This is a genomic window from Pseudomonas sp. UBA6310, assembly GCF_002438225.1.
Lineage (GTDB): Bacteria > Pseudomonadota > Gammaproteobacteria > Pseudomonadales > Pseudomonadaceae > Pseudomonas_O > Pseudomonas_O kuykendallii.
In genome coordinates this window covers 17,532-74,391 of record NZ_DJTK01000067.1, presented here as the reverse complement: position 1 = coordinate 74,391, position 56,860 = coordinate 17,532, and the positions used below count along the sequence as shown (strand labels likewise).

The following is a 56,860-nucleotide window of genomic DNA, read 5'->3' as shown; positions in this document are numbered from 1 at the left end:
CGCACGCCGCGCCAGCGATTGAAGCGGTGGCGCAGGCGGTCGAGGGACAGGTAGACCACCGGGGTGGTGTAGAGGGTGAGGATCTGGCTCAGCACCAGACCGCCGACGATGGTGACACCCAGCGGCTGGCGCATTTCCGCGCCCTCGGTGCCGCCGATCAGCAGCGGCAAGGCGCCGAGGATCGCCGCCAGCGTGGTCATCAGGATCGGCCGCAGACGCAGCAGGCAGGCCTGGCGGATCGACTCCGCCGGCGACTGTCCCTCGCGCTCCAGTTGCAGCGCGAGGTCGATCATCATGATCGCGTTCTTCTTGACGATGCCGATCAGCAGGAATAGCCCGAGCAGCGAGATGAGGCTGAACTGGCCGCGGATCAGGATGATTGTCAGCAGCGCCCCGACCCCAGCCGACGGCAGCGTCGAGAGGATGGTCAGCGGGTGGATGTAGCTTTCGTAGAGGATGCCGAGCACCAGGTAGACCAGCACCAGCGAGGCCAGGATCATCCACGGCTGATTCTGCTGGGTGTTCTTGAAGGCGTCGCCGGCGCCGCCGAGGCGGCCGATCACTTCGGTGGGCATGCCGATCGCCGCCACCGCCTTGTCGATGGCGACGGTGGCCGCATCCAGGCTGACGCCGGGCGCCAGGTCGAAGGAAATCGCTTCCGAGGCGAACTGGCCCTCATGGTTGACCCGGTCGTCCGCCAGGCTGTTGGAGTAGCTGGCCACTGCCGATAGCGGTACGCGCCCACCCTCCGCGGTGACCAGGTAGACCTGCTCCAGGGTCTTCGGGTCCTGGGCGTATTTCGGGTTGACCTCCATCACCACCTGGTACTGGTTGAGGCTGTCGTAGATGGTGGAAATCTGCCGCTGGCTGTAGGCGTTGTTCAGCGCGGCGCTGACCATCGCCATGTCCACGCCCAGGCGCCGGGCTTCGTCACGATTGACCTGCAGGGTCACCTGCTGGGTGCCGCCACCGTCGTTGGCGTCGATCGCGGTCAGTTCGGGCAGCGCCTTGAGCGCCGCCGCGACCTGCGGCAGCCATTTGCGCAGCAGGTTCAGCTCGTCGGTCTGCAGCAGGTACTGGTACTGCGAACTGTCCTGCTCGCGCGAGCCGCCGAACATCAGGTCCTGGTCCGCCATCAACATCAGCCGGCCGCCGGGAACCTTGGGCATGTTCTTGCGCAGCCGCTCGATGACCTGCTGCGCGGACAGCGAACGTTCCTTCATCGGTTTCAGCCGGACGATCATGAAGGCGTTGTTGGTCCCGCCGTTGCCGCCGATGAAGCCGGCGACGCTTTCCACCGCGGGGTCCTTGAGCAGCGAGCGGCGGAAGGTCTCCATCTTCGGCTGCATGACGCTGAACGAGAGGCCGTCGTCGCCGCGGATGAAACCGGTCAGCTGGCCGGTGTCCTGCTGCGGCATGAAGGTCTTCGGCACCGCGACGTACAGGTAGACGTTGAGCACCACCGTGGCCAGCAGGCTCAGCAGCGTCAGCTTCGGATGGCGCAGTACCCAGCCCAGCGTGCGGTCGTAGAAACGCACCAGACGCTGGTGCTGCGCCTCGCTCCAGCGTTGCAGGCGGCTTTGCCGTGCCGGGTCGTGGGGTTTCAGCCAGCGCGCGCAGAGCATCGGCGTGAGCGTCAGCGAGACCACCAACGAGACGATGATCGCCGCCGCCAGGGTGATCGAGAACTCCTTGAACAGCTGGCCGACGATGCCGCCCATGAACAGGATCGAGACGAACACCGCGACCAGCGACAGGTTCATCGACAGCAGGGTGAAACCGACTTCCTTGGTGCCCAGCAGCGCCGCGCGGAACGGCGGCTCGCCGTTGTCGATGTGCCGGGCGATGTTCTCCAGCACCACGATGGCGTCGTCCACCACCAGCCCGGCGGCAAGAATCAGCGCCATCAGCGACAGCGTGTTCAGCGAGAAGCCGGCCAGGTGCATCACGGCGAAGGTGCCGATCAGCGACACCGGCACGGCCAGCGCCGGAATCAGCGAGGCACGCAGGTTGCCCAGCGACAGGAACACCACCAGGATCACCAGCGCCACGGCGATCAGCAGGGTGCGCTCGGCTTCGTGCAGAGTCGCGCGAATGGTCGCCGAGCGGTCCATCGCCAGGTTCAGCTTGACGCTCGCCGGGAGCACCGCCTGCAACGCCGGGAGCTGGTCCTTGATCGAGCGGATGGTCTCGATGATGTTCGCCCCGGCCTGCCGGTTGACCACCAGCAGCACGGCCGATTCGTCGTTGTAGAAGCCACTGTTGTAGCGGTCCTCGACGCCGTCGCTGACCTTCGCCACATCGCGCAGGCGCAGCGCCGCGCCGTCCTGGTAATGGATGATCACCGGCTCGTAGTCGGCGGCGCGCTCGAGCTGGTCGTTGGCCTGGATCTGCCAGTTGTGCTGGTCGTTCTCCACCGCGCCGACCGGCCGCCGCACGTTGGCGGCGGTGATCGCGCTGCGCACCTCGTCGAGGGAAACCCCGTACTGGTAGAGCAGCTGCGGCTCCAGCTCGACGCGCACCGCCGGCAATGAGCTGCCGCCGATCTGCACTTCGCCGACGCCGGTCACCTGCGACAGGCTCTGCGCCAGGATGGTTGAGGCCAGGTCGTACAGCTGGCCCTTCTGTAGCACGTCGGAGGTCAGCGAGAGCACCATGATCGGCGCTTGCGAAGGGTTCACCTTGCGGTAGGTGGGCATGCTGCGCATGCCGCTGGGCAACAGGTTGCGCGAGGCGTTGATGGCCGCCTGCACGTCGCGCGCGGCGCCGTTGATGTCCCGGTCCGCCTCGAACTGCAGGATGATCCGCGTCGAGCCCTGGCTGGTGCGGCTGGTCATCTGGGTGATGCCGGCAATGCTGCCGAACGAGCGCTCCAGCGGCGTGGTGACGCTGGACGCCATGATCTCCGGGCTCGCCCCCGCCAGGTTGGCCTGCACGGTGATCACCGGGAAGTCGATCTGCGGCAGCGGCGCCACCGGCAGCAGGCCGAAGCTGAGGCTGCCGAGCAGGAGGATCGCCAGGCTCAGCAGCATGGTCGCCACCGGCCGGCGGATGAAGGGCGCGGAAAGGTTCATCGCAGGGTCATCGACGCGTTCATGCCGGAACCTCGCCTTCTTCGCCTCGCGGCCGGCGGAAACGCGTGGCCAGGCGGTCGAAGTACAGGTAGATCACCGGCGTGGTGAACAGCGTCAGCACCTGGCTGACCAGCAGCCCGCCGACCATCACCAGGCCCAGCGGCTGGCGCAGCTCCGCGCCCGAACCGCTGGCGAGCATCAGCGGCACCGCGCCGAACAGTGCCGCCAGGGTGGTCATGAGGATCGGCCGGAAGCGCAGAAGCGCCGCCTGGTAGATCGCCGCTTCCGGCGCCATGCCCTGGTGGCGTTCGGCGTCGAGGGCGAAGTCGATCATCATGATCGCGTTCTTCTTGACGATGCCGATCAGCAGGATGATGCCGATGATCGCGATCAGTCCGAGGTCGTTGCCGGTCAGCAGCAGCGCGAGCAACGCGCCGACACCGGCCGACGGCAGCGTCGAGAGGATGGTGATCGGATGCACGTAGCTCTCGTAGAGCACGCCAAGCACGATGTACATGGTCACCACCGCCGCCAGGATCAGCAGCAGGGTCGACGACAGCGAGGCGCGGAAGGCCTCGGCGGCGCCCTGGAAGCGGCTCTGCACGCCGGCCGGCATGCCGATTTCCTGCTGGGTGCGCTCGATCACCTCGACCGCCTTGCCCAGCGATACGCCGTCGGCGAGGTTGAACGACAGCGTGCTGGAGGGGAACTGGCCGATGTGGTTGATCACCAGTTGCGCCTGCCGCTCCTCGATCCGCGCCAGGCTCGACAGCGGCACCTGGGTGCCCTCGCGGGTGGCGACATGGATCTGCCCCAGCGCCTGCGGGCCGATCTGCTCGCCGGCGGCCGCCTGCAGCACCACGCGGTACTGGCTGGACTGGGTGAAGATGGTGGAAATCTGCCGCTGGCCGAAGGCGTCGTAAAGCGCATCGGTGATTGCGCTCATGCTCACCCCGAGCCGGCTGGCGAGGTCGCGATCGACGTTCAGGTAGACCTGCAGCCCTTTGCCCTGCAGGTCGCTGGCGACATCGGTGAGTTCGGGCTGGCGGCGCAACGCGTCCACCAGCTTGCCGTTCCATTCGCTGAGCAGCTCGGTGTCAGGGGACTCCAGGCTGAACTGGAACTGGGTGCGGCTGACCCGGTCCTCGATGGTCAGGTCCTGGACCGGTTGCAGGTACAGGCGGATGTCGCTGAGCTGCGCCAGCTTCGGTTGCAGGCGCTCGATCACCTGGGTGGCGCTGACGTCGCGCTCGGCGTGCGGTTTCAGGTTGATCAGCAGGCGACCGCTGTTCAGCGTGACGTTGTCGCCGTCGACGCCGATGTAGGACGACAGGCTGGCGACCGCCGGGTCCTCGAGGATCAGCCGCGACAGCTCCTGCTGGCGCTCGCTCATCGCGCGGAACGAAACCGACTGCGGCGCCTCGGAAATGCCCTGGATGACCCCGGTGTCCTGCACCGGGAAGAAGCCCTTGGGCACCGCCAGGTAGAGCACCACGGTCAGGCCGAGGGTGGCCACGGCCACCAGCAGGGTCAGCGGCTGATGCCTGAGCACCCAGCGCAGGCCGCCGGAATAGCGCTCGATCAGCCAGTCAATCCAGGCACCGCTGGCGCGGTAGAAACGGCCCTGCTCGGCTTCCGGCGGTTCGCGCTTGAGCAGCCGTGCGCACATCATCGGCGTCAGCGTCAGCGAGACCACCAGGGAAATCAGGATCGCCACCGCCAGCGTGATGGCGAATTCGCGGAACAGCCGGCCGACCACGTCGGCCATGAACAGCAGCGGAATCAGCACGGCGATCAGCGAGAAGGTCAGCGAGATCAGGGTGAAACCGATCTGCCGCGCGCCCTTCAGCGCCGCCTGCAGGGGCGAGTCGCCCTCCTCCACGAATCGCGCGATGTTCTCCAGCATGACGATGGCGTCGTCCACCACGAAACCGGTGGCGATGGTCAGCGCCATCAGCGTCAGGTTGTTCACCGAGAAACCGGCGAGGTACATCACGCCGAAGGTGCCGACCAGCGACAGCGGCACAGCGATCGACGGAATGATGGTCGCCGAGAAGCGCCGCAGGAACAGGAAGGTGACCATCACCACCAGTGCGATGGACAGCAGCAGCTCGTGCTGCACGTCCCTGACCGCCGTGCGCACGGTCTGCGTGCGGTCGGTGAGCACGGTGACGTCGAGCCCCGAAGGCAGGGTCGAGGTGATCGCCGGCAGCAGCGCCTTGATCCGGTCGACCACCTGGATGACGTTGGCGCCGGGCTGGCGCTGGATGTTGATCAGCACGGCCTGGTTCTGGTTGGCCCAGGCGGCGAGGCGCTCGTTTTCAGCGCCACTGACGACCTCCGCCACGTCGCGCAGGCGCAGCGCGGCGCCGGCGTTGTAGCCGAGGATCAGGTTGGCGTACTCCTCGGGCGAGCGCAGCTGGTCGTTGGCATCGAGCATCGAGGTGCGCGTGGGGCCGTCGAAGTTGCCCTTCGGCTGGTTGACGTTGGACGAGGTGATCAGCGTGCGCACGTCGGACAGGTTCAGCCCAGCGGCGGCCAGCGCCTGCGCGTTGACCTTCACCCGCACTGCCTGGCGCTGGCCGCCGGCCAGGCTGACCATGCCGACGCCGTTCACCTGGGAGAGCTTCTGCGCCATGCGCGTGTCGACCAGGTCGTGCAGCTTGGGCAACGGCATGGTCTTGGAGCTGACCGCCACGGTAAGCACCGGGGTGTCGGCCGGGTTGACCTTGTTATACACCGGCGGCGCCGGCAGGTCGTTGGGCAGCAGGTTGCTGGCGGAGTTGATCGCCGCCTGCACTTCCTGCTCGGCGACATCCAGGTCCATCGCCAGGCTGAAACGCAGGGTGATCACCGAGGCGCCGCCGGAGCTGGTCGAGGACATCTGCGCGAGCCCCGGCATCTGCCCGAACTGGCGCTCCAGCGGCGCGGTGACCGCGCTGGTCATCACGTCCGGGCTGGCGCCGGGGTACAGCGTGAGGACGCGGATGGTCGGGTAGTCCACCTGCGGCAACGCCGACACCGGCAGCATGCGATAGGCGATCAGCCCGGCGAGGAGGATCGCCAGCATGCTCAGCGTGGTGGCAACCGGACGCAGTATGAACAGCCGCGAGACGTTCATCGGGCGTCTTTCGCCGCCGCGTCGGGAGCGCCCGCAGGGGCTTTCGGCGAGCCCTGCAGTTGCTCGCTGGGTGAGGTCGGCATGGCGTCGCTGTCATGCACCACCAGCACCTTGCTGCCTTCGCGCAGGCGGTCGGTACCCTCCAGTACGACACGGTCGCCGCTGGCCAGGCCTTCGAGGATCACCGTATTGGCACCGTCGTTGGGGCCGACCTTGAGCGTGCGGATGGTGACCTTGTCGTCGCCGTCCATGACGTAGGCGAAGGAGCCGGCATTGCCGAACTGCACCGCCGGGGTCGGCACCAGAACCACGTTGCGCAGCGTGTCGGCGAGTACCCGCACGTTGACGAACTGGTTGGGGAACAGGGTTTCCTGGTCGTTGCCGAAGCGCGCCTTGAACTTCAGGGTGCCGGTGGTGGTGTCGATCTGGTTGTCCAGGCTCTGCAGCACGCCTTCGGCCTGCAGGCGGGTTTCGGCGCGGTCCCAGGCCTCGACGCGGAGCTTCTCGCCGGCGCGGAAGCGCTGGACCACCGTGGGCAGCTCGTTTTCCGGCAGGGTGAAGGCGACGCTGATCGGCTGCGTCTGAGTGATGGTCACCAGCGCGGTGGTGTCGCTGGAGCCGACCAGGTTGCCGACGTCAACCTGGCGCAGGCCCAGGCGCCCGGAGATGGGCGCGCGCACGTTGGTGAAATCGAGGTTCAGCTTGGCCTGGTTGACCGCCGCCTGGTTGCCCTGCAGCGTGCCTTTGTACTGATTGACCAGCGCTTCCTGGGTGTCCAGCGTCTGCTTGGCGATGCTGTCTTCGGCATACAGCCCGCGGTAACGGTCGTAGTCGATCTGCGCGTTCTTCAGCTGCGCCTGGTTTTCCGCCAGGGTGCCCTGGGCCTGCTGCAGGGCGATCTGGTAGGTGCGTGGGTCGATCACCGCCAGCAGGTCGCCTGCCTTGACCTTCTGCCCTTCCTCGAACGCCACCTTGACCAGTTCGCCATCGACTCGGCCGCGCACGCTCACCGTGTTCAGCGCGGTAACGGTGCCGAGCGCCTTGTAGTAGACGGGAAAGTCACCCTGCCGGGCGGCAGCCACGCGTACCGGGGTCGGCTCGTTGTTGAACAGCCCGCCGCCCGGACCTCCCATGCCGCCGGGACCGCGGCCGACGCCGGCACCGCCGGGGCCCCGGCGGCTGGTGTGCTGCGCCGCGTCGGTAGACGTGGAGCTGGCGGGCCAGAATTTCCAGGCCACGGCGGCCAGCAGCAGGAGGACGACGATACCGATCAGCCAGGCGCGCGGGCGACGGTAAAACGCGGGAGGCGGCGTTTGCTCGGACATGAATAGGATTCGGAATTTGAAGGAGCCTGAACGATAAGGACTGTTGCCCCCGATGCAAAGGCTCTTTACCGCCTATTTACCCTTTACTTACCTCTCCAAGTGTATGAGGCACAAACAAAAAACGGCCCGCCGCAGCGGACCGTTCGGTCAGCTTTCGGCGGATCAGGCAAGCACGCCGATGGCCGCCTGGTAGTTCGGCTCCTGGCCGATCTCCGGAACCAGCTCGCTGTGCAGCACCTGGTCGTTCTCATCCAGCACCACCACCGCGCGAGTCGCGAGGCCCGCCATCGGACCGCTGGCGATGGCGACGCCGTAGTCGCGGAGGAACGCCTGGCCGCGCAGGGTCGACAGGTTGACCACGTTCTCCAGCCCTTCGGCGCCGCAGAAGCGCTTCTGCGCGAACGGCAGGTCGGCGGAGATGCACAGCACCACGGTGTTGTTCAGCTTGCTGGCCTCGGCGTTGAACTTGCGTACCGAGGTGGCGCAGGTAGGCGTATCGACGCTGGGGAAGATGTTCAGCACCTTGCGTTTGCCTGCGAAGGCTTCGAGGGTCACGTCGGCGAGGTCGCCATTGACCAGGCTGAATGCGGGCGCGGCCTGGCCGACCTTCGGCAGTTCGCCGTCGATGTCCACGGGGCTGCCGCGGCGGGTCACTTGAGGCATGGGAGGTTTCCTTCTTGTGGGGAGGATGGAGCGTTCAGTAAATCATGCCCGCGCGAGAATGTGGCAGGTCGCGCTGCCGGGAAAGCGTCCGCTTTCGCCTGTTTTCAGCCGTCAGCGGTCAGGCCCTGCCATCCAGTCGGGCTGCTCGAACAGCTCCACCAGCCAGTCGACGAACACCCTCACCCGCCGCGACAGCTGGCGATGCGGCGGGTAGACCACGCTCAGCGGGTACACCGGCGGGCGGCAGTCGGCGAGGACTTCCACCAGGCTGCCGGCGCGCAGTTGTTCGGTGACGTGGTAGACCGGCACCTGGATAAGGCCCAATCCTGCTTCGCAGGCAGCGACATAGGCATCCGCTCCGTTCACCGCGATCTGCGTCGGCAAGCGCCGCGTCTGCGTTGCGCCGGCGATCTGGAACTCCAGCTCGAAGCGCTGTCCGCTGGAGCCGATGAAGTCGATGGCGCGATGGCCGTCGAGCTGCGCCAGCGTGCGCGGCACGCCCTGGGTGGCGAGGTACGCCGGGCTGGCGCAGGTGATTTGCGTCAGTTGCGTCACCGGTCGCGCCACCAGCCCGGGGTCCAGCGGCGCACCGCCGCGCAGCACGCAGTCGACGCCTTCGCGGATCAGGTCGAGGGTGCGGTCCGAGGTGCCCACTTCCAGCTCGATCTGCGGGTAGCGGCTGCAGAACACCGGGAGTCGCGGGATCACCACCAGCCGCGCCAGCGAGTGCGACAGGTCGATGCGCAGCTTGCCTCGGGGGTTGCGCCGCGCCTCGGAAAACGAGCCCTCGGCGTCGTCCAGATCCGCCAGCAGGCGCACGCAGCGCTCGTAGAACTCGGCGCCATCCACGGTCGGGCTGACCTGGCGGGTGGTGCGCTGCAGCAGTTGCACGCCGAGGTGGCTCTCCAGTTGCCTGATCAGTTGGCTGCTGGAGGCCGGAGCCAGCCCGAGGCTTTCGCCGGCACGGCCGAAGGCGCCCATCTCGACGATACGAGTGAACAGCTGCATGGCGAGAAAGCGGTCCATTACCCATCCACTATGTAGAAATTACGAATAGTGAATACGTTTTCGGCAGGTTTATCCAGCCAGGAGTGAGGCAGACACTGGACCGACATTTCCCACGGAGAACCCCTCGATGAAGACTCGCCAACTGGGCCACGACGGCCCGCAGGTTTCCGCCATCGGTCTCGGCTGCATGGGTATGAGCGATTTCTACGGCGCCGGACGCGACGAAGCGGAATCCGTCGCCACCCTGCACCGCGCGCTGGAACTGGGCGTCAGCCTGCTCGACACCGCCGACATGTATGGGCCGTTCAGCAACGAGGAACTGATCGGCAAGGCAATTCGCGGCAAACGCGACCAGGTGTTCCTCGCCAGCAAGTTCGGCATCCTCCGCGACCCGGCCAACCCGGCGCTGCGCGGTGTCAGCGGGCGCCCGGAGTACGTGCGCTCCTCCATCGAAGGCAGCCTCAAGCGTTTGCGCGTCGACCACCTCGACCTCTACTACCAGCACCGTATCGATCCGCAGGTGCCGATCGAGGAAACCGTGGGCGCGATGGCCGCGCTGGTGAAGGAAGGCAAGGTGCGCTACCTGGGCCTCAGCGAGGCGTCGGCGGCGACCCTGGAGCGCGCCCATGCCGTGCACCCGATCAGCGCGCTGCAAAGCGAGTACTCGCTGTGGACGCGCGACCCGGAAAGCAACGGCGCGCTGGCGGCCTGTCGGCGCCTGGGCATCGCTTTCGTGCCCTACAGTCCACTGGGACGGGGCTTCCTCACCGGCGCCTTGACCTCGCCTGAGGACTTCGCCGAAGACGATTACCGGCGCTTCAGCCCACGCTTCCAGGGCGAGAATTTCGCCCGCAACCTGCTGCTGGTGGAGAAGGTGAAGGCGTTGGCCGAAGCCCGGGGCGTGACGCCCTCGCAACTGGCCCTGGCCTGGGTCCTGGCCCAGGGCGACGACCTCATCCCGATTCCCGGCACCAAGCGGCGCAAATACCTGGAAGAAAACGTGGGCGCGCTGGACGTCGTGCTGAGCGCGGCCGAACGGGCGCAGATCGACGCGATCTTCCCGGCCGATGCGGTGGCCGGCGGGCGCTATCCGGAACAGGTGATGAAGATGCTCGACGTTTAGATGGGCGTCCCGGACGCACGTGTCCAATCAGAAATCGCGCTTGTAGAACAGGTCCAGCGAGCTGGCCAGGCCACTGGCGACTTCGAGGTACAGCCGCCTGGTCAGTTCGTAACGCAGCGCCACGGTATTCGCCGGCTCGAACACGCCGACGCCGTAGCGCAGGCTGAGGCGATCGGTGAGGCTGCCGCTGGCCACCACGCTGGTGGTGTTGCCGGTGCCTTCGGTGTCGAGCTGGAAGTTCTCGATGCCGAGGTTGCGCGCCAGGCCGCCGGTAATCGAGGCGCTCTGCGCCAGGCCCAGGCCGAGCGCGGCTTCGGCGAGCATGTTGCTGTCGCCACTGTCACCGCCCAGCGGACGCCCGAGCACCAGGTAGGACAGCGCCTGCTCCTGGCTCATCGCCGGTTCGGAGAACACCTCGCTGCGCGGCGCCGAGGCACTGCCGGTGAGACGGATGCCGGCGGTGACATCGTCGACCACGCGCACCGCCTCCACGTCGAGATAGGGCTGGTCGATCGGCCCGGTGAACAGCAGGCGCGCGCGGCGGATGGTCAGGCGCTGGCCGTAGGCGCGGTAGCGGCCCTTGTTCAGGCTCAGCTCGCCACGGGTATCGAGGTTATCGCCAACGTGGATCTGCCCCGCCAGCTCGGCATTCAGGCCAAAGCCGCTGAAGGTCAGCTTGTCTTCGCCGACCGCCACGTCGACGTTCATCCGCAGCGCCGGCGAGGCGCCCTTGACCGGCGCCTCCGCGCCGACGATTTCGGCGTCCGCCGAGACCTTCACGGTGGACGGTGGCAGCTCGCGAACGATGATGCTGCCGCGGGGCACCCGCACCTTGCCGCTGAGCGCCAGTTGCTCGCCATCGAAGGCGACCTGCAGGTCGGGCGCCACTTCCAGATCGGCATAGGGCGCCACCGATACCGGTAGACGATCGCCCCGAATGCGCAGGTCGAGGTCCAGCGCGCGGCTCCAGTCCAGTGATCCGCTGATGCTGCCCTGCCCTTCGCGCCCGGCACTCCAGTCGCCACTGAGCTGCAGGTTCTCGCCGGCGATCAGCGCCTGGACCTGGAGATTTTCCAGGCGCGTCGGCAGTTCCGCCCCGGACACGTGGCCGCCGCGCAGTTGCAGGCGACCGTCGATGCGTGGCTCCTGCAGATCGCCGGACAAGGTGCCGGAACCGTCCAGATAGCCTTCCAGGCGCTCGACCATGGGCACGAACGGCCGCGCCACCGACAGGTCGAGGCCACTGAGGGCGAACTCTCCGCGCAGCGGTTTGTTTGCCGCCCGAGGGTCGATGCGTGCGTGCAGCGAAAGCTCGCCCAAGGGCCCGCCGGCAAAACTCACCTGGGTGTCTACCCGGCTGGGTTGCAGTTGGCTGTCCAGGCTCAGCTGCCGGTAGGGAAAGTCCACCCAGTCGTCGCCATCGCGCACGCGCAGGGTGCCATTGCCGGCGTCGACGAGGATGTGGCCGCTGGGGCCGGCAGCCGGCAGGTCGAGCAGCAGGTCAGCGTTCAGCTTGCCCTTCCAGGCGAAGTCTTCGGGGAGGAACTGCGCCAGCCCGTCGAGGGCGAAATTGCGCAGGTGATAGCGCAGTCTGAGTTCCGGCATCAGCCGCTGTTCCTCGCCGCACAGGCTGGCGTCGCCATAGGCCCAGCAGTGCGCGCCCAGCTCCAGGCGGCCATCGGCGCGGCGCTCCAGGCGTGCGGGCGTGCGCAGCGTCCAGGTCTGGCCGCCGGCGGCGACTTCGCCTTTGCCGAGCTGGCCGCGCCAGTGCCAACCCTTCGTCCCATCGCCATCCAGGCGCCCGGACAGGCCAAGCGCGGTACGCAGCAGCGGACCGACCAGGCTCAGGTCGAGGCGCTGATCCTTGCGATCGCCCTGCCCGGTCAGGCGCAGATCGCCCAGCGCGGTGTCGCCAGCGTGGATATCGCGGGCGTTCAGCGTCAGCGTGCCGCGCTGCGCCGCATCCAGCGTGGCCGCCAGATCCAGCGCGGCCAGGCGGCGCTCGCCGAACGCCAACTTCTGGCCTTTCAGCGCCAACTGGCCCTGCGGTGCCGCGAGGCTGCCGGCCAGGTTCAACGTGCCGTTCAGCGCGCCCTGCAGCTCGGGCCACAGCTGGCCCAGACGCGGCAGATCGAGCGCAAGTTGCCCCTGCAAGCGTTGATCCAGCTGACCCTTGCCCCGCATCTGGTTGTCGCCCACGCGCAGGTCGAGGTTGGCCAGGTTCCAGCGCTCGCCGGCGCCCTCTGCGGCGAGTTGCAGCCGGGTCGTCTGTCCGCGTAGCCGGCCGTCCAGTCGCAGGTCGGCGTTCAGTGCCAGTTCGCCATTCGTCAGGCTGCCTTCGCTGCGCAGCGGACCGGCCAGGCTACCGGGCAGCTCGGCGAGCCAGTAGGACGGATCGAACCGGTCGAGCTGCAGCGCCGCCTTCCAGGCGATGCCATCGGCGAAGCCGAGGTTCAACTGCCCTTCGGCGTTGCCCTGCCCGGCCACCAGGCGCAGTGAAGGCAAATTCAGCTGTTCGAGGTCGCCGCTCAGCGGGCTGCTGAGGCTGAAAGGCCCCGCCGGCCCCTGCAGGTCGGCGGCGAAGTTGCCCAGGTAACTGCCGTTGTCGTAATGCAGATCGCCCTTGAAGGTCTTCAGCGCGACCGGCGGTTCGTCGATCTCGGCATACAGCCGGCGCCAGGGAAAATCCTGCCAGTCGATGTGCGCATCGGCGATCAGCCCTTCGCGCCAGTCCAGCTCGCCCGTCAGCGCCAGACGCTGCTCCGCGCTCGCCGTGAGGTCGAGCGCCTCGATACGCGCGCCCTCGGCGGTGACATGGCCGTTGAGGCCAAGGTTGATCGGCTGTTCCTGAGCCGCCAGTTGGGCGTTGCCGAGCACCCGATAACCGTCGGACAGATCGCCTTCGGCGGTCAGCTCCAGCTCCTCGAGGGTCAAGGTATCCGGCAACTCGGCGGTGGCCTTGAAGCGCGGCACCACCAGCCGCAGTCGGGCCGGAAGATGCTCGGCCAGCGGGCTCACCCGGCCGTCCAGCCGGCCCTGCAGGTAGCCACTGCTGTCGGCGTGCAGGCTCAGTTCGCGTTGCAGGTCGCCATCGACGGTGATCGCCAGCGTCCACGGCTGCTCCCCCGGTGCCGGCAGCGACAGCGAACCCTCGGCCTTCAGCGGCCAGTCGCCGGTGGGCGTGAGCAGGCCTTGCAGGTGCAGGGAAAGTGCATCGCGCTGCACGCTCAGCGAGTCGATGCGCAGGCCCTCGCCGGTCCATTGCCCGGCCATGCGCAGGCCGCGCAATTCTTCCTGTCCGTCCAGCAGCAGGCTGCCGATCTGAACCTCGCCCAGACGCAGGGACAGCGGCAGGCCGATATCCGGCAGTCCACCCGGGCCTTCTTCGTCGTCTGTGGACGGCGGCAAGGCGAGGATCACCTGCTCGGCGACCACGCGGTCCAGGCACAACGTCAGGCGCAGCAGGCAGCCCGGCGACCAGTCCAGCTGCGGCGCGACCAGCTCGACGCGTCGATCGCCCTGCGTCCAGACCAGCCGCTCGGCGCGCCAGGCGCCGCCGAGCCGGCCGTCGAAGCCCTGCAGCTGCAAGCCCGGCACCTGCGCCAGCGCCCAGCGGCTGCCGGCCTGGCTGCCGAGCAGCAGCGTCAGGCCCAGCACCAGCAGCAGTACCAGGGCGAGCACTCCCCAGGCGATGCGCTTCACAGTTCGGGGCCCATGGAAAAGTGCAGGCGTACGCCGCCGTCGCCGTCCAGCGGATGCGCGAGGTCGACGCGCAACGGCCCCACCGGCGAGACCCAGCGCACGCCGAAGCCGACGCCGGTCTTCAGCGACGGCAGCTCAAGCGATGAGAACGCGTTGCCCTGGTCGACGAAGGTCGCGATGCGCCAGCGATCGGCGATCGCGTACTGATACTCGAGGCTGCCGGCGATCATGTAGCGACCGCCGATGCGGTCGCCGTCGGAGTTTTCCGGCGAGAGCATCTGGTAGTCGTAGCCGCGCACGGTCTGGTCGCCACCGGCGAAGAAGCGCAGCGACGGCGGAATCGCCTTGTATTCGTCGGTGTAGTTGCCGCCCAGTTGCAGACGCCCGAGGAAGCGGTGCTTGTCCGCCAGCGTGGTCAGGCCCTTGATCGCCCCTTCGACATGCACCAGGTCGGCGTCCGACAGCAGGCCGTCCTTGGCCGCCGATACGTCGAACTGCAGGCGATAGCCGTGGCTGGGGTCGAGCCGGTTGTTGCTGCGCAACAGCGAGTAGCTGGCGCCAGGCATCAGCAGCGTGCTCAACCCGGAGTCGTCACCCAGGCGATATTCCTCGCGCTGCCACTTCACCGAGAGCACGCGCGTCCAGCCGCTCGGTCGCAGGCTGTGCCATTCCGGGCCGATTGTGAGCAGGCGGCTCAGCGAGTCGGTGTCGGCCAATTCCTCGTACTGATAGCCGGCGGCGAGGCGCAGTTTGTCGGTCAGGGGCGCCTGGCCCGGAATGTCGTACCACAGGCCTACGTTCTGCCGCGGCGCCGAAAGCTCCAGTTCTGCGCCGTAGCTGTGGCCCTGCGGGTTCACCCAATGACGCGTCCAGTTGACCTTGCCGCGCGGGCCGACGTCGGTGGAGTAGCCGAGACCGATGCCGAAGGTGCGCGGCTTGCGCGTGGTCAGGCGTACATCCACCGGGATTTGCTCGTCGCGTGCCTGCTCGGGCGCGGCGTCGACGCGCACGGCATCGAAATAGCCGCTGGTCTGCAGCGCCTGGTTCAGCTCGGCGATCAATTCGGAGTCGTAGGGATCGCCTCGTTTGAACGGCACCAGGCGTTGCAACAGGTCCTCGGATAGCGGCGCATCGCCGCCGAACTTGACCGCGCCGAGCCGGTAACGCGGGCCGCTGTCGTAGATCAGTTCGATATCGGCGAAGCCCTCGCGCGGGTCGATCAGCAGCTTCTGCCGGATGAACCGGCCGCTGAAGAAGCCGAAGCGCGACGCCTGGTTTTCGATGAGCTTCTTCGCGTCTTCGTAATGGCCGTGGTCGAGTATCGCGCCAGGCTTGAGCATCTCGCGGTCGGGCAAGCGAAAGCTGGCCAGCTGCGCGGCCGGACCTTCGACGCGGACGGTGACGTTGCGCAGCCGCACCGGCTCGCCCGGATGCACGGTGAGCACCAGGCGCGGCGGCTGGCGTTGGTCGACTTCGCTGTCGATCTGCGCGTTGTAGTAGCCAAGGGCTTGCGCGGCCTGCTGTGCCTGGGTTTCGGCAACCCGCGTGAGCTGTTCCAGCGCCTGCCGGTCACGGCCTTCCAGGCTGCCGACATAGCCCTGGATATTGCCGCGAAGCTTCGCGTTGTTCGGCTGCACGCGCACGTCCAGCTGCTCCTGCGCCAGCACCAAAGTGCTGAGCAGCGAACAGAACGATAGGCAGAAGCTGAAGCTGGATCGGGACATCATGGGCCGGCATGCTACCATGCAAGCGGGCTCGATCCGGCAACCCTTGGTCGCGCTAACCCCTCGAATTATCGAAGATTTTCCCCTGCCGGGAGATCCGGGGGGGCGTCGTGCGCAGCGACCGGAGCGTTCGCATGAAGGAAAACGTGCTCGCGAATCGGCCCGATCGCCACTTCGCCGATCTCCTGGTAACCCTGGCGCCGATAGAACTCCAGATAGCGGGTGTTGCCGGTATCCAGTACCACGCCTTGCGACGCGCTGTCCCCGGCGCACCAGGCGTGCACGGCCTCGAGCATCTGCTCGCCGTAGTGCAGGCCCTGGCAGCGCGGATGGATGCCGATCAGCGGCAAGACGTGGAACGGGCCGGGCGGCAGGCAGGCCAGCACGGCCGCGTGGTAGTCGAGGTAACGCTGGGTGCAGCGCAATCCGGTGGTCAGCAGCATGCGCATGCGCCACACCCAGCTCTCGGTGATCTCCAGCCGGCGTTGCGGCGGCGCGATCAGCGCGACACCGATCAGCCTGTCCTCCACCAGCAGGCCGATCGCCGGCAGGTCCTCGCTGAAATGCTGGTTCACCAGTTCGCGAACGGTGGCGCGCACGCGATGGTCGTAGCCAGGGCGCTCGGCTTCGAACAGGTAGGCGAAGGTGGGTTCGTGGCGATAGGCCTGGTACAGCAGCGAGCGCGCCTCCCGCGCATAGCCGCTGTCGAGGAAGCGCGTCGTGGCGGGCGCGGCGGGTTGGGTTGCGGGCATGGCGATCGACCTCTCTAGTTATGGTTATGGGTCTTCGCTGACGTTAGCAGCGCCATGGGCGGGCCGCCAGCGCTGGCTGGCGCGGCGCCGGATGGGCTAGCATCGGGGTTTTCCCAGGAGTCCCGCGATGAAAGTCGTTTCCTTCAATATCAACGGCCTGCGCGCACGTCCTCACCAACTGGCGGCACTGGTCGAAAAACATCGCCCGGACATCATCGGCCTGCAGGAAACCAAGGTCTCCGACGACCAGTTCCCTTTCGCCGAAGTCGAGGCGCTGGGTTACCACGTGCATTTCCACGGGCAGAAAGGTCATTACGGCGTTGCACTGATGTCCCTGGCGAAGCCGCTGGAAGTGTTCAAGGGATTCCCCGGCGATGACGAGGAATCCCAGCGGCGCTGGATCGGCGGCACCTTCGCCGACGGCGACGGCCAACCGGTCCATGTGTTCAATGGTTACTTCCCCCAGGGCGAAAGCCGCGATCATCCGGTGAAGTTCCCGGCCAAGACGCGTTTCTATGCCGACCTGCAGCGCCTGCTCGAGGAACGCTTTCAGCCCGAGCATCGCCTGTTGGTGATGGGCGACTTCAACATCTCGCCGCAGGATTGCGACATCGGCATCGGTGCCGACAACGCCAGGCGCTGGTTGCGTACCGGCAAGTGCAGCTTCCTGCCCGAGGAGCGCGAGTGGCTCGAGAAGCTCAAGAGCTGGGGGCTGGCGGATACCTTCCGGTTGCAGAATCCGACCGTGGAAGACCGCTTCAGCTGGTTCGACTACCGCAGTCGCGGCTTCGAGGACGAGCCCAAGCGCGGCCTGCGCATCGACCTGATCATGGCCTCCAGGCCGCTGCAGGAGCGCATCCTCGCCACCGGCGTCGACTATGAGTTGCGCGCGATGGAGAAGCCTTCCGACCACGCGCCGGTGTGGCTCGAACTGAGCTGACCGGTTTTTTTCGGCTGTCATATGGGCGACATGCAACTGACTTAGTCTGCCGGCACCTCCTCTCCAACAGGTGCCTGCCGCATGTCCAACGTGTCCGATCACGAAGCCGATACCTGGAGCCGCGTGCTCGGCATGCTGATCCTCGGCTTCGTCTGCTACGCCCTGCCCTGGTCGGTGTTCGCTGCCTTGCCGATCCCCGAGGGCAACGCCCCGCTCCTGCGCATCCAGGGCTCCAATACCATCGGTGCGCGCCTGGCGCCGGCGCTGGTCGAAGGGCTGATGCGCCAGCAGGGTCTGCTCATGGTGCGCAGCCAGCCCGGCCCGGCGGATAACGAGCAGCGCATATCGGCGCGCACTGCCGAGGGCCGCGAAGTGCACGTGGACATCGCCGCCCACGGTTCCAGCACGGGGTTCGTCGCCCTTCAACAAGGCCGCGCCGAGCTGGCAGCCTCGTCCCGACCGATCAAGGACAGCGAAGTCGCCGCACTCGCCGAACTGGGCGACCTGCGCAGCCGCTCCGCGGAACAGGTGATCGGTATCGACGGCTTGGCGATCCTCGTACATCCCGACAACGGTCTGAAAAGCTTGACCAGCGAGCAACTGGCGAAGGTGTTCGCCGGCGAGATTCGTGACTGGGCGGCCCTCGGTGGCAAGGCCGGAGCGATCCATCTGTATGCGCGGGACGACAAGTCCGGCACCTTCGATACCTTCAAGGAACTGGTGCTGGTCGCCAGCGGCAAGGCCCTGGCGCCGGACGCCGCGCGTTTCGAATCCAGCGACCAGCTCTCCGAGACCGTCGCCGATGATCCGCAGGGCATCGGTTTCGCCGGGCTGGCCTCGGTGGGCAGGGCCAAGACGCTGGCGATTTCCGCCGGAGAGTCGCAAGCCATGGAACCCTCGGTCAGCCTGATCGCCACCGAGGACTATCCGCTCTCGCGTCGGTTGTTCCTTTACAACGCCCCGGAGGAGAACAACCCCTGGGTGCTGGCGCTGGTCGCCTTCGCCCACAGCGCCGCGGGGCAGGCGATTGTCGCTAAGGTAGGGTTCGTCGCCCAGGACGTGCGTGCCATGCAGGTCGCCGCCGCGCCGGCCATGCCTGCGGAGTATTTCCAGCTGGCCAGCGAGGCCCAGCGCCTGTCGGTGAATTTCCGTTTCCAGCACGGCAGTGCCCGGCTGGACAACAAGGCCCAGCGGGACATCGATCGCGTTACCGACTACCTGCGACAGAACGACAAACTCTACAAACGCACGGTGCTGGTCGGCTTCGCGGACGACAAGGTCGACCCGCAACGCGCCTCGCTGCTGTCCAAACTGCGCGCCATGGCGGTGCGCCGCGAACTGTCGAAGGCAGGCGTGATCTTCCGCGACGTCACCGGCCTCGGTGACGAGATGCCGGTGGCCGCCAACAGTGCAGACGAGGGACGTATCAAGAACCGTCGTGTGGAAGTCTGGGTTTACTGAGGCGCGACCGATTCAACCCGCTGTTCGGATCGCGTAGTCTTCCGCCCATCGCGCCATCTGCTGCGCGACAGGGAATCGGAATCCGCTCATGGTGGTTCGCATCGAGGTACGTGAGGAACATGGCCAACGGCGGTGGCAGGTCCGCGCCGGACGACGCTGCCTGACCTTCCAGGACGAGCATGCTGCTCGCCATTTCGCCGCGCAACTGCAGGTGCGCCTGCAATGGCTGATGGAGCGCACGGGCGGGTCGAACACCTCCCCGCCTTCGAGCCCGGAAACGCAACGGCCCGACAGCGACTGACGCTATCGGGCCGTTTTCCGGTCAATTCCAGTTTTCAGGGATGCTGGGCGATCGCCTGACGCTGGGATTGCATGGCGGCGATTTCGGCGACCACGCCACCGGCCTGGGCGATGTCGCGGCGAATCGCGCTGAGGAGCCATTCCACACGAACCGGAGCACTCAACTGGGGCGAAGGAATCACCCGAGTGACCTGCACGCCGTCCTTCTCCAGCGACAGCAACTGGCTGCCATCCGGGCGCTGGGTAGCGGTTACGGTGTAGTCGGGAAAGGCGGAAATGATTGGCTGCAGGGAGATGGTCATTGTTCTACTCCGAAGGGGGGGGCCAGGACTCGCATCTCTAAAGCAGCCTTCATGCCAAATCCGTTTCACCCTTAAAGCCTTTGTTTATCAGGGGGCTGAGAGCGTCGCTCGCGGTACCGTCATTTATTCTGCAATGTCGGCGCGAAACACTCATGCATTTTGCAGGGTCTTACGCACCTTTCTCCAGGCATGAAAAACCCGCCGAAGCGGGCTTCATTCATCGCGGCCAGGATCAGTCGTCGCGACCGAAGATGCCGAAGATCTGCAACAGGCTGATGAACAGGTTGTAGATCGACACGTAGAGGCTGATGGTCGCCATGATGTAGTTACGCTCGCCACCATGGATGATCGCACTCGTCTGCAACAGGATCGCCGCCGAGGAGAACAGCACGAAGCCGGCGCTGATCGCGAGCTGCAGGCCGCTGATCTGGAAGAACATGCTGACCAGCATCGCGCCCAGCAGGACGAAGAAGCCCGCTGTGATGAAGCCGGCGAGGAAGCTCATGTCCTTGCGGGTGGTGAGCACGTAGGCCGACAGGCCGAAGAACACCAGTGCGGTCATGGCGAATGCCGAGCTGATCACTTCGGCGCCGTTGCTCATGCCCATGTAGCGGTTGAGGATCGGGCCGAGCGTGTAGCCCATGAACCCGGTCAGGGCGAAGGTCGACAGCAATCCCCAGGCGGAATCGCGGAGTTTCACGGTCAGGAAGAACAGCCCGTAGAAACCTGCCAGCACAATGAGGAAGTTCGGGTAGCCCACGCGCATCTGCTGCGCGACGAACGCGACCAGACCGCTGAATGCCAGGGTCATGGCCAGTAGCCCGTAGGTGTTGCGCAGAACGCGACCGACCTCGGCCTGTTCGACTTGCACCTGACTGTTCAGGGAATATTCACGATCTTGCATGGCAACGCTCCTGTAAAAATGGGTCCTGCGGCAAGGATGAACGGATCATAACAAAGGCTCGCCCGCTGCCAAGGCACAGTGTTTGACAGCGTGTTGCGATCCGGTACTATTGCCGCCCGCAATACCTGCGGAAGTGTGGCCGAGTGGTTTAAGGCAGCGGTCTTGAAAACCGCCGACTGTAACAGGTCCCAGAGTTCGAATCTCTGCGCTTCCGCCATTCATCTGCCGCGTCTCCCTCTCCTATGTCCGCTGGTCATCCCGTTACCTGCACCGCGCTAGGTGACGCTTCGGCTTTTTGTTAAGGTGACGCGATGCCGTGAAAACGGCGTTGTGCAACGAGGTGTCGCTTGATTAGGGTCCTGGTGGTCGACGATCACGATCTGGTACGTACGGGCATTACCCGAATGCTCGCAGATATAGAAGGTCTGCAAGTCATCGGTCAGGCCGACAGCGGCGAGCTGGCGCTGAAGAAAGCTCGCGAACTCAAGCCTGACATCGTTCTCATGGACATCAAGATGCCCGGTATCGGCGGTCTGGAAGCGACACGCAAGCTGTTGCGCAGCCAGCCGGACGTCAAGGTGATCGCGGTGACCATCTGCGAAGAAGACCCCTTCCCCACGCGCCTGCTGCAGGCCGGTGCCGCCGGTTACCTGACCAAGGGCGCCGCGCTCGAGGAGATGGTCCAGGCCATTCGCCTGGTCTTCGCCGGGCAGCGCTACATCAGTCCGCAAATCGCACAGCAACTGGCGCTCAAGTCGTTCCAGCCACAGGTCAACGGTTCGCCGTTCGACCTGCTCTCCGAACGCGAGATCCAGATCGCGCTGATGATCGCCAACTGCCAGAAGGTGCAGAGCATCTCCGACAAGCTCTGCCTGTCGCCGAAGACGGTGAACACCTACCGTTATCGCATCTACGAGAAGCTCTCGATCACCAGCGATGTGGAATTGGCCCTGCTGGCGGTGCGCCACGGCATGGTCGACACCATCAATTGACGATGTCGCACGCGTTCGACCCCAGCGCCTTCCTCGCCCACTGCAGCGGTCGCCCCGGCGTTTACCGCATGTTCGACGCGGACGCCAAGCTGCTCTACGTCGGCAAGGCGAAGAACCTCAAGAAGCGCCTGGCCAGTTACTTCCGCAAGGTCGGCCTGGCGCCGAAGACCGCTGCCCTGGTGGCGCGCATCGCGCAGATCGAAACCACCATCACCGCCAACGAAACCGAGGCGCTGCTGCTGGAGCAGACGCTGATCAAGGAATGGCGGCCGCCGTACAACATCCTGCTGCGCGACGACAAATCCTACCCGTACGTCTTCCTTTCCAGCGAGGACGCGTTTCCTCGCCTGGGCATCCATCGCGGCGCGAAGAAGCAGAAGGGCCGCTATTTCGGCCCCTACCCCAGCGCCGGAGCGATTCGCGAGAGTCTCGGCCTGCTACAGAAGGCGTTCCTGGTCCGGCAATGCGAGGACAGCTACTACCGCAATCGCACGCGGCCGTGCCTGCAGTACCAGATCAAGCGCTGCAAGGGGCCTTGCGTGGGCCTGGTCGAGCCCGAGGAATATGCCGAGGACGTGCGCCATTCGGTGATGTTCCTCGAAGGCCGCAGCAACGCGCTGTCTGCCGAGCTGTCGGCGAACATGGAGCAGGCGGCGATGCGGCTGGACTTCGAACGGGCCGCCGAGCTGCGCGACAAGGCCGCCATCCTGCGTCGCGTGCAGGACCAGCAGAGCATGGAGGGCGGCACCGGCGACGTCGACGTGGTTGCGGCCATGGTCAACCCCGGCGGCGCCTGCGTGCACCTGATCAGCGTGCGCGGAGGGCGAGTGCTCGGCAGCAAGAACTTCTTCCCGCAGGTCGCCATCGAGGAAGACACCGGCGAGGTGCTCTATGCATTCCTTGCCCAGTACTACCTGACCAACAGCGAACGCGACCTGCCCAGCGAACTGATCGTCAACGTGCTCCACGATGATTACCCGACGCTGCTCTCGGCGATCCACGAACTGCGTGGGCGCGAACTCGACATCAGCCACCGGGTGCGCGGCACACGCGCGCGCTGGCAGGCGCTGGCAGTGACCAACGCCGAGCAGGCACTGGCGGCGCGACTGGCGAACCGGCAACACCTCAGCGCGCGCTTCGACGCCCTGGCCGAAGCGCTCGGCCTCGACGAACCGCCACAACGCCTGGAGTGCTACGACATCAGCCATTCCAGCGGCGAGGCGACGGTAGCGTCCTGCGTGGTGTTCGGCCCGGAAGGTCCGTTGAAGTCCGACTATCGCCGCTACAACATCGAAGGCGTCACCGCGGGCGACGATTACGCCGCCATGCACCAGGCACTGACCCGGCGCTTCAGCAAGTTGAAGGAAGGTGAAGGCAAGCTGCCGGACGTGCTGCTGGTCGACGGCGGCAAGGGGCAGCTGACGATGGCCCAGGAGGTGCTCCAGGAGCTGGCGGTACCGGATCTGATCCTGCTCGGCGTGGCGAAGGGCGTAACGCGCAAGCCAGGCCTGGAAACGCTGTACCTGAACGATGCGGCCCACGAATTCACCCTGCCAGGCGATTCACCTGCCCTGCACCTGATCCAGCAGATCCGCGACGAAGCGCACCGATTCGCCATCACCGGACACCGCGCGCGCCGCGGCAAGACCCGTCGCACCTCCACGCTGGAGGACGTCGCGGGCGTCGGGCCGAAGCGTCGAAGGGAGTTGCTCAAGCACTTCGGCGGCCTGCAGGAGCTGGCCCGCGCCAGTGCCGAGGAAATCGCCAAAGCGCCCGGCGTCAGCAAAAAGCTCGCCGAGTCGATTTATGCAGCCCTGCACAGCGAGTAGAATACCGCTTCACTTAGCAGCCAGTTCGCGCCGATGAATATTCCAAATTTGCTCACCGTGTTGCGCGTTCTTCTGATCCCGGTCTTCATCCTCTTCTTCTATCTGCCATTCTCCTGGAGCTATTGGGCGTCCAGCGGCGTATTCGCCATCGCTGCGGTCACCGACTGGTTCGATGGCTACCTCGCTCGCCGCCTGGAACAGAGCACGCCGTTCGGCGCCTTTCTCGATCCGGTGGCGGACAAGCTGATGGTCGCGGTCGCCCTCGTGCTGCTGGTCGAAGAGCACGCCACGCTGTGGCTGACGCTGCCGGCCGCGATCATCATCGGCCGCGAGATCGTGGTGTCCGCCCTGCGCGAATGGATGGCCGAGCTTGGCGCCCGCGCCCATGTCGCGGTGTCCAGCTGGGGTAAATGGAAGACTGCTGCGCAGATGGCCGCGCTGATCATCCTGCTGGCCAACCCGCCAGTAATGAGCAACTGGGTGCTGCTCGGTTTCGTCCTGCTGATCATCTCCGCGGTGCTGACGCTGTGGTCGATGCTGCAATACCTGATCGCCGCATGGCCGCATCTGAGCATCAACCCTGAAAAGAAATAAACTTTTTTGAATCAAGGGGTTGACGGGGCGTTCCGAATCGCTAGAATGGCGCCCGTCACCAAGACGCGGGAATAGCTCAGTTGGTAGAGCACGACCTTGCCAAGGTCGGGGTCGCGAGTTCGAGTCTCGTTTCCCGCTCCAGTTTGTTGACGTTGACGCCGCAGTTTGCGGCGTCTTCGTTTTTGAGGCCGGTTGGCAGAGTGGTTATGCAGCGGATTGCAAATCCGTGTACGCCGGTTCGATTCCGACATCGGCCTCCATTATGAAAGCCCCGTAGATCAAGCATCTACGGGGTTTTTTCATTTCTGCTGCCCCCTATTTCGGCACGAGGGAAAATGCCTGGGCAACCTTGCCTGCACTTGCCTCGCTGTATATATTCCGCGCGTCGCCGCCAGGCGATCACGCTGTAGCGCTACCGCCCGAATGGCGAAATCGGTAGACGCAAGGGACTTAAAATCCCTCGGGGGTAACCCCGTGCCGGTTCGACCCCGGCTTCGGGCACCATTCTCTCCGGCTTCTATGCCGCTGACGCAGTCCAAGTACCTTCCGAACCCAGCAACTCGACAGCTGATTTTCTTCACGAATCTTTCACCTTCACGGGCGTAGTCTTTCCTTCAACGCAAATGACTCCTTTGTGTTGCTGTGTGTTATGGCTCTTAGCCCGCCCTGTGCGGGCTTTTCTTTATTTAGGTTTTACCGAACCAACCTTCCCGCGCCGCTCGCATCGCCCCTTGATGAGTGGGGATGGCGTCACTTGTTCGGGAAACGGCGCTCTTCGCCCGCAGTGGATATCGGCATGCAACACTCGATAGCTTCAGACGTATCCGCCATTGGGCGGATCAGCGCGGTGCCGGCGATCCTGCAGGTCATCGCGGAGAGTACGGGGCTGCGTTTCGTCGCGGTGGCGCGGGTCACCGAGAGTGACTGGACGGCGTGCGCGGTGCTGGATCTGCTGGGCTTCGGGCTGGAGGCCAACGACACGCTGGAAATCGCCACCACCCTGTGCGACGAGGTACGTGGCTCCCGCGAGCCGGTGATCATCGATCACGCGAGCATGGACGAGCGTTACTGCACCCATCACACCCCGCGCCTGTACAAGTTCGAGAGCTACATCTCTTATCCGGTGATTCGCGCCGACGGCAGCTTCTTCGGCACCCTCTGCGCGCTCGATCCCCTTCCAGCCAAACTCTCCGAGCCCCACATCGTCGCGATGATGGCGTCCTTCGCACGGTTGCTGGCGATCCAGCTGGAGGCCGAGGAAGGCTTCCAGCGCACGGAAGCCGCGCTGCTGCTGGAGCGAAAGAACGCCGAGCTGCGCGAGCAGTTCATCGCGGTGCTGGGGCACGACCTGCGCAATCCGCTGTTCGCGATCGACGCCTGTGCGGAAATGCTGATGCGCAAACCTATGGATGAACGCACCGAGCGGCTGGTGAAACACATCGTGAGCAGCAATCAGCGCGCGTCGCAGTTGGTCGAGGACGTCCTCGATTTTGCCCGCGGACGCTTGGGCGACGGAATCCCGGTGAAGCTGCGAGAGTGCCCGAACCTGGCGGACAGCCTTCGTCACGTGGTTGCCGAGATTCAGCGGATTCATTCGGAACGGGTCATCAATGCGAACATCGAGCGACTGGAAGGGTTTCGCTGCGACCCCGAGCGGATCGGCCAACTGCTTTCCAATCTGGTCGCCAACGCCATCGCCCATGGCGCGCAGGATGGAACGGTCGAGGTGAATATCGGGCGTAATGCGGGAGGCTTCAGCATCTCGGTGAGCAACCAGGGCGAGCCTATTCCGGCCAGCGTGCTCGAGCGGCTGTTCCTGCCCTACTCACGGCCGCTCAGCGATCTTCCGCGAGCCGGTCTTGGCCTCGGGCTGTACATCGCCAGCGAAGTTGCGCGTGCCCATGGCGGTAGCCTGACGGTGACGTCCAGCCGCGAGGCCGGCACTATCTTCACCTTCCATCAGCCTCTGCAGAGCACATAACAGAAGCCCGCGGATGCGGGGCTTCTCGGCTGGCTACATCGGCCCCGGATCGGGGATTGCCGCGGGGACATCGGCCTCTTCGGTAAGGTTTTCCAGTACCTCATCCGGCAATGGCTGGTCTTCGTCGATCTCGCTTTCGGTCTCGTCCAGATCGTTCAGCGGAGACTCATCGGCGCGCCACATCGGTAGCCGTGTCACCTGAGGCTGCGGTACGTAATGGATCATGGTCACCTCCAGACAATCGATGAAATCGGTCAGGCCGCCGAACCGACGAGCTGGTGAATCGATGCGTCCAGCTGCTCAAGCCTGAAGGGTTTGCTGACCAGTTGGGCATTCAGGCTCTTGAAGTTCTTCGCCGACCAGACTTCGTAGGGATGACCGCTGATGAACAGAACCTTGATCATCGGAAGTTTCTTCAGCGCAGCCTCCGCCACCATCATGCCGTTGGTGCCATCGTTCAGGCGGAAATCCGAGATGAGCAGGTTGATGTCGTCGTGTGCCTGGAGCACATCCATGGCCTGGGCGGTGTTGCCGGCGCCGTAGGCGTCATAACCACAATCGGCCAGGTGCTCCAGCAGCATGGAGAGAATATCGGGCTCGTCGTCTACGACCAGGACTGACTTGTGCAAAACAACACCTGCGAAAGGATGCGTCGGGCAATGGCGCCCGGCTTCTCATAGAGTCACTGACCGCCATTTCCAGAAAGAGTCCCGTAGTAACAGGCAATTACCGGACGAACAGCATGCGGCTTCGTAGGAACATCCTGCTCCGACGCCGGACGGCTGACGGATCTGCTTCCCCGATGCCGATGGGCGCTGCACGGAACGACAAAGCACCCTATCATGGCGGCCTGTTCGTAAGCCGCGTTCGTGCCATGAAATTCGCCATCGCCCTGTTCGCTCCACCCCATGCGCCGTCGTCACGCCGCGCCCTTCGTTTTGCCGAGGCGGCACTGGCGGGCGGGCATCAGATCGTGCGGCTGTTCTTCTATCAGGACGGTGTGCACAACGCGTCCACCAATCCGGTAACCCCGCAGGACGAACTCGACCTGCCGGCCGCCTGGCGGGAACTGGTCGAGCGGCACGCGCTGGATGCTGTCGTCTGCATCGCCGCGGCCCTGCGCCGTGGCGTTCTGGATGAGGGCGAGGCGCAGCGTTACCAGCGCAGCGCAAGCGTAGCCGCGCCTTGGGAACTGTCCGGATTGGGACAGTTGCACGAAGCGGCGCAGCTCGCCGATCGCCTCGTCTGTTTTGGAGGTCCGTGATGGCCAAGTCGATGTTGCTGATCTGCAGGCAGTCACCCTGGAGTGGCAGCGGCGCCCGTGAGGCCCTGGATATCGCCCTGGCTGGCGGTGCGTTCGATCTGCCGGTCGCGCTGCTGTTTCTCGACAACGGCGTGCTGCAGCTGGCCACCGCGCAGCAGGCCGCCGCCGTCCAGCAGAAGGACCTGAGCGCCAACCTGCGTGCGTTGCCGATGTTCGGTGTCGACGAACTGTACGTCGATCAGCGCAGCCTCGACGCCCGCGGCCTCTCCGCGGAGGCGCTCGACCTGCCGGTGACGCCGCTGGACGATGGGGCGTTGCGCACCCTGCTCGATCGTTTCGACCTGCTGGTGACGCTCTGATGACCACCCTGCATCTGCTTTCCCATTCGCCCTTCGGCGATGACCGGTTCGACAGCTGCCTGCGCCTGCTCGGCAGCCGCGACGGCGTCCTGCTCACCGGCGACGCCACGTACGCGCTGCGCGGCGACAGCCTGCCCGCGCGCGAGCTGGCCGCCCTGCCGAAAGGCTTCCCACTGTTCGCCCTCGACGAAGACCTGCACGCGCGCGGGGTCAGTGCGCCGGCGCACTGCACGGTCGTCGACTATCCGGGCTTCGTCGAGCTGTGCGGCCGTTTCGACAAGGTGAATGGCTGGCTATGAGAAGCATCGACGTCGAAGGACGGAGCATCGCCCTGGACAAGGATGGCTATCTGGTTCACCTGGATGACTGGTCGCCGGCGGTTGCCGCCGCCCTGGCCGAGCGCGAAGGGCTGGCGCTGCAGACCGCACACTGGGAAATCCTCGACCTGTTGCGCGCCTTCTATGCCGAATTCCAGCTGTCGCCGGCCACCCGCCCGCTGATCAAGTACGTGGCGCTCAAGCTGGGCCCTGAAAAAGGCAACAGCCTGCACCTCAACCATCTCTTCCAGGGCACCCCGGCGAAACTCGCGGCCAAGCTCGCCGGGTTGCCGAAACCGAGCAACTGTCTATGAGTCAGGCTATGAATCTGGTGACGCCCGCGGAACACCCTTTCGCCCATTACGTGCGCATCCTCGGCAAAGGCAAGCGCGGCGCCCGAGGGCTCACCCGCGAGGAAGCGCGCGAGGCCATGGGCTTCCTGCTCGATGGCAAGGTGGAGGATACCCAGCTCGGTGCCTTCCTCATGCTGCTGCGGCACAAGGAAGAAAGCGCCGAAGAGCTTGCCGGCTTCACCGAGGCGGTGCGTGCGCGCCTTGCGCCCCCAGCCATTCCCCTCGACCTCGACTGGCCGACCTACGCCGGCAAGAAGCGCCACCTGCCCTGGTTCCTCCTGGCTGCCAAGTGTCTCGCGCGGCACGGCGTGCGCATCCTCATCCATGGCGCTGGCGCGCACACCGCCGGGCGCCTGTACAGCGAGCAACTGCTGGAACTGCTGGACCTGCCCTGCTGCGCCAGCTGGGACGAAGTCGCGCAAAGCCTCGACCGCGACTCCATCGCCTTCATTCCACTGGGCGCCTGGATGCCGGAGCTGCAGCGGATGATCGACCTGCGCAACATCCTCGGGCTGCGGTCGCCGATCCACTCGCTGGCCCGTGTGCTCAACCCGCTGGGCGCCAAGTGCGGCTTGCAGAGTATCTTTCATCCCGGATACCAGGCGGTTCACCGTGAAGCCAGCCACCTGCTGGGCGACACCTCCATCGTGGTCAAAGGCGACGGGGGCGAGATCGAAATCAACCCCGACGCCGCCTCGCACCTCTTCGGTACCGCGAACGGCGAAAACTGGGATGAGGATTGGCCGGCGCTGTCGGCACTCCGCCACGTCAAGCCGGAGCGCCTGGACCCCGCCCATCTGAAGGCCTTCTGGCTGGGCGAAGTGGAAGACAGTTACGGCCAATTGGCGGTGCTGGCGACCATTGCCCTGGGCTTGCGCGCCCTCGGTCGCACGCGCGACGAGGCCTTCGCCGAGGCGAAAACCTGCTGGGAAACCCGCAATCCATCGATTTAGCCGATTCGTATGGGCAGTAAGTTGCGCCATTCGATCGAACCTATGCCGGTAGACTCCTCTCCAATCTGAAATTGGCGAGGATGTGATGATGGGGCTTTTGATCGACGGGCGCTGGCATGACCAGTGGTACGAGAACGGCGAGGACGGCCGTTTCAAACGCGAGATGGCCCAGCGTCGCAACTGGATCACCGCAGACGGCGAAGCCGGCCCAAGCGGCAAACCGGGTTTCGCGGCCGAAGCCGGGCGCTATCACCTCTACGTTTCGCTGGCCTGCCCCTGGGCTCACCGCACGCTGATCATGCGCAGGCTCAAGGACCTCGGCGGACTGATCGACGTCTCTGTCGTCGGATGGTTGATGGCCGAGCAGGGTTGGACCTTCGATCGGGCCTACGGCTCCACCGGCGACCCGCTGGACGGCCTGGACTTCCTGCATCAGCGCTACACGCGTGACGACCCGAAGTACAGCGGCCGGGTGACCGTGCCCCTGCTATGGGACAAACAGCGCGCGGAGATCGTCAGCAACGAATCCTCCGAGATCATCCGCATGTTCAACAGCGCCTTCGACGGCCTGACCGGCAACACGCTGGATTTCTATCCGCAGGCGCTGCGGGCGGAAATCGACGCGCTCAACGAGCGGATCTATCCGGCGGTCAACAACGGTGTCTATCGCGCCGGGTTCGCCACCACGCAGAAAGCCTATTCGGAAGCCTTCGCCGAGTTGTTCGGTGAACTCGACCACCTCGACACCTTGCTGGGCGAGCGCCGCTACCTGGCCGGTGAATACCTCACCGAGGCCGACCTGCGGTTGTTCACCACGATGATTCGCTTCGACGCTGTCTACCACGGTCACTTCAAGTGCAACCGCCAGCGCATCGAGGATTACCCGAATTTGTCCAACTGGCTGCGCGAGCTTTACCAGTGGGCGGGGATCGCCGAAACCGTCGACTTCACCCACATCAAGGGGCACTACTACGCCAGTCACAAGACCATCAACCCGACCGGCATCATTCCAGACGGCCCCGCACTGGACTTCCTGCGCCCGCACGACCGCGAACGGTTGCCGGGCAAAGGCGTCTGGCAGGCGTGAGTCGGCCGGCGCCCTCAGGCGTCGGCCGCACCTTCGAACCAGGCCAGCTTTTCATGCAGGCGGACCACCTCGCCGACGATGATCAGCGTCGGCGCATGGACTTCATGGGCGGCGACCACTGCCGGCAGGTCCGCAAGCGTTCCGGTGAACACCCGCTGTGCGGCGGTGGTGCCCTGCTGTACCAGTGCCGCCGGCGTACTCGATGCGCACCCGTGCGCGATCAGCCGCTCGCAGATCACCGGTAGCCCGACGAGGCCCATGTAGAACACCAGCGTCTGTCCGGGCGAGGTCAGATCGGCCCAGGGCAGGTTGTAGCTGTCGTCCTTCAGGTGTCCGGTGACGAATCGCACCGACTGGGCGTAGTCGCGGTGGGTAAGCGGAATCCCGGCGTAGGCCGCACAGCCGCTGGCGGCGGTGATGCCGGGCACCACCTGGAACGGAATGCCGCGCGCCGCCAGGCCTTCGATTTCCTCGCCGCCACGACCGAAGATGAACGGATCGCCACCCTTGAGGCGAAGCACCCGTTTACCCTCTTGCGCCAGTTCGATGAGCATCTGGTTGATGCGTTCCTGGGTCACCGCATGCTCGGCGCGTCGCTTGCCGACATAGATGCGCTCGGCATCACGGCGGCAAAGCTCGACGATCGCCGGGGCGACGAGTCGGTCGTAGAGCACCACGTCGGCCTGCTGCATCAGCCGCAGGGCGCGGAAGGTCAGCAGGTCGGGATCGCCCGGGCCGGCGCCGACCAGGTACACCTCGCCGCCGGCCGGCTTGGGCCCGCCGGCCAACTGGTTTTCCAGCAGACGCTGGGCTTCATCGCCCTGCCCGGCCAGCATGCGTTCGGCGATCGGCCCCTGGAACACGTCTTCCCAGAACACCCGGCGTTCGCGGACGTTGGGAAACAGCGCCTTCACCCGCGAGCGGAACCGTTTGGCCAGGTCGGCGAGTTCTCCGTAGCGCGCCGGAATCCAGGTCTCGATCCGGGCGCGGATCAGCCGCGCCAGCACCGGGGCGTCGCCGCCGCTGGACACCGCGACGATCAGCGGCGAGCGGTCGACGATGGCGGGGAAGATCACGCTGCACAACGCCGGGGCGTCCACCACGTTGACCGGAATCCCCAGCGCCTTGGCTTCGCTGGATATCCGTGCGTTCAGCGTCTCGTCGTCGGTGGCCGCGATTACCAGGCAGGCGCCCTGCAGATCGGCGCTCGCGTAGCTGCGTCGATGTGCGCCCTGGCCGGCAAGCGCCAGCAGCTCGGGAACGATCTCCGGCGCGACGACGCGCAGCGCCGCGCCGGCATCGGCGAGCAGGCGCGACTTGCGCAGCGCCACCTCGCCACCGCCGACGAGCAGCACGCAACGGCCCTGGAGGTTATGGAAAAGCGGGAGATAGTCCATGGCGGCCTGCGAGGAAGACGCGACGAGTCAGGAGCGTCGCCGGATACGCGGTATCCGGCGACGGAATCATCAACCGATGAGATCGATACCGCCCATGTAGGGCTTGAGCACTTCGGGCACGCGGATCGAACCGTCGGCCTGCTGGTAGTTCTCCAGCACCGCCACCAGCGTACGCCCGACGGCAAGGCCGGAGCCGTTGAGCGTGTGCAGCAGCTCGGGCTTGCCGGTTTCCGGGTTGCGATAGCGCGCCTGCATGCGGCGCGCCTGGAAGTCACCGCAGTTCGAGCAGGAGGAAATCTCGCGGAACTTGTCCTGGCTCGGCACCCAGACTTCCAGGTCGTAGGTCTTGGTCGCGCCGAAGCCCATGTCGCCGGTGCACAGCGCGAGCACGCGGTACGGCAGTTCGAGCAACTGCAGGACGCGCTCGGCGTTGGCCGTCAGGTTCTCCAGCGCCTCGTAGGAGGTGGCGGGATCGACGATCTGCACCATCTCGACCTTGTCGAACTGGTGCTGGCGGATCATCCCGCGGGTATCGCGACCCGACGCGCCGGCCTCGCTGCGGAAGCACGGCGTGTGGGCGACGAATTTCAGCGGCAGCAGCTTCGGATCGATGATCTGTCCGGCGACGATGTTGGTCAGCGAGACTTCGGCCGTCGGGATCAGGTACAGGTCGGCCTGGTCCTCACGGGCGATGCGGAACAGGTCTTCCTCGAACTTCGGCAACTGGCCGGTGCCCTGCAGTGCCGAGGCTTGCACCAGATAAGGCGTGTAGGCCTCCTCGTAACCGTGCTCGGCGGTGTGCAGGTTGATCATGAACTGCGCCAGGGCGCGGTGCAGCCGGGCGATCGGCCCGCGCAGCAGGGCGAAGCGCGCGCCGGAAAGCTTGGCGGCCGTCTCGAAATCGAGCCAGCCATGGCGTTCGCCGAGACTCACGTGGTCCTGCACCGGGAAATCGAAGACCTTCGGCGTACCCCAGCGGCGCACTTCGACGTTGCCCTCCTCGTCCGCGCCGACCGGCACGGATTCATGCGGAAGGTTGGGGATACCCAGCAGCAGGTTGTCCAGCTCCTGCTGGATGCCGTCCAGCTCGCGCTTGCCCTCGTCCAGCTCGCTGCCCATGCGGTCGACCTCGGCCAGCAGCGGCGCGATGTCCTCACCGCGCTGCTTGGCCTGACCGATGCTCTTGGAACGGGCATTGCGCTCGGCCTGCAGTTGTTCGGTGCGGGTCTGGACGCTCTTGCGCTGGGCTTCGAGCGCTTCGATACGCGTGACGTCCAACGAATAGCCACGCGTGGCCAGGCGTGCGGCGACGTCGTGTAGTTGGCTGCGTATCAACTTGGAATCGAGCATGTGCAAATCTCAGCTGGAACCTAAAGGAGGACGCCGGCAGTCGCCGGCGACAGGAATTCAAAGGCGTGCGAAGGATAAACCGGCCCAGACCGCTAATAAACCGCCGAGGATGCTGCAGCCCAGGTAACCGATGGCGAGGCCCGTCTGGCCGCCCTCGAACAACCGTACCACTTCCATGCTGAACGAGGAAAAGGTGGTCAGGCCGCCGAGTACGCCGACGGTGAGGCCAACGCGCAGCTCGATGGGCAGGTCGGTGCGGATCAGGAACAGGCCGTACAGGTAGCCGATGGCGAGGCAGCCGACGATGTTCACCGCGAAGGTGCCGAGAAAGTAGTGACGCGGCCAGTGGCTGGTCATCCAGGCAGAGGTCAGGAAACGGGCGACCGAGCCCAGCGCCCCGCCCAGGGCAACAGCGATGATCAGGCGGATCATGGCTTTCTCCGTTTCCTGGGGCTCGCCCGGTCCAGTGCCGCGAGGTGATCGAGCTTGTCGCGGATCTTGCTTTCCAGGCCACGCGGCACCGGCTGGTAGTACTGGCGCGGCTGCATGTCTTCCGGAAAATAGTCCTCGCCCGCGGCGTAGGCGTCCGGCTCGTCGTGGGCGTAGCGGTATTCCTCGCCGTAGCCCAACTGCTTCATCAGCTTGGTCGGCGCGTTGCGCAAGTGCAGCGGCACCTCGTGCGAGCCGTTCTCGGCGACATCGCGCATGGCGGCGTTGAAGCCGGTGTAGACAGCATTGCTCTTCGGTGCGCAGGCCAGATAGACGATCGCCTGGGCGATCGCCAGCTCGCCTTCGGGGCTGCCAAGGCGCTCCTGGACGTTCCAGGCGTCGAGGCACAGTGTCAGCGCGCGCGGATCGGCATTGCCAACCTCTTCGCTCGCCATGCGCACGACGCGCCGCGCCAGGTACAGCGGGTCGCAGCCGCCGTCGATCATCCGGGCGAACCAGTACAGCGCCGCGTCCGGGTTGGAGCCGCGCACCGACTTGTGCAGCGCGGAAATCTGGTCGTAGAAAGCTTCTCCGCCCTTGTCGAAGCGCCGCCGGCTGTCGCCAAGCAGGCTCTGCAGCAGGCTCACGCCGATCTCGCCTTCGTCCTCGGCGAGGTCGGAGGCGTTCTCCAGCAAATTGAGCAGCCGGCGACCATCGCCGTCGGCCGCGGCCAGGAGAATCTGGAAGCTTTCCTCGGGCAGGCTCAGGTGGCGCTGTCCGAGCCCCTTGTCCTCACCCAGCGCACGCTCCACCAGCTTGCGCATCGCCGCTTCGTCGAGACTCTTGAGCACGTAGACCCGCGCCCGCGAGAGCAGCGCGTTGTTGAGCTCGAACGAGGGATTCTCCGTGGTCGCGCCGATGAAGATCAGCGTGCCGTCCTCCACGTACGGGAGAAAGGCGTCCTGCTGGCTCTTGTTGAAACGGTGCACTTCGTCGACGAAGAGGATGGTCCGGCGACCGTACTGCGCGGCCTGCTGCTTGGCCATCTCGACCGCCTGGCGAATTTCCTTGACCCCGGAAAGCACCGCCGAAATCGTCTCGAAATGCGCTTCCGAGACCTGCGCCAGCAGTCGCGCCAGGGTGGTCTTGCCGACACCGGGCGGGCCCCAGAAGATCATCGAGTGCAGCACGCCCTGCTCCAGCGCCTCGCGCAGCGGCTTGCCGCGCGCTAGAAGGTGCTCCTGACCGACGTACTCGTCCAGCGTGGCGGCGCGTAAACGCGCAGCCAGCGGCTGGGCTACCGGGTCAGAGCGGAACAGGTCCATGGGAAACGCGCGAGCCTCTTATTCCTGAATGACGTCGGCGCCTTCGGGAATCTTGAAGTCGAATTGCCCGGCGTCGATCGGCTGATTCATTTTCACGCCGAGGAACAGGATGTTGGTGCGCTGGCCAACGCTGTCGATCAGCTGCATGTCGTTGATGGTGCCGTTGCGGAAGGACACGCGCAGGTTGTCGAACAGCGTGTCCTTGGCCTTGGGCTTGAGCACGAAATCGACCACGCCGCCGGCTTCCTTGTGGCTGATCTCGAAGTTCTCGCTGATCTGCGAGACGTCGCCGGACAGGAGTAGCGCGGGCGTGTGGGTCAGGCGCTGGTCGAGCTTCTGCACGGTGACCTGCTGCAGGTCGGGATCGTACAGCCAGACCTTCTCGCCATTCGACACCAGCAGTTGCTCCTGCGGCGCGTCGGTGTGCCAGCGGAACAGCCCCGGGCGTTTCAACGCCAGCTCGCCCGCAGTTTCCTGCAGGTTGGCGCCGGAGGCGTCGAGGGTCAGCTGGGTGAAGCGCGAGGTCAGGGTCTGCGCTTGCTGGAGCAGTTCGGTCAGGCGCTTCACCGACGCATCCTGGTCGGCGTGAGCCGGCATGGCGGCGAAACCCAGCAGGGACAGCAACAGCACGCGAAACAGGCGCATGGAAATCCTCATCAGTCAGTCGCGGGTCGGCCCCGGCGCGATCACTTCGCGCGAGCCATTGGTGTTCATCGAGGTCACTACGCCGGCCATTTCCATCGATTCGATCATCCGCGCGGCGCGGTTGTAGCCGATCTTCAGCTTGCGCTGCACGGCGGAAATCGACGCGCGGCGGCTTTCCAGCACGAAGTTGACCGCCTCGTCGTAGAGCGGATCGTCCTCGCTGTCCTCGCCACCCTCGCCGCTGCCGCCTTCGAAGCCGCTGCCGGCCTCCTCGACGCTGGCCAGGATGTCCTGGTTGTAATCCGGCGCGCCACGCAGCTTCCAGGCTTCGACCACGCGGTGGACTTCCTCGTCGGACACGAAGGCGCCGTGCACACGAATCGGCAGGCTGGTGCCCGGCGGCATGTAGAGCATGTCGCCGTGGCCGAGCAATTGCTCCGCGCCGCCCTGGTCGATGATGGTCCGCGAATCGATCTTGCTCGACACCTGGAACGCCATGCGCGTCGGGATGTTGGCCTTGATCAGGCCGGTGATCACGTCCACCGAGGGGCGCTGGGTGGCGAGGATCAGGTGGATGCCTGCAGCCCGCGCCTTCTGTGCGATACGCGCGATCAGTTCTTCGACCTTCTTGCCGACGATCATCATCATGTCGGCGAACTCGTCGACCACCACCACGATGGTCGGCAGGTGCTCGAGCAGCGGCGCCTCGTCGTGCATGTTCTCGCGCTTGTACAGCGGATCGGCGAGCGGCGTGCCCGCTTCCTCGGCCTCCTTCACCTTGCGGTTGAAGCCGGCCAGGTTGCGCACGCCCATCTTCGACATCAGCTTGTAGCGCCGCTCCATCTCGGCAACGCTCCAGCGCAGCGCGTTGGCCGCCTCCTTCATGTCGGTGACCACCGGACACAGCAGGTGCGGAATGCCTTCGTAGATCGACAGTTCGAGCATCTTCGGGTCGATCATGATCAGTCGTGCGTCCTTCGGACCGGACTTGAACAGGATCGACAGGATCATCGCGTTGACGCCCACCGATTTACCGGAGCCGGTGGTACCCGCGACCAGCAGGTGCGGCATCTTCGCCAGGTCGGTGATGATCGGCTTGCCGCCGATGTCGTGGCCCAGGGCCAGGGTGACCGGCGACTTGGCGTCGTCGTACTCGCTGGATTCGAGCACTTCGGAGAAGCGTACGATCTGGCGATCCTCGTTGGGAATCTCTATGCCGACCGTGGTCTTGCCCGGAATGACCTCGACCACCCGCACGCTGATCACCGCCAGCGAGCGGGCAAGGTCCTTGGCCAGGTTGGAAATGCGGCTGACCTTGACGCCGATGCCGGGCTGAATCTCGAAGCGGGTGATCACCGGCCCCGGATGCACGGACTCGACGATCACCTCGACGCCGAACTCCTTGAGCTTGATTTCCAGCAGCCGCGACATCGCCTCGAGGGACTCCGGAGAGAAACTCTTCTGCTTCTTCTCGGCGCGGTCGAGGATCGAAATCGGCGGTAGCGAACCTTCGATGGCGCTGTCGACGAACAACGGCGCCTGCTTTTCCTTCAGTACCCGCTTGCTCGGCTCGGCGGCTTTCGCCGGCGCTGGAGGCGTGATCACCGGGGGCTGGCGCTTCTCGCGCTCGCTCATGTGCTTGGTCAGCGCTTCCTCGCGCTCGATCAGGCGCTCCTTGACCTTGGCCTGCTCGCGGCGATCGGGCACCAGTGGTGCGGCCACGGTATTCACCCGGTCGTCCACCTCGCGCAACTGGGCGACCAGTTGCTTGCGGTTGTTGCGGGCGCTCCACCAGCGGTTCATGCCGCTCTGGATCAGCTCCAGCAGATCCAGGGTGATCTTGCCGGTGATGTCCATCACGCGGAACCAGGACAGGTCGGCGAATACGGTGAGGCCGAAGAGGAACAGCGCCAGGAACAGCAGCGTGCTGCCCTGCACGTTCAGCGCGGCGACGGCCAGTTGGCCGAGGCTCTCGCCCAGCGCGCCGCCCGCCGATGCCGGCATGCTGTTGGTGGAATGGAAGTGGATATACGCCAGCGCAGCGCCGGAGAGAATCAGGAACACCAGGCCGATAAGACGCCAGGAAAACAGCCAGCCGTTCCACTGCCAGGGCTGGTGGCGGTTACGGAACACCTGCCAGGTCTTCACCGCCAACAACAAGGGGAACAGGTAAGCGAAATAGCCGAGGGCCATGAACAGGATGTCGGCGAACCAGGCGCCGGCACGGCCGGCAGCGTTCTGCACCTGCTCCACGCGGCTGGTGTGCGACCAGCCCGGATCGTTCTGGTCGTAAGTGAGCAACGCCATCCACAGGTACAGGCAAAGCGCACCCAGGGCGATCAGCGCGCCCTCCTTCAGGCGGTAGTTCAGTTGCTGTCGCCAGGGAGGGGTTTGGAGGGTAGAACTGGAATTCTTCAAAACACGTCTTTCCTGCGCTCGGGGCGCGCCAACTAACGATGACGGCGAAAATGCGGTCCATTGTACGGCTTTGCCAAGGCGCTGCCCATGTCGACCGCCCGGGCGCGGTGTCGGAAAACCGCTGCTCCCCGCTCGCCCATTCTTCGGTGTAGCATAATTGGCATTCCCTTGCGTGCGGCCCAATTGGAGCATGCATTCTCTTTTGTGACAAAGGCTTATGGAGTCTTTTTATGGGTGAAGTCAAGCATTCGCGGCTGATCGTTCTGGGCTCCGGTCCCGCGGGCTACACCGCTGCGGTGTACGCCGCCCGGGCCAATCTGAAGCCGCTGGTGATCACCGGAATCCAGCCCGGTGGACAGCTCACCACCACCACCGAAGTCGACAACTGGCCCGGCGATGTCGAGGGGCTGACCGGCCCGGCGCTGATGGAGCGCATGCAGAAACACGCCGAGCGCTTCGATACCGAGATCGTCTACGACCATATCCATACCGCCGAGTTGCAGCAGCGTCCGTTCACCCTCAAGGGCGACAACGCCACCTACACCTGCGATGCCCTGATCATTTCCACCGGCGCCTCTGCCCAGTACCTCGGATTGCCTTCCGAGGAAGCCTTCGCTGGTCGCGGCGTGTCCGCTTGTGCCACCTGCGACGGCTTCTTCTACCGCAACCAGGTCGTCTGCGTGGTGGGCGGTGGCAACACCGCCGTCGAGGAAGCCCTGTATCTGTCGAACATCGCCAAGGAGGTCCATCTGGTCCACCGTCGCGACAAGCTGCGCTCGGAGAAGATCCTGCAGGACAAGCTGTTCGACAAAGCCGCCAACGGCAACGTCCGCATCCATTGGAACCATGCGCTGGACGAGGTCCTGGGCGATGCCAGCGGCGTGACCGGCGTGCGCCTGAAAGACACCCTGAGCGGAACGACCAGGGAACTGCCGCTGGCCGGCGTTTTCATCGCCATCGGCCACAAACCCAACACCGACCTGTTCCGGGGCCAGCTGGAAATGCGTGACGGCTATCTGATCGTGCGCGGCGGCGGTGAAGGCAACGCCACAGCCACCAGCATTGAGGGCGTATTCGCCGCCGGCGACGTGGCCGACCACGTCTATCGCCAGGCGATCACTTCGGCAGGCGCCGGCTGCATGGCCGCGCTGGACGCCGAAAAATTCCTCGACGATATCTGAGCCTTCGGGCGGGCCCGTGGCCTGCCTGTCGCCCTCCCCCGCCATGCTGACCTGGCTCTCCCGCGATTCGCTGGAATTCCCGCCGCTGAGCAAAGCCATGCGCGAGCCCAATGGCCTGCTCGCCGCGGGTGGCGATCTCAGCGCCGAACGCCTGATCCGGGCCTATCGACATGGCTGCTTCCCGTGGTTCCAGGATGGCCAGCCCATACTCTGGTGGTCGCCCGACCCGCGCACCGTTCTACCGCCCGAAGCACTTCACGTTTCCCGCAGTCTGGCGAAGGTTCTTCGCCAACAACGCTTCCGGGTGACTTTTGACAGTGCCTTCGTGGACGTCCTGCAGGGCTGCGCCGGACCTCGCGCCTACAGCGATGGCACCTGGATCACCGAGCCGATGCAGCAGGCCTACCTGCGCTTGCACGAGTTGGGCTTCGTCCATTCGGTGGAGGTGTGGCTGGACGATGAACTGGTGGGTGGGCTCTATGGACTGGCGATGGGGCAACTGTTCTTCGGCGAGTCGATGTTCAGTCGGGTCGACAATGCCTCCAAGGTGGGTTTCGTTACGCTGGTTGAGCGTTTGCGGCAGTGGGGTTTCGTCCTGATCGATTGCCAGATGCCCACCCAGCACCTGCAGAGTTTCGGCGCACGCTCGATTTCCCGCGCCGAGTTTGCCGGGTGGCTCGAACGCCACCTGGATCAACCGACGACCGCCGACTGGCTCGTCTAGGCGTGACCGGCAGCCTGGCTTACACTGGCGTCAGGTCCACCCGAGTGCCGACGATGACAGAGCTGGCTCGCCTGAAGTTCTACGCCACCCAGCCTCATCCATGCAGCTATCTGCCCGGCGAGCAGGCCACCACCCTGTTCCTCGATCCCAGCCAGCTCATGGATGCGCAGGTGTATGCCGGGCTGTCGGAGATGGGCTTTCGTCGCAGTGGCGATCACCTCTACAGACCTCACTGCCAGCGTTGCTCGGCTTGCGTCCCTGCGCGTATTCCAGCCGACCAGTTCCAACCCAATCGCCAGCAGAAACGCATTCTCAAGCGCAATGCCGACCTGTGCGTCATGCCGGTACGGCCCAAGTTCAGCGAAGAGTATTACGCGCTCTACGCGCGCTACATCGAACAGCGCCACGCCGATGGCGATATGTATCCGCCGAGTCGCGATCAATTCAGCACCTTTCTCGTCCGCGACCTGAATTTCGCGCGCTTCTATGAGTTCCGTCTTGGCGACCGGCTGATGGCGATCGCCGTCACCGACCTGCTGCCGAACGGTCTTTCCGCGGTTTACACCTTCTACGACCCCGATGAAGAACGCCGCAGCCTCGGCCGCTACGCCATTCTCTGGCAGATCGGCGAGACCGCACGTCTTGGCCTCCACGCGGTCTACCTCGGCTACTGGATCAAGAATTGTCGGAAGATGAATTACAAGACCCAGTACCGGCCGATAGAGCTGTTCGTCAACCAGCGCTGGGTCGCTCTGACCTGAATCGCTTGGCGACAAGACACATTTTCGGGCACAATGCACGCCGCTTTTGCCAGGCGCCGTTTGCGTCCGGCCACCTATAGAACACCGAGGGCTTTACTGAATGTCGAAAGAAGACAGCTTCGAAATGGAAGGCACTGTCGTCGACACCCTACCCAACACCATGTTCCGAGTGGAGTTGGAAAACGGGCACGTCGTTACCGCGCACATCTCCGGAAAGATGCGCAAGAACTACATCCGCATTCTCACCGGCGACAAGGTTCGTGTTGAATTGACGCCCTACGACTTGAGCAAAGGCCGCATCACCTACCGCGCCCGCTGAAGTTTTCGCGTCATGAAAAACGCCCGGTCTAGCCGGGCGTTTTCGTTATTGCGCAGTCCGGAAGGAAGCGGCTAGGCCACTTCCGCCGTGGTTTCGAACTCGAAGGCCAATTCACCGGCCTCGACATCGATGTGCACGATTCCTCCATGCTCTGCCAGTTCGCCGAACAGGATCTCTTCGGCCAGAGGACGCTTGATCTTGTCCTGAATCAGGCGCGCCATCGGCCGAGCCCCCATCTGCGCATCGTAACCACGCTCTGCCAGCCAGCCGCGAGCGGCATCGCTGACTTCGAGTTGCACGCGCTTGTCCTCGAGCTGCGCCTGCAGTTCGGTGAGGAACTTGTCGACGATGCTCTTGATCACTTCGGTGCTCAGGCGGCCGAACTGGATGATGGTGTCCAGGCGGTTGCGGAACTCCGGAGTGAAGCTCTTCTTGATGACTTCCATGGCATCCGAAGAGTGATCCTGATGGGTGAAGCCGATCGAGGCGCGCGACGCGGTTTCCGCACCGGCGTTGGTGGTCATGATCAGGATCACGTTGCGGAAATCCGCCTTGCGTCCGTTGTTGTCGGTCAGCGTGCCATGGTCCATCACCTGCAGCAGCAGGTTGAAGACTTCCGGGTGCGCCTTCTCGATCTCATCGAGCAGCAACACGCAATGCGGCTGCTTGGTGATCGCTTCCGTAAGCAGACCGCCCTGGTCGAAGCCGACGTAGCCCGGAGGCGCGCCGATCAGCCGGGAAACGGTGTGCCGTTCCATGTACTCCGACATGTCGAAGCGCACCAGCTCGATGCCCATGGCTTTCGCCAGTTGCCGCGCCGCTTCGGTCTTGCCGACACCGGTCGGTCCGGCGAAGAGGAACGAACCCACCGGCTTGTCCGGCGCCTTCAAACCCGCACGAGACAGCTTGATCGCCGTCGACAGCGAGTCGATGGCTGCATCCTGGCCGAACACCGTGAGCTTGAGATCGCGCTCCAGGTTACGCAGCAGCTCCTTGTCGTCGCTGGACACGTGTTTGGGAGGAATACGGGCAATCTTCGCCACGATGTCTTCCACCTGTGCCACGTCGATGCGCGCCACACGCCGCTCTTCTGGCTGGAGACGCTGATAGGCGCCCGCCTCGTCGATCACGTCGATGGCCTTGTCGGGCATGTGTCTGTCGTTGATGTAGCGAGACGCCAGCTCGGCGGCGGCGCGCAACGCCTCATCGCTGTACTCGATGTGGTGATGCTGTTCGAAACGAGCTTTCAGGCCGCGCAGGATGCCGACGGTGTCCTCCACGGAAGGTTCGACCACATCGACCTTCTGGAAGCGCCGAGCGAGTGCGCGATCTTTCTCGAAGATGCCGCGGAATTCCTGGAAGGTCGTCGAGCCGATGCAACGGATCTCGCCGGAAGACAGCAGCGGCTTGAGCAGGTTGGACGCATCCATCACGCCGCCCGAAGCCGCACCGGCACCGATGATGGTGTGGATCTCATCGATGAAGAGGATCGCATGAGGCCGCTTGCGCAACTCGTTGAGCAGGGCCTTGAAGCGTTTCTCGAAGTCGCCGCGGTACTTGGTGCCCGCGAGCAGCGCGCCCAGGTCGAGGGAGAAAACGATGCTATCGGCGAGAAGGTCGGGTACCTGACCATCAACGATACGCTTGGCCAGGCCTTCGGCGATCGCCGTTTTGCCGACACCGGCCTCGCCAACCAGCAGCGGGTTGTTCTTGCGCCGACGGGCCAGGATCTGAGCCACGCGCTCGACTTCGCTTTCGCGCCCGACCAGAGGGTCGATGCGGCCCTGACGAGCGAGCTCGTTCAGGTTGCTGGCATAAGCTTCCAGGGGATGATTGGTGGAGACGGCCTCACCGCCTTCCTCGTCGTTGATTTCCTGCTCGCCGTCAGCCTGATCACCCTGACCAGGCACCTTGGAAATGCCATGGGCGATGAAGTTGACGACGTCGATGCGGGCAACGCTCTGCTGCTTGAGCAGGAAAACCGCCTGGCTCTCCTGCTCGCTGAAGATGGCGACCAGCACATTCGCGCCGGTTACTTCGCGCTTGCCAGAACTTTGCACATGGAAAACGGCGCGCTGCAGAACCCGCTGAAACCCGAGCGTCGGCTGAGTTTCGCGTTCTTCGTCATGCTGCGGAATGAGCGGGGTGGTCGAGTCAATGAACTCCTGCAACTCATGCCGGAGCTTGTCGAGGCTGGCGCCGCAGGCACGCAATACGGTGGCTGCAGCTTCGTTATCCAACAGGGCCAGGAGCAGGTGTTCCACGGTCATGAATTCATGACGCTTGGAACGGGCTTCCTTGAAGGCCAGATTGAGGGTGACTTCGAGTTCGCGGTTCAACATAGCTTCACCTCATACCCAAGTGGCCGGCGTCTAACCGTCCTTCTCGATTTCACAGAGTAGCGGATGATGGCTTTCCCTCGCGTACTGATTGACCTGTTCAGCCTTCGTTTCTGCGATATCCCGGGTGAACACTCCGCATACTGCACGCCCTTCTGTATGGACGGCCAGCATGATTTTGGTCGACAGTTCTCGGTTCAGATTAAAAAACACCTCCAGCACTTCGACGACGAAATCCATCGGCGTGTAGTCATCGTTATACATGACCACTTTATACAGCGGAGGTGCCTGCAATTTTGGTTTGGCTTCCTGCACAGCGAGCCCGGACGCTTCGTCCTCCCACTTGTCCGGACCATCCTGATTGAATGTTAGTCGAATCTGGCTGCTTGCAAACATACGGAAATAAAGGCTCGCACATGGTTGGAGCTGGGCTGCAGGGCAAATATGACAGGCTTCTCAACCGTCCGCCGCATAGCCTTGACTAACGGCGAAACGGTGTTACAAACAATGAATGCCCAGTTGGGTATTGGGAGCCCACGCGAATTGCTTTTTTGCGTGGAGTCGTCGTGGATGATACTCCAGAGATGGAGTCCTTTGCAGAGGGATGTCAGCATGCTCAGCGGTAAGGTCAAGTGGTTCAACAACGCCAAAGGCTATGGATTCGTTCTGGCCGACGGCCGAGATGAGGACCTGTTCGCTCATTACTCGGCCATTCAGATGGACGGTTATAAAACCCTTAAGGCAGGACAGCCTGTGAGTTTCGACATCATTCAAGGGCCCAAGGGGCTACACGCGGTGAACATTAGCCCTGTGTTGAGCAATGCCGAAAACCTGACGCCGGCGGTAAATCTACAGAGTCAGGCCGCCGAGGCCTGACCCTTGGATAGCGTGCAAAAAAGGCCGATCTCTGATCGGCCTTTTCTTTTGTCCATCACTTTACATATGGGCGATCAATGCATCGCCGAATTCGGAACAGGACAGCAGCGTTGCGCCATCCATCAGGCGCTCGAAATCGTAGGTCACCGTCTTGGCCGAGATCGCTCCATTGGTACCCTTGATGATGAGATCCGCCGCTTCGACCCACCCCAGGTGGCGCAGCATCATTTCGGCAGACAGAATTATCGACCCCGAATTGACCTTGTCCTGACCGGCGTACTTGGGCGCAGTCCCGTGGGTAGCCTCGAACATGGCGATGGTGTCCGACAGGTTGGCGCCCGGCGCGATGCCGATGCCACCCACTTCCGCCGCGAGCGCATCGGAGAGGTAGTCACCGTTCAGGTTCAGGGTAGCGATGACGTCATATTCCGCCGGGCGCAGCAGAATCTGCTGGAGCATGGCGTCGGCGATGGCGTCCTTGACGACTATGTTCTTGCCGGTCCGCGGGTTCTTGAACTGCATCCAGGGACCGCCATCGAGAAGCTCCGCGCCGAATTCGTTCTTGGCGATCTCGTAGCCCCAGTCTTTGAAGGCACCTTCGGTGAACTTCATGATGTTGCCTTTGTGGACGATGGTCAGCGACTCGCGGTCGTTGTCGACGACGTACTGCAACGCCTTGCGCACCAGGCGCTGGGTGCCCTCCTTCGATACCGGTTTGATGCCGATGCCGCAATCCTGGTCGAAGCGGATCTTGGTGACGCCCATCTCTTCCTTGAGGAACTTGATGACCTTGGTCGCCTCGGGCGATCCGGCTTTCCACTCGATACCGGCATAGATATCTTCGGAGTTCTCGCGAAAGATCGTCATGTCGACGTCGCCTGGCTTCTTCACCGGGCTCGGCACGCCCTCGAACCAACGCACCGGGCGCAGGCAAACGTAGAGGTCGAGTTCCTGCCGCAGTGCGACGTTCAGCGAGCGAATGCCGCCGCCCACCGGGGTGGTCAACGGGCCCTTGATCGAGACGACGAAATCGCGAACGGCCTCGAGGGTCTCCTTCGGCAGCCAGGTGTCCTGATCGTAGACCTGGGTGGCTTTCTCGCCGGCATAGACTTCCATCCAGGAAATCTTGCGCTCGCCGCCGTAGGCCTTTTTGACGGCGGCGTCGACGACCTTGATCATCACCGGGCTGATATCGATACCGATGCCATCCCCCTCGATGAAGGGAATGATCGGATTGTTCGGCACATTCAGGGTGTTATCGGCGTTTACGGTGATTTTCACACCATCGGCAGGCACCTGAATCTTTTGATATCCCATGCTGTACTCCACGTTGTGGTTAACCTCAGGCAGGTGTTCAGCGTAGTCCACCTGCGTCGAGCCGAGCTGTATTCCTTAGTCTAATCATCGGGCACCGGCAAGCTCCCGACGAACAACACGGTGGTATACTGCGCCGCGTGACTAAAGAGTCATCGAGAGCCGAGACATCTGCAACAGGATGTCCGCCCTCGCAACGGTCGAATCGCAAACCAGATCCGACCGCACAACGCTCTACTGGTGCCATCAACATCACCTGCGGCAAATTCTCGAATTTCGACTCTGACCTGAGCGAAAGCGTCTATCCGGCGCGCCTCGAGATCCTGTGCACGCCCAGCAAAGAGAGAGTTCTCGCCAATGTCCACCCGCTCGAAGATTACCTACACCTTCACCGACGAAGCCCCCGCCCTCGCAACCTATTCGCTTCTTCCCATCGTCAAGGCCTTCGCGGCCTCCGCCGATATAGACGTCGAAACCCGCGATATCTCTCTGGCTGGACGCATCATCGCAAGCTTCGCTGACCAGCTCGACAGCAGCCAACCGGTCGAAGACGAACTGGCCCAACTGGCGGTTCTGGCCACCTCGCCAGACGCCAACATCATCAAGCTGCCGAACATCAGCGCCTCCGTGCCGCAACTCAAAGGCGCGATCGCCGAGCTGCAGGCGCAGGGCTTCGCCGTTCCGGATTTCCCCGAAGACCCGCAGACCGACGCGGAAAAAGAAGTCCGCGCGCGTTACAGCAAAGTGCTCGGCAGCGCCGTGAACCCGGTGCTGCGCGAAGGTAACTCGGACCGTCGCGCCCCGGCCGCGGTCAAGGCCTACGCCCGCAAGCATCCGCACTCGATGGGCAAGTGGAGCATGGCTTCGCAGTCCCACGCCGACTACATGCGCGGCGGTGACTTCTTCTCCAGCGAGCAGTCCTTCACCATGCCCCAGGCCGGTGACGTGCGCATCGAATTCGTCGGCAAGGATGGCAAGGTCGAGCTCAAGAAGCAGCTGAGCCTGAAGGAAGGCGAAGTCTTCGACGGCATGTTCATGAGCTGCAACAAGCTGCGTGCCTTCTTCGAGAAGACTCTGCAGGACTGCAAGGAAACCGGCGTCATGTGGTCCCTGCACGTCAAGGCGACCATGATGAAGGTGTCCCACCCCATCGTCTTCGGCCATGCCGTCAGCGTGTATTACAAGGACGTCTTCGAGAAGCACGGCGCGCTCTTCGAAGAGCTGGGCGTGAACCCGAACAACGGTCTCTCTAGCGTCTACGACAAGATCAAGTCGCTGCCTGCCTCGCAGCAGGAAGAGATCCTCCACGACATCCACGAGGTGTACAGCCATCGCCCGGAAATGGCGATGGTCGACTCGGTCAAGGGCATCACCAACCTGCATATCCCGAGCGATGTCATCGTCGACGCCTCGATGCCGGCGATGATCCGCAACTCCGGCCAGATGTGGGGCCGCGACGGCAAGCAGAAGGACACCAAGGCGGTGATGCCGGAAAGCACCTACGCGCGCATCTATCAGGAGATGATCAACTTCTGCAAAACCAACGGCGCGTTCGATCCGACCACCATGGGCTCGGTACCGAACGTCGGCCTGATGGCGCAGAAGGCCGAGGAATACGGTTCCCACGACAAGACCTTCGAGATGAAGGCCGACGGCATCATGCGCGTCGTGCTGGCCGACGGCACCGTGAAGATCCAGCACGAAGTCGAAGCCGGCGACATCTGGCGCGCCTGCCAGACCAAGGATGCCCCGATCCGCGACTGGGTGAAGCTGGCCGTCACCCGCGCCCGCCAGTCCGGCACCCCGGCGGTCTTCTGGCTCGACCCGGAGCGTGCGCACGACCGCCAGCTGAAGCTGAAGGTCGACGCGTATCTGCAAGAGCACGACCTGAACGGTCTCGACATCCGCGTCATGGATTACAACGAAGCCATCCGTTTCAGCATGGAGCGAATGATTCGTGGCAAGGACACCATCTCGGTGACCGGCAACGTCCTGCGCGACTACCTGACCGACCTGTTCCCGATCATGGAGCTGGGCACTTCGGCGAAGATGCTCTCCATCGTTCCGCTGATGGCCGGCGGTGGCATGTACGAAACCGGCGCCGGTGGTTCGGCCCCCAAGCATGTCCAACAGCTGATCGAGGAAAACCACCTGCGCTGGGATTCGCTTGGCGAGTTCCTGGCCCTGGCCGTGTCCCTTGAGGAAACCGGGATCAAGACCGACAACCGGAAAGCCAAGTTGCTGGGCACCACCCTCGACGCCGCGACCGGCAAGCTGCTCGACAACAACAAGTCGCCTTCGCGCAAGACTGGCGAGCTGGACAACCGTGGTAGCCACTTCTATCTGGCGCTCTACTGGGCCGAAGCCCTGGCCACCCAGAGCGAAGACGCCGCGCTGCGCGAGCGTTTCAGCAAGCTCGCCAGCACCCTGGCCGAGCAGGAAGCGACCATCGTCGCCGAACTGAATGCGGTCCAGGGATCGCCGGTGGACATCGGCGGCTACTACCGCTCCAACCCGGAGCTGACCAGCCAGGTCATGCGCCCGAGCAAAACCTTCAACGCCGCGATCGACGCCCTGATCCAGGGCTGACCGCGAAGGTTGTTGCGTTTCAACAGACCCCCGGCCCACGTGCCGGGGGTTCTGTTTCCGGGCGATCATGGTCGGCCGTTCACCCTACAGAGGTCATCCTTGTGGATTGGAATCCGCACATCACCGTCGCCACCGTCGTCGAAGACCAGGGGCGCTTCCTGCTGGTGGAAGAGTTCGCGGGAGAGAAAGCCGTCCTCAACCAGCCGGCGGGTCATCTCGAAGCCAACGAAAGTCTGCTCCAGGCCGCCTTGCGCGAGACCCTCGAGGAAACCGGCTGGGAGGTCGAGCTGACCGCCGTTACCGGCATCTATCTGTATACCGCGCCGAGCAACGGCGTGACCTACCAACGCGTCTGCTTCGCCGCGCGGCCGCTGCGACACCTGCCCGATTCGCCGCTAGACCACGGCATCATCGGGCCGCGCTGGATGACCCGCGACGAACTCGCCGCCGTGCCCGAGCGCTGGCGCAGCGAGCTGGTAGTGCGTTGCATCGACGACTACCTCCGCGGCGAGCGCTTTCCGCTGGCGCTGATCCGCACGGCCGGCTGATCGCCCTGCGGCAGTTCGCCTGTTAGAATTACTCCTTTTTGTGGCCGTCAACCCCGAACCTATGCACGATCCAGCCCATACACGCGTCATCGTCGGCATGTCCGGCGGCGTGGACTCCTCGGTTTCCGCACTTCTCCTGCTCAAGCAGGGCTACCAGGTGGAAGGTCTGTTCATGAAGAACTGGGAGGAGGACGACGGCACTGAATACTGCACCGCGCGCGAAGACCTCGCCGACGCCCAGGCGGTGTGCGACCGGATCGGCATCAAGCTGCACACCGCGAACTTCGCCGCCGAATACTGGGACAACGTCTTCGAGCACTTCCTCGCCGAGTACAAGGCCGGGCGTACGCCGAACCCGGACATCCTCTGCAACCGCGAAATCAAGTTCAAAGCCTTCCTCGACTATGCGCTGATGCTCGGCGCCGACCTGATCGCCACCGGCCATTACGTGCGCCGCCGCGATGTCGATGGGCAGACCCAGTTGCTCAAGGGCCTCGACCCGAACAAGGACCAGAGCTACTTCCTCCACGCCGTCGGCGGCGAGCAGATCGCCCGCACGCTGTTCCCGGTTGGCGAGCTGGAAAAGGCCGAAGTGCGCGCGATCGCTGAAATGCATGGGCTGGCGACCGCGAAGAAGAAGGACTCCACCGGCATCTGCTTCATCGGCGAGCGGCGCTTCTCCGACTTCCTCAAGCAGTATCTGCCGGCGCAACCGGGCGAAATCCAGAACACCCGCGGCGAGGTCATCGGCCGGCACGCGGGGCTGATGTACCACACCATCGGCCAGCGTCAGGGGCTGGGTATCGGCGGCTTGAAGGATGCCGGCGACGAGCCGTGGTACGTGCTGGCCAAGGATCTGGAGCGCAATGTACTGATCGTCGGCCAGGGCAACGACCATCCGCTGCTGTTTTCCGGCGCCCTCCTCGCCAGCGAGATCTTCTGGGTCAACCCGGTCGAGTTCGGCACCACGCCACGGCCGCTGACCGCCAAGGTCCGCTATCGCCAGTCGGATCAGGCCTGCACGCTGGAGCGTACGCCCGACGGCTACCGCGCCGTTTTCGAGGAGCCCCAGCGCGCCGTGACGCCGGGTCAGTCGGTGGTGTTCTACGACGGCGAAATCTGCCTCGGCGGCGGCGTCATCGAAATCGCCGAACCCTGCACCACCAAGGAATTCGCATGACGCCGATACAGGAACAGCTGGTCGCCCTTGGAGCGGTGTTCAGCGCCGCCGCGCTCGCCGACCGGATCGCCAGGACCGGCCAGGTCAACGAAGGCGCCCTTGGTTGCTTGCTCGGCAGCCTGCTGGTACGCGATCCGCAAAACACACTGGACGTCTACGGCGGCGACGATCTCAACCTGCGCGACGGTTATCGCGCGCTGGCCAGTGCCCTGGAGCGCGACCCCAACAGCCTGCAGCGCGAGCCGCTGCGCTACGCGCTTGCTCTGCTCGGCCTCGAACGCAAGCTGGCCAAGCGCGACGACATGCTCGAGACCATCGGCACCCGCCTGGACCAGATCCAACTGCAGGTGCAGCACTTCGGGCTCGTTCACGATAACGTCATCGCCGCCTGTGGCGGGCTCTATCAGGACACCCTGAGCACCTTCCGCCAGCGCATCCAGGTGCATGGCGACATGCGCTTCCTGCAGCAAAGCAGCAACGCCTCGAAGATCCGAGCCCTGCTCCTCGCCGGTATTCGCTCCGCGCGCCTATGGCGCCAGCTGGGCGGACATCGCTGGCAACTGGTGTTCAGCCGCCGCAAGCTGCTGGCCGAGCTGTACCCGCTGCTGCGCAACTGACCGTCGGGGCACGCGGTCGGCAGGTCGGCCGATTCGTGTATGATACGCGCCCCATTTCCTGCCCCGACCGTCCGAGAACGCCCCATGCAGCTTTCCTCGCTCACCGCGGTTTCCCCCGTCGATGGCCGCTACGCCGGCAAAACCAGCGCTCTGCGCCCGATCTTCAGTGAATACGGCCTGATCCGTTTCCGCGTACAGGTCGAGGTCCGCTGGCTGCAACGCCTGGCCGCCCACTCCGGCGTCGCCGAAGTCGCGCCTTTCTCGGCCGAAGCCAACGCGCTGCTCGATCGACTGGCCGAGGATTTCCAGCTCGAACACGCCGAGCGCATCAAGGAAATCGAACGCACCACCAATCACGACGTCAAGGCCGTGGAATACCTGCTCAAGGAGCAGGCGGCGAAGCTGCCGGAACTGGCCAAGGTCAGCGAATTCATCCACTTCGCCTGCACCAGCGAGGACATCAACAACCTGTCCCACGCCCTGATGCTCCGCGAAGGCCGCGACACCGTGCTGCTGCCGCTGATGCGCCAGGTCGCCGAGTCGATCCGCGAGCTGGCGGTGAAGTTCGCCGACGTGCCGATGCTCTCGCGCACCCACGGCCAGCCGGCCTCGCCGACCACCCTCGGCAAGGAGTTGGCCAACGTGGTCTATCGCCTGGAGCGCCAGATCGCCCAGGTCGCCGGCGTGCCGCTGCTGGGCAAGATCAACGGCGCGGTGGGCAACTACAACGCGCACCTGTCGGCCTATCCGTCCATCGACTGGGAAGCCAACGCCCGCGAGTTCATCGAGCAGGATCTCGGCCTGCAGTGGAACCCGTACACGACGCAGATCGAGCCGCACGACTACATCGCCGAGCTGTTCGACGCCACTGCCCGATTCAACACCATCCTCATCGACTTCGATCGCGACATCTGGGGCTACATCTCCCTAGGTTACTTCAAGCAGCGCACCATCGCCGGCGAGATCGGTTCCTCGACCATGCCGCACAAGGTCAATCCGATCGACTTCGAGAACTCCGAAGGCAACCTCGGCATCGCCAACGCGCTACTCCAGCACCTGGCCAGCAAGCTGCCGGTGTCCCGCTGGCAGCGCGACCTGACCGACTCCACCGTGCTGCGCAACCTCGGTGTCGGCTTCGCCCATAGCGTGATTGCCTACGAGGCAAGCCTCAAGGGAATCAGCAAGTTGGAGCTCAACGCTCAGAAGATTGCTGAAGACCTGGACGCCTGCTGGGAAGTCCTCGCCGAGCCGATCCAGACCGTCATGCGCCGCTACGCCATCGAGAATCCCTACGAGAAACTCAAGGAGCTGACCCGCGGCAAGGGCATCAGCCCGGAGGCGCTGCAGACTTTCATCGACGGGCTGGAGATGCCGGAAGACGCCAAGGCCGAGCTGCGCAAGCTCACGCCAGCCACCTACATCGGCAATGCCGTGGCCCAGGCCAAGCGCATCTGACCCGCCTCACTTTTCTGCACGCCCGGCAGTGCCGGGCGTTTTTATTTGCATAGGCAAACGCATGACTTCCGATCTTCCCCTGCAAATCCTCGGCGGCATCAGCGCGCGTGAGTTCCTCCGTGACTACTGGCAAAAGAAGCCGCTGCTGATCCGTCAGGCCATTCCCAACTTCGAAAGCCCGCTGTCCCCGGACGAGCTGGCCGGCCTGGCTCTGGAAGAGCAGGTCGAGTCGCGGATGGTCATCGAGCACGGCGAGCGCCCCTGGGAATTGCGCCGCGGCCCGTTCGCCGAGGACGCCTTCCAGAATCTGCCCGAGCGTGACTGGACGCTGTTGGTGCAGGCCGTCGACCAGTTCGTTCCGGAAGTCGCCGAGCTGCGCGAGCACTTCCACTTCCTGCCGAGCTGGCGCATCGACGATGTGATGATCAGCTATGCCGCGCCCGGCGGCGGCGTGGGACCGCATTTCGACAACTACGACGTGTTCCTGCTGCAGGCCCATGGTCAGCGTCGCTGGAAGATCGGGCAGATGTGCGACAGCGACAGCCCGATGCTCGACCATGCCGACCTGCGCATCCTGGCCGGCTTCGACGAGACCGACGACTGGGTTCTGGAGCCCGGCGATATGCTCTACCTGCCCCCGCGGCTGGCGCATTTCGGCACCGCGGTGGATGAGTGCATGACCTATTCCGTGGGCTTCCGCGCCCCCAGCGCTGCCGAAGTGCTGACTCACTTCACCGATTTCCTCGCCCAGTTCCTCCCGGACGAAGACCGTTACGGCGACGCCGACATCGCGCCGGTCAGCGACCCGCACCAGATCCAGATGGACGCCTTGCAGCGCCTTAAATCGCTGCTGGACGAGCACATGGGCGACGAGCGCCTCCTGCTCACCTGGTTTGGCCAGTTCATGACCGAACCGCGTTATCCGGAACTCGTCGCCGGCGAAGAGCTTTCCGAGCGCGATTTCCTCAAGGCTCTCGAGGATGGCGCGGTGCTGATCCGCAACCCCAGTGCGCGCATGGCCTGGAGTCAGGTCGATATCGGCCTGCTGCTGTTCGCCAGCGGACAGAGCCGTCTGTTGCCCGAACACCTGCTGGAGCTGCTGAAGCTGGTCTGCGCCTGCGACGCGCTGCATCAGGAAAACCTCACGCAATGGCTTGCCGACGACGACGGGCGTAATCTCCTGTGGGAGTTGGTCAAACAGGGAAGTCTGGAGTTTGCCGATGAGTAGCATCCACGTTCGTGTCGCCGACTGGCAGAAGGAAAATGCCGAGCTAAGACGTATCCGCGAAAGCGTGTTCATTGCCGAACAGGCGGTGCCGCCGGAACTGGAATGGGATTCGGACGACGCGAGCGCCGTGCATTTCCTCGCCTTGGAGGGCGACTTCCCGATAGGCACCGCGCGGCTGCTATCCAACGGCCACATCGGCCGGGTGTCGGTGCTGCGCGACTGGCGCGGGCTGAAGGTCGGTGATGCGCTGATGCGCGCCGTGCTGACCGAGGCCGAGCGCCTCGGCCTGGCCGAGCAGACGCTCAGTGCACAGGTCCATGCCGCGCCGTTCTACGAGCGCCTTGGCTTCGAGATCGTCAGCAGCGAATACCTCGAAGCCGGCATTCCCCACGTCGACATGGTGCGCCGCAGTCACTGAGGATTCGCATGAACGATGCCCCGGAATTGCCTGACGAGCCGAGCGACCTGCCCGCTATCGAGTTCCAGTCGCCGGGTCGTTTCGATGTGCACAATCCCCTTCCCGAGCTCCCCGAGGCGGAGCGCTGGGAAGCGGCGCCCTTCACGCTCAACCAGACCACGGAACTCCAGACGTTCCGCACGGCGGACGAGACTCGTCGCCATGCCATCGCCCTTCTGCAGCAGGCGCGCCGCGCCCTGTGCCTGTACAGCAGTGACCTCGAGCCCTGGCTGTACAACCACAGCAGCATCCAGGAAGCCTGCACGCGCTTCCTGCTGGCTCATCCACGGAACCACTTGCGCATCCTCCTGCGTGATTCCAGCCGCGCCGTGAAGGAAGGCCATCGCCTGTTGAACCTCAGCCGGCGCCTGTCGAGCAACTTTCAGATACGCAAGCTGCATCCCGACTACCCCAACGAAGAGTGCGCCTTCCTCATCGCCGACGACTGCGGGCTGTTGCTGCGTCCCGAGCTCGATCAATACGCAGGTCACGTCCGTTATCGCGATGTCGCCCAGGTGCGACTGCGCCAGGCGCAGTTCGACCAGGCATGGAACACCAGCACACTCGATCCCGATCTGCGGAGTTTTCTGCTATGACGCCTCACACCCTCCTAGTCGCCCTGCTGCTCGCCGCTGCCGTGCCCGCGCAGGCCTCCACCGAGATCATCCAGCTGAACTTCCGCACCGCCGAGGACGTGCTGCCCACCGCACGTTCGGTGCTCGGCCAGGAGGGTAAGGTGAGTGCTTACGGCAACCAGTTGGTCGTCAACGCGCCGCCGGAGAAGATTCAGGAGTTGCGCGGGTTGCTCGGTCAGCTGGATACCCAGCCGCGTCGACTGCTGATCAGCGTCGACACCCAGGAAGCCAGTTCGCGCGATGACCGGGGTTACCGTGTGGACGGTTCCGCCAGCGCCGGTGGCGTATCCGTCGAGAGCGGGCGTGGTGAAGTGAATGGCCGAGACCAGGTGCGGATCATCCGCCACAGTACGGAAAGCCGCGGCGACGGTGTGCAACAGGTGCAGGCAACCGAAGGCTATCCGGCGCTGATCCAGGTCGGCCAGAGCGTGCCCCTGACAACGACGAGCACCGGTCCCTACGGGCAGGTGTATCAGGACACCCAGTACCGCAACGTCACCCAGGGTTTTTACGTCACTGCCAGCCTGACGGGCGATACCGTGCACCTGAACATCAGCAGCAACCGGGATCGCCTCTCGCAGCGCCAACCCGGTGCCATCGACATCCAGAGCACCGACACCCGCATCAGCGGACGGCTCGGCGAATGGCTGCCGCTGGGTGGCGTGACTCAGGGCAGCCAGGCCGATCAGCGTGGTTTCGTGCAGCGTTATTCGACCCAGGGGCAGGACGACATGACCCTTCGGGTGAAGGTCGAGGCGCTCGACTGATCAGTCATCTTCAGCCTCATCAGACTTTTGTAGTAGCTTTGAAAAAACACTACAAAATCGTTTGACGAACGTTTTTGCCAGGGGCATGATGGCCTCGCTCCCGCTAGCCAGGGGCCTCGAAAGAGGTCTCCCGGAGCGTGCTCAGACCAACCAGTCGAGCCGTTCCGTGTCTGCGCCGCCCACAAGGCAGTTTGACGAGGTTGCGACTGGAACGAAGTCGTCCTGAGGGACGGGGAAGCGCTTAGCGTTACAACGAGATGGACTGCATGCTTCTGTCGGCGAACCGCCCGATCGGTTCGTTCAAACCCGCCAGAACGCCGCCCGCCCGCTCGTTCCCCTCCTCAGCAGCAACCTCGCCCTAGTCGATCCCTCGACGCAGTAGCCCGAGCACCCGAACCCATTGACTTCAGCACACAGGTTTCGAGTGGCAGCGCCCAGCGCTTACCCATTCTCTACTTCGAAAGGATCGACCATGTCCGCTTATCAAAACGACATCAAGGCCGTCGCCGCTCTCAAAGAAAAGGCAGGCAGCAGCTGGAGCGCCATCAACCCCGAATTCGTCGCCCGCATGCGCACCCAGAACCGCTTCAAGACCGGTCTGGACATCGCCAAGTACACTGCCGCGATCATGCGCAAGGACATGGAGGAGTACGACGCTGACTCCTCCGTCTACACCCAGTCGCTGGGCTGCTGGCATGGCTTCATCGGTCAGCAGAAGCTGATTTCGATCAAGAAGCACCTCAAGACCACCAACAAGCGTTACCTCTACCTGTCCGGCTGGATGGTTGCCGCGCTGCGTTCCGAGTTCGGCCCGCTGCCCGACCAGTCCATGCACGAGAAAACCTCGGTAGCTGCGCTGATCGAAGAGCTGTACACCTTCCTGCGCCAGGCCGACGCCCGCGAACTCGACCTGCTGTTCTCCGCACTGGACGCCGCCCGCGCTGCCGATGACAACGCCAAGGCCAGCGAAATCCAGTCGCAGATCGACAACTACGAGACCCACGTAGTACCCATCATCGCCGACATCGACGCCGGCTTCGGCAACCCGGAAGCCACCTATCTGCTGGCCAAGAAGATGATCGAAGCGGGTGCCTGCTGCATCCAGATCGAAAACCAGGTCTCGGACGAGAAGCAGTGTGGTCACCAGGATGGCAAAGTGACCGTTCCCCATGCCGACTTCCTGGCCAAGATCAACGCGGTTCGCTACGCCTTCCTCGAGCTGGGCGTGGACGACGGCGTGATCGTAGCGCGTACCGACTCGCTGGGCGCTGGCCTGACCAAGCAGATCGCCGTGACCAACGAGCCGGGCGACCTGGGCGACCTGTACAACTCGTTCCTCGACTGCGAGGAAATCAGCGCCAGCGAGCTGGGCAATGGCGATGTGGTCATCAAGCGCGAAGGCAAGCTGCTGCGTCCCAAGCGCCTGCCGAGCAACCTCTTCCAGTTCCGCAAAGGCACCGGCGAAGACCGTTGCGTGCTGGACTGCATCACCTCGCTGCAAAACGGCGCCGACCTGCTGTGGATCGAAACCGAGAAGCCGCACGTGGGCCAGATCGCCGCGATGGTCAACCGCATCCGTGAAGTGATCCCGAACGCCAAGCTGGTCTACAACAACAGCCCGTCGTTCAACTGGACGCTGAACTTCCGCCAGCAGGTGTTCGACACCTTCGTCGCGGAAGGCAAGGATGTGTCGGCGTACGATCGCGCCAAGCTGATGAGCGTCGAGTACGACGAAACCGAGCTGGCCAAGATCGCCGACGAGAAGATCCGCACCTTCCAGCGCGACGCCGCTGCTGAGGCCGGTATCTTCCACCACCTGATCACCCTGCCGACCTACCACACCGCTGCGCTGTCCACCGACAACTTGGCGAAAGGGTACTTCGCGGACCAGGGCATGCTGGCCTACGTCAAAGGCGTCCAACGTCAGGAAATCCGCCAGGGTATCGCCTGCGTGAAGCACCAGAACATGGCCGGTTCCGACATGGGCGACGCCCACAAGGAATACTTTGCCGGCGAAGCCGCACTCAAGGCAGGCGGCAAGGACAACACGATGAATCAGTTCCACTGACGATCGGCTGATCCGCAGGAAATAAAGGCGCCCCGGGCTTCAATCCGGGGCGTTTTTTTTGTCCCATTTTTATAGCGCTGCGGCATAATGCCCTACAGCGCCAAGCCCAT

The 56,860-nt window shown here is 64.4% G+C and carries 50 protein-coding genes and 4 tRNA genes (1 of these 54 running past the window's edge); 33 read left to right on the top strand and 21 right to left on the bottom strand.

Annotated features, from left to right (window positions below; genetic code table 11):
* The 5 genes from B3E91_RS16525 to B3E91_RS16505 all read right to left on the bottom strand — a co-directional run.
* A protein-coding gene (locus B3E91_RS16525; protein ID WP_287030545.1) for an efflux RND transporter permease subunit crosses the window boundary here: on the bottom strand, positions 1–3,074 show its 5' portion. It extends 31 nt beyond the left edge of the window; the window shows 3,074 of its 3,105 coding nt (coding positions 1–3,074); the start codon lies at positions 3,072–3,074; the stop codon falls past the left edge of the window.
* A gap of 19 nt (positions 3,075–3,093) precedes the next feature.
* Positions 3,094–6,195: an MdtB/MuxB family multidrug efflux RND transporter permease subunit gene (locus B3E91_RS16520; RefSeq protein WP_287030544.1), complete on the bottom strand. Its 3,102-nt coding sequence runs from the start codon at positions 6,193–6,195 to the stop codon at positions 3,094–3,096.
* The gene (locus B3E91_RS16515) at positions 6,192–7,520 is read right to left on the bottom strand and encodes an MdtA/MuxA family multidrug efflux RND transporter periplasmic adaptor subunit (RefSeq protein WP_286786080.1); all 1,329 of its coding nucleotides are present in this window, start codon (positions 7,518–7,520) and stop codon (positions 6,192–6,194) included. Before B3E91_RS16515 ends, B3E91_RS16520 begins: the two co-directional genes overlap by 4 nt.
* 162 nt (positions 7,521–7,682) lie before the next feature.
* Positions 7,683–8,183 (bottom strand): thiol peroxidase, encoded by a 501-nt coding sequence (tpx, locus tag B3E91_RS16510; RefSeq protein ID WP_287030541.1) that lies wholly within the window; start codon positions 8,181–8,183, stop codon positions 7,683–7,685.
* A 111-nt stretch (positions 8,184–8,294) separates the two neighbouring features.
* Positions 8,295–9,209 carry a LysR family transcriptional regulator gene (locus tag B3E91_RS16505; protein ID WP_287030540.1) on the bottom strand — a complete coding sequence of 305 codons (915 nt, stop codon included), beginning with the start codon at positions 9,207–9,209 and terminating at the stop codon, positions 8,295–8,297.
* A gap of 109 nt (positions 9,210–9,318) precedes the next feature.
* Here B3E91_RS16505 and B3E91_RS16500 point away from each other — a divergent pair, with 109 nt between their 5' ends.
* Positions 9,319–10,314: an aldo/keto reductase gene (locus B3E91_RS16500; protein ID WP_090230814.1), complete on the top strand. Its 996-nt coding sequence runs from the start codon at positions 9,319–9,321 to the stop codon at positions 10,312–10,314.
* A 27-nt stretch (positions 10,315–10,341) separates the two neighbouring features.
* Here the strand turns inward: B3E91_RS16500 and B3E91_RS16495 are convergent, their stop codons facing one another.
* The 3 genes from B3E91_RS16495 to B3E91_RS16485 all read right to left on the bottom strand — a co-directional run bounded on the left by B3E91_RS16495 (position 10,342) and on the right by B3E91_RS16485 (position 16,492).
* Positions 10,342–14,016, bottom strand: coding sequence for a translocation/assembly module TamB domain-containing protein (locus B3E91_RS16495; RefSeq protein ID WP_287030538.1), 3,675 nt, complete (start codon positions 14,014–14,016; stop codon positions 10,342–10,344).
* Complete coding sequence (locus B3E91_RS16490; protein WP_287030575.1) at positions 14,013–15,740, bottom strand: autotransporter assembly complex protein TamA; 1,728 nt, start codon at positions 15,738–15,740, stop codon at positions 14,013–14,015. Before B3E91_RS16490 ends, B3E91_RS16495 begins: the two co-directional genes overlap by 4 nt.
* Before the next feature lie 68 nt (positions 15,741–15,808).
* Positions 15,809–16,492 (bottom strand): GNAT family N-acetyltransferase, encoded by a 684-nt coding sequence (locus B3E91_RS16485; protein ID WP_287030537.1) that lies wholly within the window; start codon positions 16,490–16,492, stop codon positions 15,809–15,811.
* Positions 16,493–16,619: 127 nt separating this feature from the next.
* On the opposite strand from B3E91_RS16485, the gene xthA reads away from it, so the two are divergent.
* The 3 genes from xthA (at position 16,620) to B3E91_RS16470 (ending at position 19,194) form a co-directional block, all read left to right on the top strand.
* On the top strand, positions 16,620–17,432 hold the full coding sequence (gene xthA, locus B3E91_RS16480) for an exodeoxyribonuclease III (RefSeq protein WP_286786040.1): 813 nt from the start codon (positions 16,620–16,622) through the stop codon (positions 17,430–17,432).
* Positions 17,433–17,513: 81 nt separating this feature from the next.
* Positions 17,514–18,893 carry a phosphate ABC transporter substrate-binding/OmpA family protein gene (locus B3E91_RS16475; protein WP_287030536.1) on the top strand — a complete coding sequence of 460 codons (1,380 nt, stop codon included), beginning with the start codon at positions 17,514–17,516 and terminating at the stop codon, positions 18,891–18,893.
* Between the two features lie 88 nt (positions 18,894–18,981).
* Positions 18,982–19,194 carry a hypothetical protein gene (locus B3E91_RS16470; protein WP_287030535.1) on the top strand — a complete coding sequence of 71 codons (213 nt, stop codon included), beginning with the start codon at positions 18,982–18,984 and terminating at the stop codon, positions 19,192–19,194.
* 34 nt (positions 19,195–19,228) lie between these two features.
* Here the strand turns inward: B3E91_RS16470 and B3E91_RS16465 are convergent, their stop codons facing one another.
* Both B3E91_RS16465 and B3E91_RS16460 read right to left on the bottom strand, forming a co-directional pair.
* A complete protein-coding gene (locus B3E91_RS16465) occupies positions 19,229–19,495 on the bottom strand; it encodes a DUF3509 domain-containing protein (RefSeq protein ID WP_287030534.1) in 267 nt (88 codons plus the stop codon).
* A gap of 232 nt (positions 19,496–19,727) precedes the next feature.
* Positions 19,728–20,399 (bottom strand): Bax inhibitor-1/YccA family protein, encoded by a 672-nt coding sequence (locus tag B3E91_RS16460; RefSeq protein WP_287030532.1) that lies wholly within the window; start codon positions 20,397–20,399, stop codon positions 19,728–19,730.
* Between the two features lie 129 nt (positions 20,400–20,528).
* Between B3E91_RS16460 and B3E91_RS16455 the strand changes: the two genes are divergently transcribed.
* The 8 genes from B3E91_RS16455 (at position 20,529) to B3E91_RS16420 (ending at position 25,795) form a co-directional block, all read left to right on the top strand.
* Positions 20,529–20,616, top strand: a tRNA-Ser gene (locus tag B3E91_RS16455).
* A 130-nt stretch (positions 20,617–20,746) separates the two neighbouring features.
* On the top strand, positions 20,747–21,391 hold the full coding sequence (gene gacA, locus B3E91_RS16450; protein WP_090230834.1) for a response regulator transcription factor GacA: 645 nt from the start codon (positions 20,747–20,749) through the stop codon (positions 21,389–21,391).
* A gap of 2 nt (positions 21,392–21,393) precedes the next feature.
* Positions 21,394–23,220 (top strand): excinuclease ABC subunit UvrC, encoded by a 1,827-nt coding sequence (gene uvrC / locus B3E91_RS16445; RefSeq protein WP_287030531.1) that lies wholly within the window; start codon positions 21,394–21,396, stop codon positions 23,218–23,220.
* Positions 23,221–23,253: 33 nt separating this feature from the next.
* Complete coding sequence (pgsA, locus tag B3E91_RS16440) at positions 23,254–23,814, top strand: CDP-diacylglycerol--glycerol-3-phosphate 3-phosphatidyltransferase (RefSeq protein WP_090230839.1); 561 nt, start codon at positions 23,254–23,256, stop codon at positions 23,812–23,814.
* Between the two features lie 65 nt (positions 23,815–23,879).
* Positions 23,880–23,955, top strand: a tRNA-Gly gene (locus tag B3E91_RS16435).
* 45 nt (positions 23,956–24,000) lie between these two features.
* Positions 24,001–24,074: transfer RNA gene (locus tag B3E91_RS16430), tRNA-Cys, on the top strand.
* A gap of 157 nt (positions 24,075–24,231) precedes the next feature.
* Positions 24,232–24,318: transfer RNA gene (locus tag B3E91_RS16425), tRNA-Leu, on the top strand.
* Between the two features lie 292 nt (positions 24,319–24,610).
* Positions 24,611–25,795 (top strand): GAF domain-containing sensor histidine kinase, encoded by a 1,185-nt coding sequence (locus B3E91_RS16420; protein ID WP_287030574.1) that lies wholly within the window; start codon positions 24,611–24,613, stop codon positions 25,793–25,795.
* Between the two features lie 33 nt (positions 25,796–25,828).
* On the opposite strand, the gene B3E91_RS16415 is transcribed toward B3E91_RS16420, so the two are convergent.
* A complete protein-coding gene (locus tag B3E91_RS16415; protein WP_273230651.1) occupies positions 25,829–26,020 on the bottom strand; it encodes a hypothetical protein in 192 nt (63 codons plus the stop codon).
* 29 nt (positions 26,021–26,049) lie between these two features.
* The gene (locus B3E91_RS16410) at positions 26,050–26,424 is read right to left on the bottom strand and encodes a response regulator (protein ID WP_273230649.1); all 375 of its coding nucleotides are present in this window, start codon (positions 26,422–26,424) and stop codon (positions 26,050–26,052) included.
* 245 nt (positions 26,425–26,669) lie between these two features.
* Here B3E91_RS16410 and tusD point away from each other — a divergent pair, with 245 nt between their 5' ends.
* From tusD to B3E91_RS16380, 6 genes are all read left to right on the top strand, one after another.
* Complete coding sequence (tusD, locus tag B3E91_RS16405; protein WP_282341706.1) at positions 26,670–27,059, top strand: sulfurtransferase complex subunit TusD; 390 nt, start codon at positions 26,670–26,672, stop codon at positions 27,057–27,059.
* Entirely contained in the window at positions 27,059–27,418 is a 360-nt protein-coding gene (gene tusC, locus B3E91_RS16400; protein ID WP_287030530.1) for a sulfurtransferase complex subunit TusC, read from the top strand. Before tusD ends, tusC begins: the two co-directional genes overlap by 1 nt.
* Positions 27,418–27,717: a sulfurtransferase complex subunit TusB gene (gene tusB / locus B3E91_RS16395; protein ID WP_287030529.1), complete on the top strand. Its 300-nt coding sequence runs from the start codon at positions 27,418–27,420 to the stop codon at positions 27,715–27,717. The genes tusC and tusB overlap by 1 nt, the downstream gene beginning before the upstream one ends.
* Positions 27,714–28,049: a TusE/DsrC/DsvC family sulfur relay protein gene (locus B3E91_RS16390; RefSeq protein ID WP_287030527.1), complete on the top strand. Its 336-nt coding sequence runs from the start codon at positions 27,714–27,716 to the stop codon at positions 28,047–28,049. Before tusB ends, B3E91_RS16390 begins: the two co-directional genes overlap by 4 nt.
* Positions 28,050–28,057: 8 nt before the next feature.
* Positions 28,058–29,041 carry a glycosyl transferase family protein gene (locus tag B3E91_RS16385; RefSeq protein WP_287030525.1) on the top strand — a complete coding sequence of 328 codons (984 nt, stop codon included), beginning with the start codon at positions 28,058–28,060 and terminating at the stop codon, positions 29,039–29,041.
* Positions 29,042–29,129: 88 nt separating this feature from the next.
* Positions 29,130–30,128, top strand: coding sequence for a glutathione S-transferase family protein (locus tag B3E91_RS16380; protein ID WP_287030524.1), 999 nt, complete (start codon positions 29,130–29,132; stop codon positions 30,126–30,128).
* 14 nt (positions 30,129–30,142) lie between these two features.
* Here the strand turns inward: B3E91_RS16380 and cysG are convergent, their stop codons facing one another.
* The 6 genes from cysG to ftsK form a co-directional block, all read right to left on the bottom strand.
* Positions 30,143–31,525, bottom strand: a complete 1,383-nt coding sequence (cysG, locus tag B3E91_RS16375) for a siroheme synthase CysG (protein ID WP_287030522.1) — start codon at positions 31,523–31,525, stop codon at positions 30,143–30,145.
* A gap of 69 nt (positions 31,526–31,594) precedes the next feature.
* The gene (gene serS / locus B3E91_RS16370) at positions 31,595–32,875 is read right to left on the bottom strand and encodes a serine--tRNA ligase (RefSeq protein WP_287030520.1); all 1,281 of its coding nucleotides are present in this window, start codon (positions 32,873–32,875) and stop codon (positions 31,595–31,597) included.
* A 57-nt stretch (positions 32,876–32,932) separates the two neighbouring features.
* Positions 32,933–33,307, bottom strand: coding sequence for a fluoride efflux transporter CrcB (crcB, locus tag B3E91_RS16365; protein WP_287030519.1), 375 nt, complete (start codon positions 33,305–33,307; stop codon positions 32,933–32,935).
* Entirely contained in the window at positions 33,304–34,629 is a 1,326-nt protein-coding gene (locus tag B3E91_RS16360) for a replication-associated recombination protein A (protein ID WP_287030518.1), read from the bottom strand. Before B3E91_RS16360 ends, crcB begins: the two co-directional genes overlap by 4 nt.
* Positions 34,630–34,647: 18 nt before the next feature.
* Complete coding sequence (gene lolA / locus B3E91_RS16355; RefSeq protein WP_090230928.1) at positions 34,648–35,274, bottom strand: outer membrane lipoprotein chaperone LolA; 627 nt, start codon at positions 35,272–35,274, stop codon at positions 34,648–34,650.
* A gap of 15 nt (positions 35,275–35,289) precedes the next feature.
* Positions 35,290–37,692, bottom strand: coding sequence for a DNA translocase FtsK (ftsK, locus tag B3E91_RS16350; protein WP_287030517.1), 2,403 nt, complete (start codon positions 37,690–37,692; stop codon positions 35,290–35,292).
* A 230-nt stretch (positions 37,693–37,922) separates the two neighbouring features.
* Here ftsK and trxB point away from each other — a divergent pair, with 230 nt between their 5' ends.
* The 4 genes from trxB to infA all read left to right on the top strand — a co-directional run bounded on the left by trxB (position 37,923) and on the right by infA (position 40,677).
* Complete coding sequence (gene trxB / locus B3E91_RS16345) at positions 37,923–38,873, top strand: thioredoxin-disulfide reductase (protein WP_287030515.1); 951 nt, start codon at positions 37,923–37,925, stop codon at positions 38,871–38,873.
* Positions 38,874–38,916: 43 nt separating this feature from the next.
* Positions 38,917–39,597: a leucyl/phenylalanyl-tRNA--protein transferase gene (aat, locus tag B3E91_RS16340; RefSeq protein WP_287030513.1), complete on the top strand. Its 681-nt coding sequence runs from the start codon at positions 38,917–38,919 to the stop codon at positions 39,595–39,597.
* A 53-nt stretch (positions 39,598–39,650) separates the two neighbouring features.
* Positions 39,651–40,358, top strand: a complete 708-nt coding sequence (locus B3E91_RS16335; RefSeq protein WP_090230932.1) for an arginyltransferase — start codon at positions 39,651–39,653, stop codon at positions 40,356–40,358.
* A 100-nt stretch (positions 40,359–40,458) separates the two neighbouring features.
* Entirely contained in the window at positions 40,459–40,677 is a 219-nt protein-coding gene (infA, locus tag B3E91_RS16330) for a translation initiation factor IF-1 (protein ID WP_002553999.1), read from the top strand.
* Between the two features lie 71 nt (positions 40,678–40,748).
* Here infA and clpA read toward each other — a convergent pair whose 3' ends face one another.
* A complete protein-coding gene (gene clpA, locus B3E91_RS16325) occupies positions 40,749–43,019 on the bottom strand; it encodes an ATP-dependent Clp protease ATP-binding subunit ClpA (protein WP_287030511.1) in 2,271 nt (756 codons plus the stop codon).
* Between the two features lie 30 nt (positions 43,020–43,049).
* Positions 43,050–43,412: an ATP-dependent Clp protease adapter ClpS gene (clpS, locus tag B3E91_RS16320; RefSeq protein ID WP_090231082.1), complete on the bottom strand. Its 363-nt coding sequence runs from the start codon at positions 43,410–43,412 to the stop codon at positions 43,050–43,052.
* Between the two features lie 216 nt (positions 43,413–43,628).
* Here clpS and cspD point away from each other — a divergent pair, with 216 nt between their 5' ends.
* The gene (cspD, locus tag B3E91_RS16315) at positions 43,629–43,892 is read left to right on the top strand and encodes a cold shock domain-containing protein CspD (protein WP_090231083.1); all 264 of its coding nucleotides are present in this window, start codon (positions 43,629–43,631) and stop codon (positions 43,890–43,892) included.
* 60 nt (positions 43,893–43,952) lie between these two features.
* Here cspD and icd read toward each other — a convergent pair whose 3' ends face one another.
* The gene (gene icd / locus B3E91_RS16310) at positions 43,953–45,209 is read right to left on the bottom strand and encodes an NADP-dependent isocitrate dehydrogenase (RefSeq protein ID WP_287030510.1); all 1,257 of its coding nucleotides are present in this window, start codon (positions 45,207–45,209) and stop codon (positions 43,953–43,955) included.
* 354 nt (positions 45,210–45,563) lie between these two features.
* Here icd and B3E91_RS16305 point away from each other — a divergent pair, with 354 nt between their 5' ends.
* From B3E91_RS16305 to B3E91_RS16260, 10 genes are all read left to right on the top strand, one after another.
* Entirely contained in the window at positions 45,564–47,795 is a 2,232-nt protein-coding gene (locus tag B3E91_RS16305) for an NADP-dependent isocitrate dehydrogenase (protein WP_287030509.1), read from the top strand.
* A gap of 101 nt (positions 47,796–47,896) precedes the next feature.
* A complete protein-coding gene (locus B3E91_RS16300; protein WP_273230615.1) occupies positions 47,897–48,343 on the top strand; it encodes an NUDIX hydrolase in 447 nt (148 codons plus the stop codon).
* A gap of 61 nt (positions 48,344–48,404) precedes the next feature.
* Complete coding sequence (mnmA, locus tag B3E91_RS16295) at positions 48,405–49,523, top strand: tRNA 2-thiouridine(34) synthase MnmA (protein ID WP_287030508.1); 1,119 nt, start codon at positions 48,405–48,407, stop codon at positions 49,521–49,523.
* Positions 49,520–50,140, top strand: a complete 621-nt coding sequence (gene hflD / locus B3E91_RS16290) for a high frequency lysogenization protein HflD (protein WP_090230938.1) — start codon at positions 49,520–49,522, stop codon at positions 50,138–50,140. Before mnmA ends, hflD begins: the two co-directional genes overlap by 4 nt.
* Positions 50,141–50,224: 84 nt before the next feature.
* The gene (gene purB, locus B3E91_RS16285) at positions 50,225–51,595 is read left to right on the top strand and encodes an adenylosuccinate lyase (protein ID WP_287030506.1); all 1,371 of its coding nucleotides are present in this window, start codon (positions 50,225–50,227) and stop codon (positions 51,593–51,595) included.
* Positions 51,596–51,656: 61 nt separating this feature from the next.
* Positions 51,657–52,823, top strand: coding sequence for a cupin domain-containing protein (locus tag B3E91_RS16280; RefSeq protein WP_287030505.1), 1,167 nt, complete (start codon positions 51,657–51,659; stop codon positions 52,821–52,823).
* Positions 52,816–53,241 carry a GNAT family N-acetyltransferase gene (locus B3E91_RS16275; RefSeq protein WP_286786051.1) on the top strand — a complete coding sequence of 142 codons (426 nt, stop codon included), beginning with the start codon at positions 52,816–52,818 and terminating at the stop codon, positions 53,239–53,241. The genes B3E91_RS16280 and B3E91_RS16275 overlap by 8 nt, the downstream gene beginning before the upstream one ends.
* Before the next feature lie 8 nt (positions 53,242–53,249).
* Positions 53,250–53,876 (top strand): histone acetyltransferase HPA2, encoded by a 627-nt coding sequence (locus B3E91_RS16270; protein WP_287030504.1) that lies wholly within the window; start codon positions 53,250–53,252, stop codon positions 53,874–53,876.
* Positions 53,873–54,682, top strand: coding sequence for a secretin N-terminal domain-containing protein (locus B3E91_RS16265; protein ID WP_287030503.1), 810 nt, complete (start codon positions 53,873–53,875; stop codon positions 54,680–54,682). The genes B3E91_RS16270 and B3E91_RS16265 overlap by 4 nt, the downstream gene beginning before the upstream one ends.
* Before the next feature lie 472 nt (positions 54,683–55,154).
* Entirely contained in the window at positions 55,155–56,750 is a 1,596-nt protein-coding gene (locus B3E91_RS16260) for an isocitrate lyase (protein ID WP_287030502.1), read from the top strand.
* Positions 56,751–56,860 lie beyond the last annotated feature (110 nt).

Excerpts from the sequence above, each read along its gene's own strand:
- B3E91_RS16520 (WP_287030544.1), bottom strand. The coding sequence starts at position 6,195 with ATGAACGTCTCGCGGCTGTTCATACTGCGTCCGGTTGCCACCACGCTG.
- B3E91_RS16515 (WP_286786080.1), bottom strand. The coding sequence starts at position 7,520 with ATGTCCGAGCAAACGCCGCCTCCCGCGTTTTACCGTCGCCCGCGCGCC.
- tpx (WP_287030541.1), bottom strand. The coding sequence starts at position 8,183 with ATGCCTCAAGTGACCCGCCGCGGCAGCCCCGTGGACATCGACGGCGAA.
- B3E91_RS16505 (WP_287030540.1), bottom strand. The coding sequence starts at position 9,209 with ATGGACCGCTTTCTCGCCATGCAGCTGTTCACTCGTATCGTCGAGATG.
- B3E91_RS16500 (WP_090230814.1), top strand. The coding sequence starts at position 9,319 with ATGAAGACTCGCCAACTGGGCCACGACGGCCCGCAGGTTTCCGCCATC.
- B3E91_RS16490 (WP_287030575.1), bottom strand. The coding sequence starts at position 15,740 with ATGTCCCGATCCAGCTTCAGCTTCTGCCTATCGTTCTGTTCGCTGCTC.
- B3E91_RS16485 (WP_287030537.1), bottom strand. The coding sequence starts at position 16,492 with ATGCCCGCAACCCAACCCGCCGCGCCCGCCACGACGCGCTTCCTCGAC.
- xthA (WP_286786040.1), top strand. The coding sequence starts at position 16,620 with ATGAAAGTCGTTTCCTTCAATATCAACGGCCTGCGCGCACGTCCTCAC.
- B3E91_RS16475 (WP_287030536.1), top strand. The coding sequence starts at position 17,514 with ATGTCCAACGTGTCCGATCACGAAGCCGATACCTGGAGCCGCGTGCTC.
- B3E91_RS16470 (WP_287030535.1), top strand. The coding sequence starts at position 18,982 with ATGGTGGTTCGCATCGAGGTACGTGAGGAACATGGCCAACGGCGGTGG.
- B3E91_RS16465 (WP_287030534.1), bottom strand. The coding sequence starts at position 19,495 with ATGACCATCTCCCTGCAGCCAATCATTTCCGCCTTTCCCGACTACACC.
- B3E91_RS16460 (WP_287030532.1), bottom strand. The coding sequence starts at position 20,399 with ATGCAAGATCGTGAATATTCCCTGAACAGTCAGGTGCAAGTCGAACAG.
- uvrC (WP_287030531.1), top strand. The coding sequence starts at position 21,394 with ATGTCGCACGCGTTCGACCCCAGCGCCTTCCTCGCCCACTGCAGCGGT.
- pgsA (WP_090230839.1), top strand. The coding sequence starts at position 23,254 with ATGAATATTCCAAATTTGCTCACCGTGTTGCGCGTTCTTCTGATCCCG.
- B3E91_RS16420 (WP_287030574.1), top strand. The coding sequence starts at position 24,611 with ATGCAACACTCGATAGCTTCAGACGTATCCGCCATTGGGCGGATCAGC.
- B3E91_RS16415 (WP_273230651.1), bottom strand. The coding sequence starts at position 26,020 with ATGATCCATTACGTACCGCAGCCTCAGGTGACACGGCTACCGATGTGG.
- tusD (WP_282341706.1), top strand. The coding sequence starts at position 26,670 with ATGAAATTCGCCATCGCCCTGTTCGCTCCACCCCATGCGCCGTCGTCA.
- tusC (WP_287030530.1), top strand. The coding sequence starts at position 27,059 with ATGGCCAAGTCGATGTTGCTGATCTGCAGGCAGTCACCCTGGAGTGGC.
- tusB (WP_287030529.1), top strand. The coding sequence starts at position 27,418 with ATGACCACCCTGCATCTGCTTTCCCATTCGCCCTTCGGCGATGACCGG.
- B3E91_RS16390 (WP_287030527.1), top strand. The coding sequence starts at position 27,714 with ATGAGAAGCATCGACGTCGAAGGACGGAGCATCGCCCTGGACAAGGAT.
- B3E91_RS16385 (WP_287030525.1), top strand. The coding sequence starts at position 28,058 with ATGAATCTGGTGACGCCCGCGGAACACCCTTTCGCCCATTACGTGCGC.
- B3E91_RS16380 (WP_287030524.1), top strand. The coding sequence starts at position 29,130 with ATGGGGCTTTTGATCGACGGGCGCTGGCATGACCAGTGGTACGAGAAC.
- cysG (WP_287030522.1), bottom strand. The coding sequence starts at position 31,525 with ATGGACTATCTCCCGCTTTTCCATAACCTCCAGGGCCGTTGCGTGCTG.
- serS (WP_287030520.1), bottom strand. The coding sequence starts at position 32,875 with ATGCTCGATTCCAAGTTGATACGCAGCCAACTACACGACGTCGCCGCA.
- crcB (WP_287030519.1), bottom strand. The coding sequence starts at position 33,307 with ATGATCCGCCTGATCATCGCTGTTGCCCTGGGCGGGGCGCTGGGCTCG.
- B3E91_RS16360 (WP_287030518.1), bottom strand. The coding sequence starts at position 34,629 with ATGGACCTGTTCCGCTCTGACCCGGTAGCCCAGCCGCTGGCTGCGCGT.
- lolA (WP_090230928.1), bottom strand. The coding sequence starts at position 35,274 with ATGCGCCTGTTTCGCGTGCTGTTGCTGTCCCTGCTGGGTTTCGCCGCC.
- trxB (WP_287030515.1), top strand. The coding sequence starts at position 37,923 with ATGGGTGAAGTCAAGCATTCGCGGCTGATCGTTCTGGGCTCCGGTCCC.
- aat (WP_287030513.1), top strand. The coding sequence starts at position 38,917 with ATGCTGACCTGGCTCTCCCGCGATTCGCTGGAATTCCCGCCGCTGAGC.
- B3E91_RS16335 (WP_090230932.1), top strand. The coding sequence starts at position 39,651 with ATGACAGAGCTGGCTCGCCTGAAGTTCTACGCCACCCAGCCTCATCCA.
- infA (WP_002553999.1), top strand. The coding sequence starts at position 40,459 with ATGTCGAAAGAAGACAGCTTCGAAATGGAAGGCACTGTCGTCGACACC.
- clpA (WP_287030511.1), bottom strand. The coding sequence starts at position 43,019 with ATGTTGAACCGCGAACTCGAAGTCACCCTCAATCTGGCCTTCAAGGAA.
- clpS (WP_090231082.1), bottom strand. The coding sequence starts at position 43,412 with ATGTTTGCAAGCAGCCAGATTCGACTAACATTCAATCAGGATGGTCCG.
- cspD (WP_090231083.1), top strand. The coding sequence starts at position 43,629 with ATGCTCAGCGGTAAGGTCAAGTGGTTCAACAACGCCAAAGGCTATGGA.
- icd (WP_287030510.1), bottom strand. The coding sequence starts at position 45,209 with ATGGGATATCAAAAGATTCAGGTGCCTGCCGATGGTGTGAAAATCACC.
- B3E91_RS16305 (WP_287030509.1), top strand. The coding sequence starts at position 45,564 with ATGTCCACCCGCTCGAAGATTACCTACACCTTCACCGACGAAGCCCCC.
- mnmA (WP_287030508.1), top strand. The coding sequence starts at position 48,405 with ATGCACGATCCAGCCCATACACGCGTCATCGTCGGCATGTCCGGCGGC.
- hflD (WP_090230938.1), top strand. The coding sequence starts at position 49,520 with ATGACGCCGATACAGGAACAGCTGGTCGCCCTTGGAGCGGTGTTCAGC.
- purB (WP_287030506.1), top strand. The coding sequence starts at position 50,225 with ATGCAGCTTTCCTCGCTCACCGCGGTTTCCCCCGTCGATGGCCGCTAC.
- B3E91_RS16280 (WP_287030505.1), top strand. The coding sequence starts at position 51,657 with ATGACTTCCGATCTTCCCCTGCAAATCCTCGGCGGCATCAGCGCGCGT.
- B3E91_RS16275 (WP_286786051.1), top strand. The coding sequence starts at position 52,816 with ATGAGTAGCATCCACGTTCGTGTCGCCGACTGGCAGAAGGAAAATGCC.
- B3E91_RS16270 (WP_287030504.1), top strand. The coding sequence starts at position 53,250 with ATGAACGATGCCCCGGAATTGCCTGACGAGCCGAGCGACCTGCCCGCT.
- B3E91_RS16265 (WP_287030503.1), top strand. The coding sequence starts at position 53,873 with ATGACGCCTCACACCCTCCTAGTCGCCCTGCTGCTCGCCGCTGCCGTG.
- B3E91_RS16260 (WP_287030502.1), top strand. The coding sequence starts at position 55,155 with ATGTCCGCTTATCAAAACGACATCAAGGCCGTCGCCGCTCTCAAAGAA.